We start from the raw sequence: 57671 nt of genomic DNA on the forward strand, positions 1-57671 counted from the left end.
CGTCGCGCCGCCCGCAACGCGCCGCTACGGCAGCTCCCGCGCCTCGAGCTGATGCACCAGCAGCAGCGTCGGTTCGGCGAGGCTGTCGCCGGAGCCGTCGAGGCCGAAGGCGGCGGCGATGCCGTCGCGGCTGCGCAGCAGCGTGCTGCGCGGGCAGTGGCCGGCGCCGCACAGCGTCTTCTTCAAGGTCTCGCCCTGCGCCACGAGGCTCGCGGGATCGTTCGCGGCCCAGGCCAGCACGATCGGCGCATCGACGTTGAGGATGCCGGGGAAGACCGACCGCTTGTCATATTGGGTGGGGTCAGTGCCGAGATAGGCCTTCTCGCTGTCGCTCGCGTCCTTGCCCGCGCGGTAGATCCCGGACACCAGCACGACGGCGGCGACATCGGCGCGGTCGGTCTGGAACTCGGGATGCGCCAGCAAGGTGGCGACATGGAAGGCGCCGGCGCCGTAGCCGACCGCGACGATCTCGCGGGCATCGCCATTGAACAGGTCGATATTGCCGTGGACCCAGGATAGCGCCGCCGCGACGTCGGTTGCACCCATCGGCCAGGTCGCCGCAGGCGCAAAGCGATAGTTGACGCGCACGCCGATCATGCCGTTGCGCGCGGCAAAGCACATCGCCTGGTCCTGGACCTCGCGGGACAGGTCCGGCGCGCCGCGATCGCCGGTAAAGGTGTCGCCCCCCACGAACAGCAGCACGGGCCGGGGCGTATCCGCCTTGGTCTCGCTGCTGGTGGCGACGTCGAGCACATTGGCCTCGCTGTCGCCGTAGCGCAGCCCGCGCGAGAAGGAGATCTGCTCGCACAGCCGCGCGGTGCCACCGGCGGTCGTGTCGTTGTCGGTGAGGCCCACCCGGACGAGATTGGACGGCCCCGTGAGCCGCGCCGGCAATGGGCCGTGTGCCGAGGCTGCCGTCATGCCCAGGATGAGAAAGAAAGCGAGATAATTCTTCATGTTGGTATGTTGGTGCCGGCCCTGCGTGCCCGATATGGGTTCGCGCGTTTGGCCCGTCTTTTCAATTCGCCTTATTAGTTAGTTGGTCTTGAGGCGATTTCACGGCACCCGGTTTCTTGCCCATGTTCTTGCCCATGCGCGGTTCAATTCCCCGGCTGGAAGGTGCAGTCGGCTCCGCTCCCGTCCTTGCGGCGGATGGCATTGGGGTCGATCGTGCAGCTCAGCTTGCTCAGGCTCTCGAAGTTCGATCCCGCCGCACCATCGGGCGGAATGCCGGCGAGCGCTTCTGTCGCGAAAATTTCATTGGCCGTCGAGCCGTTCACGGTCCTGCTCTTCTTGCCGAAGGTCAGCTCGCAATTGCGTAACGTGATGTCGACATTGCCGGTGCGGCAGACGATTCTGTCCACAGTCACCACGATCGGCTTCTTGTAGGGAATCTCGGCATTGGCGGCGAACAGCATCGCCACCGCCTTCCTCTCGGCGCCGGTCAGGTCCGGCGACAGCGGCGCGATCACGCCCGCGAGCGCCAGCGCCGTCGAGCCCGAGACTTTCGCAGGCGTTGCCCCCGAGGCTCCGGTGGCGTTGAGCGCGCCGGCAAAAGCGAGCGCGGCGACGATGCGGGCCCAAATCCTGGATCGGGCCCTTGTCGTGAATGTCATTCGCGTCGCTTCCTCTCCGGTCACGGCTTCGCCGCCGCAAGGCGCCCCGAACCTATGACAGAATTGCTAGTCCGGGCAGAGCCATGCGCTTCAGGCTGCTTGTCGATGGCCTTGATGATCGCAGCCGCCGCCGTCTGGCCGGACTGGAGAGCCCCTTCCATGTAACCGAAATACGCAAAGCAGGTGTGCTCACCGGCAAAGAACAGGCGGTCCTCGAAGCCCTTGGCCAGCAACGGCCCGGCGAGGCAGACCTCGCCGGGGGCGGGACAGGAGTAGCCGGCGGCGGTCCATTCGTCGCGCGGCCAAGCCATGAACTCCGGCTGATCGGCCAGATGCGCGACATAGCCCTTGTAGACGCTGCCGATCTGCTGCGCGTAGAACAAGTCGACCTGCGTCTGGTCACCGGGCCGGTAGTGCTTGAGAGCTTCCGCCGCGACGTCGGCGCCGGCAAACAGGCTGAGCTCGACCGGTTGCTCCGGCGGGGCGATCTGGTTGTCCGTCCCTTCCCAGGTGACACCGAACTGGTTCGAGATGGCGGTCGGGGCGAGGCCCTCGCCGATCCAGAAGCGCTTCTTGAGCGGGCTGAGATATTTCACCGCCGTCCCCATCGTGACGTAGTAGTCGTGCGGCAGGTGGGGCGTGATCGTGATCTTGGCGTTGGGTGAGTCCGGCCACAGGCTCGGGGGTATCGCGAGCACGGCATAGTCGGCGGCGAAGGGCGCGCGTGCCGTTCCGTTGCCGGAGGGGCTGAATTCCAGGGTCACGCCTTCACTGTCGATGCGGATGGCGCGCACCGGCGTCGACAGGTGGGTGCTGGCGCCGTTGTCCTTGATGTCCTGCGCGAGACGAATGGCGAGCTCCTGATTGCCTTCCGAGCAGCGCAAAGTCTCGGTCTGGGTGAAGAAGGCGTCGATCTGGTCCTTCATCCGTCCGCCCGCGACGACGGCCAGATTAGCAAGAAGGCTCTGCTTGGTGGTCGGCTGGCCGGCGTCGTTGGAGAACTGCTCCTCCATGGCGTGCTTGGTGAGCTTCGAGCAGTCGAGGCTGGCGATCCACTCCGCAATCGTCCTGGCGTCGAGTTTCCTTGCGCCCTTGGCGCGCCAGGGCTTGTCAGGCTTGACCCTGCCGGCCCACCGACTGAGCTTGCCGAAAGCATCGTCCATCTCGTGATAGACCAGCTTCATCTGGCCGTCGGAGAGCTTGTGGCCGTCGAGAAACACCGGCATGTCGAGCTCGAGCGCGTCGAAATTGGTGTCCGAGGTGATGACGGACAGGCCGAGCTCGAACCGCTTGGCATATTTCAGCCAGAGCGGATGGTTGTAGCCGATCAGCTCGCCGCCGGCCTCGACGATCCCGCTCGGCTTCTTCTTGCTGAGAACCCGGCCGCCGAAGCGGTCGCGGGCCTCGAACAGCGTCACCTCGCAATGCGCGACGAGCTCGGAGGCCGCCATCAGGCCGGCGAAGCCGCCGCCGATGATCGCGACTTTCGGGCGTCGCACCGCCAGCGCGCGGAGCGCGGTGGGTGAGCGGATCGTGGGTGGGGTGGGTTGAAGGGCGAGCTTGTCCTTGACCCGCCGCTGGCGCTCCGCCCCCGAAATCCTGGGCCCGTAACGCCGGTGCAGCCGCGCAAACAGCGAACGCATCGCGAGCTTCCCTTGAAAATGTCTTCGGCCGGGACGGCGCCGTGCCGCGCCCTGAAATGCTGCAACATCGGCTAAAAATGGACCGGCCGATAGAATCGAGACTAACTTACAATCTTGCGGAGAGTCGAGTGGCGGCTTCTCTTCCGCCCGAAATCTTGCCCCTGCCCGGCAATTGAAGGGAAAATCCGCGAACCGCGCGGCGATTGCGCGGTGCGGCTGTTTTGGTCCGACGTGTCAAACATTTGGGGCGCGCGACCGCGGCCGCATGCCGGCCGCGCGTTCTACTGTGCATGGGGTTGTTTTCGCAGTTTTAGTTTTGGACCGGCCGTTACACCCGCTTCATCGTCCGGAAGGTGATGGAATAGCGGCGTGCCTCGACCGGCGGGATGCTGTGCTCCCATTGCGACCGCGCCTCGCCGTCCATCATGTAGAGCGAGCGCGGCAGGGCTTCGAGCGCGTGGCGCTTCCATTTGTCGCCGCTGCGGCGGCGGAAGCGGAATTTGCACGGCGAGCCCAGCGACAGGCCGAGGATCTCCTTGAAATGCGGCTTGTCGCGGTGCCAGCCGATGCCGACGCCGGTGTCATATTCGGTGCAGAGCACCTGCCGGACGCTGCCGCCAGCGAGGCCCGCCCAGGCCTCGACCTGCCGCACCACGGGCAGGACCCAGTCCGGGATCGGCTCGGCCTCGGCCAGCCGTTGCAGCGAATAATCATAACGATAGCCGAACGACGCCACCCGGCGGTTGCCCTCGAAGGCGCCGAACTGGAAGCGCTGCAGCGGCAATGCTGCGATGCGGCCGATCAAGTCCTGCTCGACGGCGGCCTCGACGAAGTCATCGGTATAGCGAAGCCCGCCAGGACCGGCTTGCGGTTCGGCGAACAGACCAAGTTGCATCATTCCTCGCATTTCCGTGATGGAACCTATTGGCGGCTGAAGCGACTTACATAGGACACGGAAAAAAACGTGCGAGGCTGTCATGGCAGAGAAGCATACCGCCGATCCGGCAGAGATCATGCGGGCGACCGGTCATCCCGAGCTGGAATATGCCGCCGGCTGGACCATCGCCGGTCTGGTCACCATCGGCACCATCGTCGCCGCCTGGGTGTTCGCGATCTAGGCTATCGGAAACTGGAGCTCGAAGGCCGCGCCCTCGTCGGTCGGCTTCAGCTTGATCGAGCCGCCATGGCTCGCCATCACCGCGCGCGCGATCGCCAGCCCCATCCCGGTGCCGCCCTGGTCGCGGCGGGTGGTGAAGAACGCATCAAAGATCCTGTCGCGGTTCGGCGCCGAAATCGGCTCGCCGTCATTGCAGACCGTCACAAGCAGGGTCGTCCGCTCGTCCACCGCCTCCAGCCTGATGGTCCTCGCCCGGTGCCGCATCGCGTTGTCGGCGAGATGCGACAGCACGATCAGCGCCTTCTCGCCGGACATACCGATCGTCCGATCGAGGCGGCCGCTGGCCTCGATTGAGCTTGCCGGAAACCGGCTCCTGAGGTCGGCGATCACGGGCGCAAGCTCGGTGCGTTCGTTCTGCGGCAGGCTTTCGGCGCGGGCGAGCTCGCGCAGCCGCTGCGCCATCGCCTCCAGCCGCTGCGTGTCCGACAGGATGTTGGCGATGAACGTCTTCTGCTCGGCCGGCGTCAGGCCTTCCGGCTTTCCTTGAAACGAATCCTGCAACAGCTCGGCCGCGCCCTTGATCGAGGTCAGCGGCGATTTCAGCTCGTGGGTGAGGTGGGCCGAGAACGTCGCGATATAGTCCGAGCGCCGCGCCAGCTGCTCGGCCATGCCGAGAAAACTGTGCGACAGCTGGGCGAATTCGCGGGTGCCGTAATGCCGGAGCGGCCGAAACGCCTCGCGATCGCCGCGGCCGATGCGCGCGGCGCGGTCGATCAGCTCGCGCATCGGCAGCGTGATGGTGCGCGAGAATACGAGGCCGATCGCGATCGTGCCGAGGATGACGGCGAGCCCCGCCAGCACGAACTTGGCCCGCTCCTGGTAGAGATGGTCAAAGATGTTGCTCGGCGTCCGCGTGGTGTAGATCACCCCGGCGACGCGGTTGTTGACGATGACGGGCATTGCCGAGAACACGTGCACGCCGAGGCCGCGGCTGAACGAATAGATTGGCGGCGGCGGCCGATCCGGGACGCGGTTGCGCAGCGTGGCGCGGTACTGCCCGTGCAGCGCGTCCGCGACCTCCTCGATATGGGCGAGCGATTGCCCGACCTCGTAGCGCCCGGCGATCACCACGCCCTGCGGATCGAGGATGCGAAAGCCCGCCAGCGTCACCTTCTGGGTCTCGCGGATGATCGGCGTCAGTCTTGCGCCGATCTCGACATAGGCTGGCTGCGCCGGCTGGGGCGCTGCTTGCGCATCCGGCCGCCGCCGCAAGAGATCGTTAGCGGTGAGGTCGAGCGCGGGACGGATCGGGGTGACCTGGTCGCCGGGGTCGGGCAGCACGTTGGGCGGCACCTCGGCGCCGAGTGTCAGGCCGCTGTCGAGCCGCGCTGTGACCTCCTGCGCATAGATCGTCGCGAGCACGCGGCTCTGCGCAATCAGCTCGGCCTGGGTCTGGCGGATGAGCTGGTTGTCGTAGAGGCGGAAGAAGAACAGGCCGACCAGCGGCAGCACGCCGACGGTCGCCAGCACCGTGAAGATCACGAGGGTGAGCGACGGCCGCCATTTGTCGGGCGCTGCGCTCATGCCTCTTTCTCGCAGCGGCCGAGCTTGAAGCCGACGCCGTGGATGGTCTCGATCACGTTGTCGCAGGCCAGCGCCGCGAGCTTGGCGCGGATGTTGCGGATGTGGCTGTCGATGGTGCGGTCGGAGACCTGGATGTTGAGCTGATAGGCCGCCCGCATCAGCTGCTCGCGGTTGAACACCGAGGTCGGCCGGGTCAGGAACGCGCGTAAAATGCCGAACTCGATCGCGGTCAGCTTTAGCGGCGTGCCGGCGAAGGTCGCGACATGCTGTTCGGGATCGATCAGCAGGCCGCCTTGCGACAGCGCGCCCGGCCCGGCCTTGGCCTCGCCATTGCGCGGGCTGAGGCGGCGCAGGATGACGTTGACCCGCGCCACCAACTCGCGCGGGCTGAACGGCTTCGTCACGTAATCGTCGCCGCCAATCTCGAGGCCGAGGATGCGGTCGATCTCCTCGTCGCGTGCCGACAGGAACAGGATCGGCACGTCGGAGGTCTTGCGGATCTCGCGGCAGACGTCGAGACCGTCGAACTCAGGCATGCCGATGTCGAGCACGATCAGATCGGGCCTGCCGGCGGCAAAGCGGGCGAGTGCCTCCTTGCCGTCGCGCGCCTCGATCACGTCCATGCCGGCCTTCTTCAAGGCGACGCGGATGACCTCGCGGATGTGGCCCTCGTCGTCGACGATGAGAATGCGATGCGCCAAGAACCTCTCCGCTTCCTCAGCCTGCCTGCTGATCCTTCGCCCGCGCGTCCAGCCTGCGCTGGAGCCGCCAGCTCCGAAAGCCCCAGCTCCGCCAGGCCAGATCCTGGCGCTGCTGTTCTACAAGGCGGTCGCGGCGCGACACAAGGCAGCTCTCGGGGGCGCCGGGCCGGAGCAAGATGGCCTTGTCGATGGCAGGCAGCGCCTGCGGCCCGAGCGTCAGGAGATAGTTGATGTCGATCTGCACGCCTTTGCCCGATGCTTCCCGGCTGTGGGTGACATTGTAGTCGGCAATGAACGCATCGAAGTTCACAAGCGAGCAGCCATAGAGCACGATCGCCAGCGCGATCAGATTGGCACCGACCAGCCATTGGTTGGACCGGTTGAGCGCGATGCGCGCCAAGATCAGGACCAGCCCGAGCGCCACCAGCCCCATCCAGATGAAGGCCGCGATCCGCCAATAGGTCAGCATGTAGATGTCGACATAGAGATCGAGGCGGAGGATGGAGGAGGCGACGAGCAGCACGTTCTGCCCGACCCAGAGATAGACCAGCGGCCGGATCACCTTCGATTTCTCGGCCGCCCCGCCCGGGCGCATCGCGACCAGCACGAAGGCAGCGGCGAGCAACGCCGTCGCTATCAGCGGATAGGCGCCGCGATGGGCGTAGGCCGCATAGGTCAAATTGTCGGGCAGCGCCACATGGCCCCAGAGATAGATGCCGTCGAGGATGGACTGCGCCGCGAACAGCAGGTTGAACAGGATCAACGAGCGCAGAATGGTGGAGGGGTTCAGAAATTCGGCCGAGACCAAGGGCGGGAGCGGGGGCGGCACGGGGCCGTCGGCAACGGCGGTGGTGACAATCGTCCTGCGCCGCCAGCGCACATGGATGAACGGCCAAACCAGCGCCAGCATCATGGCCCAGAACAGCAGGCGCGGGATGCTGATATATTCGAGGATGAGCTTTGGATTGAGCAGGGACACCCACTGCTCGATCACCGGATTGGCCGCAGCGAACAGCGCGACGAAGACGGTGCTGAGCGTTGCCGGGAGCAGCCAGAGTGCAAGGCCGCGGGTGAACGCCGACATGTTGAAGACCTGGAGCGCCTCGAGGAAGAACCTGAAGGGACCGAACAGGACAAAGTTGCGCAGCGCGCGGGCACGCTCCGTGAGCTCGGTCGTTTCCGGATTGGTCGCGATCAAATGCGCAATGGCCAGCGCCATGGTGAGGATCAGGAAGGACAGCATGTTGAGCTCCTCGATGGCCGGAACGAGGCCGGCGACGAGAATGGCCGTGCCGATCATGGCGCGCCGCAGATCCAGGGCCGCATGATTGAAGAGCACCGACACGCAGGCCATCGCGATCGCAAAGAGCGTCAGCGACAGCCCGATCCGCTGGCCGTAGAACAGCCAGTCGGCGAGCGTGGCCAGCACCAGCGCGAGGCCGACCTTGGCCGGGATCGAGGAATGCCTGATCGGCTGGATTTCCGCTGCTATCGTCGAAGCCAGGCTCGTCATGTCCAAATGACCTTTCGTGATGGGTGGCATCACGAAGTCTGAACGGCGCTTGTGCAGAAGGCGGGACCATCGTCTGCACGGTTTCAGGAGTCTTTTGCAGTTTTCGTGCAGGCGCGCGTTTGCCTCTCGCACAGCGTGATTCGCTTTGATAGGTGCGAAGCATTCGCCACTCATAGCGTGTGACGCATCATGCAATTCCTCGGTCGTATCGGTCTCGTCCTGCTCTGGCTGGCCGCGCCTCTCGTCGCATTCGCGGCCGCCAACAAGAACGATCCCTATCTGGTCCCGCTGCGCGGCGCGGGAAACCTCGCGCTTGTCGTCGCAAGCCTCGCGATCGTCATCCTGCTGCTACGCAAAGGGCGTTGGCGTACCATCGCGGGCAAGCTGCTCGTCGTGCTCTGGTGCCTGCCGCCGGTCCTGATGTCGGCGGCGCATCTGAAGTTCGAGCTGCGCAAGCACGACGTGCTCGCCGCGAGCGCCACCGAGGCGCGTCAGCTCGGACCTCACTTCATGGTGGGCTATTCCTCCTTTCCCGAGGTTGCGCGCCTTGCCGAGCAGGGCTTGATCGGCGGCGTCTACGTGACCCGGCGCAACATCCACGGCCGGACCGTCGAGACGTTGCGCGCCGAGATCGCGGCGCTCCAGGACAAGCGGCGCGCCGCCGGCCTGCCGCCGCTGGTCGTTGCGGCAGACCAAGAGGGCGGCATCGTCGGACATCTCGCGCCGCCGCTGACGAAGGTGCCGGCGCTGGCGACGCTCAGCGGGCTCGCCCCCGACGAACAGCAGGCCAGGGCCCAAGAGTTCGGCCGTATCCACGGCCGCGAGCTCGCCGGGCTCGGCGTCAACCTCAACCTCGCGCCGGTGCTCGACCTCAAGCCGCCGGTTCGGCGCAATCGTCTCGATTTTCACACGCTGATCGGTCAGCGCGCGATCGCGACCGACCCTGCCGTCGTCAGCACGATCGCGAGCGCCTATGTGCGCGGGCTGGAAGAGTCAGGCGTCGGTGCTACGCTGAAGCATTTTCCCGGCATCGGCCGCGTCCGCACGGACACGCATCATTTCAGCGCCAAGCTCGATACGCCGGTAAAAGAGCTCGAAGCCACCGACTGGCTGCCGTTCCGCGAGGTGTTGTCGCATTCGCGCAGCGCGCTCATGGTTGGGCACGTGACGCTCACGACCGTCGATCCCGATCGCGCCGCCTCGCATTCGAAACGCGTTATTGATGGCATCATCCGCGACAAGTGGGGTTACCAGGGCATGGTGATGACCGACGACCTCGTGATGGGTGCGATCTACCAGCACGACGTCTGCAAAGCCGTGGTCGAGGCGATCAACGCCGGCGTCGATTTGCTGCTGGTTGCCTATGACGGCGCGCAATTCTACCGGGTCTTCGCCTGTGCGCTGGATGGGGCGCGGCAGGGCAAGCTCGACGCCGCGATGCTGCGCACCAGCGCGGCACGGTTGGCGCTGGGCTTTCCGACCGAGCAGGCGCGGGCCGCCTCGGACGTCGTCCGCGTTGTCGAGCGGCATCAGCCCTTCGCGAACTGGCGGTAGTCGGGTTCGCGGTGAAACCAGAACTCGTAGCCGGTGATGGCCTTCTGCATGGCGACGTCGTGGATCGGCTGGTTGAGCGGAACGACGGGAACGTCGCGCATGCAGAGCGCGATGAAATCCTTCACGCACCGGTCGTATTCCGCCGCATCCGCCGTGAAGCGCGCCTTGTCGATCAGCGCGTCCATCGCCTTGTTCTGGTATGACGAGATGTTGAAGATCGAATTGTTGCCGTGGAAATTCCAGTAGAAATAGTACTCGGGATAATCGAGCCAACCGCTGAAGCGGTTGAGCGCGAGCGGCAGCTCCTTCTTGTTCAGCGTCGTGCGCCAGTTCGCGCCGGGGATTTTTTCGATGGACGCCTTGATGCCGATCTTGGCGAGGTTCTCCTGGATCAGAATGGCGGTCGGCTCGCCGACGGTCGCAGTGCCCGTGTCGAGCGACAAGGTCGTCTCCAGGCCAGACTCAAAGCCTGCTTCCTTCATCAACGCCTTGGCCTTGTCGAGATCGGTGACATAGGGAAACGGCTGCGGCCAGACCGGCTTTGAGACTTCGGCGGCTCCGCCATACATAGGAACGGCGCGGCCGAAGAACGCGCTGCTCTGGATCTGCTCATAAGGCATCGCCCAGGCGATGGCCTGCCGTAGCTTCACATTGTCGAACGGCGGCTTCGCCGTGTTGAGTGCGATGTACCAGAGCGCATTCGGGATCGGCACCCCCGATACCTTGACCTTGCCCTCCCGAATGATCTGCTCGAAATCGCGCGGCGCAAAGCCGCTGGAAATATCCGCATCGCCCCGCTCCAGCATCGCGCGGCGCGTGCCGGCCGAGGGGACGTCGCGCGCGATCACGCGCCTGATCTTCGGCAGCGGTCCGCTCTTCCAGTCGTCGAAGCGCGCCAGCACGGTCTCGCTTCCTGGCTTCCAGCTTTCGATCCTGTAGGCGCCGCCACCGGCCTCGTTGGTCCTCAGCCAAGCCAGCGCCCAGGGATCTTCCGCCGTCGCGTTCTTCTTGGCGAGTTCGGAATTGATGATAAAGGGCACGACGACGGCGACGTTGAACAGCAGCATCTTGTCCTTGCGGATATAATCGATACGGAAGGTGTGATCGTCGACCACCACGAACTGCTCGGGCTTCTCCAGCGAACCCGCCGACATCTGGAAGGTCGGAAAGCCGCCGACCTTCACGGCGCGGTCGAACGACCATTTGACGTCCTTGGCGGTAACAGGCGTGCCGTCGTGGAATTTCGCGTCCTTGCGAAGCTTGAAGGTGCAGGACATGTCGTCGGCTGCGACCTCCCAGCTCTCGGCGAGTTCAGGCGCGAGCTTCTCGCGATCATAGGACGCGGTCCCGTCGGGCAACGTCTTGGAGGCGTAGGTCAGCAGGCGGTCGTAGCAGTTCCAGGACAGGCCGTTCACGGTCTGGTTGGAGCCGACGCCCTGCATGTCGAGCGAGTTCGGCCCGAGCTCCTGCACCACCAGCAGTGTCTCGCTACGCCCTTGGGCAGTGGCGAAGCGAGGTGCGATGGCGGTCAATCCAGCTGCGCCAAGGCCTCCCAGCAACACATTGCGGCGGCTGATGTCGAAAGACGATGCATTCATCGATGCCTCCTTGAGCCAATTGCGACCAAAGGAGGCAAGCGCCATGCCAGTAAATGCGACGCATGGTGTCGCAGCCCGCTGTGCCCGCGGAACGGTCCGGCGCGTCGCTCATGGCGTCTGCTTCATGTCGGTCGCGAGATAGTCCACCAGAGCGCGCACCTTGGTCGAGGGGCGGCGGCCACCCGGGAAGACGGCGTAGACGTCGATGGGCGAAAGCTTGTAGCTCTTCAACAGGGGGACCAGCGTGCCGGCGGCGATCTCGGGTCCGGCCATGATTGGCGATGTGATCGCGATGCCGAGCCCCGCCTGCACACAGGCGAATACGCCGGGGCCGGAATCGGTGGTGATGCGGCCGCGGACATCGACCGATGTCTCCGTTCCGTTCCGCGTGAACGACCAACTGGTGCGGCCGGACTGGCCTGGTCCGAAAATGCAATCGTGGGACGCGAGGTCCGCCGGCGTTTTCGGTGTGCCACAGATGGCAAGATAAGACGGCGATGCCACCACGAGGCGCGGCAATATCCCGAGACTTCGCGCGCCAAAGCCGGAGTCGTTGAGCAGGCCGAGCCGAATGGCGACATCGGTCCCCTCGGCGACGAGGTCCTGGCGTTCGTCGACCACGGATAGCTCGACGCGCAGCAGCGGATGCGCAGCCAGGAATTTCGGCAGGCGCGGGATGATGTTCCGGGCGCCGTACATGACGGGCATCGTGATGCGGATCGTGCCACGCAGCGAGTCGATGCCGCGCGCGGCGTCCTCGGCGTCCTCGATATCGGCCAGCACTTCGCGTGCGCGGGTGAGGAACAGCGCGCCGGCGTCGGTGACGGTGATGCGGCGCGTGGTTCGCAGCAGCAGCTTGACGCCCAGCCGGGCCTCCAGCTCGCCGATGATGCGGGACACCGAGGGCTGCGACAGGCCGAGCTCGCGTGCGGCCTTCGAAAAGCTGCCGCTCTCCGCCGCGCGGACGAACACGGCCAATTCTTGCAGTCGATCACTCATTTGAAATCCAGATAAATGTTGTCCGTATCGACCGTATACCCTTCATTTTCAAATGATCCAGATAGGACGGGCCAACAGCAAAAGATGGAGCTACCCATGGCCCTGCAAGACAAACTCGATGCCTTCAAAGCCGACTTCGAAGCCGGCCGCTTCCCGCTCAAGCCCAGCAAGGAGGCGCTCGACACCATGCACCGCGCCACCGCCGAACTGATCGCGAGCGGCCAGGCGCAGCGCGCCAAGAAGGCCGGCGACGCCGCGCCGGAATTCATCCTCAGGGATCCCGACGGCAAGCAGGTCGCGTCGCGCGACCTGCTCGCGAAGGGACCGCTGGTCGTGTCGTTCTATCGCGGCGTCTGGTGCCCGTATTGCAACCTCGAGCTCCAGGCGCTGCAGGAGACGCTGCCGGAGATCGCCGCGCGTGGTGCGAGCCTCGTTGCGATCTCGCCGCAGACAGCGCCGAACAGCCGCAAGTCGGAGCGCGAGAACAAGCTGTCGTTCCCGATCCTGAGCGACGTCGCGAGCGGCCTCGCCGACGCCTTCGGCATCCGCTTCGCGCTGCCGGCCGATCTCGTCTCGCTCTACAAGTCCTTCAAGAACGACCTGCCGACGTTCAACGACAATCCGGCCTGGGTGCTGCCGATGCCCGCGCGCTACGTCATCGGCCGCGACGGCATCATCGCCTATGCGGAGGTGAACCCGGACTATACGCAACGCCCCGATCCGTCCGAACTGTTGCCGGTGCTCGACCGGTTGCGGGCCGGCAAGGCGGCCTGATCGTTACGGCGTCACCGCTCCGCGTGTGACCGCACGCGGGGCGGTCAGTTGCTTCCACGTCGAGTTGGCGACATGCACCGGCGAGAACGCCGGACGCTCGACATAGTGCCCGTCGCCGGCCTCGGCGCGCAGATCGCCAGCCTTCCAGACGATGCGGCCACGCGACAGCGTCGCGGCCGGTCCGCCGGTGCAGGCAAAGCCTTCGAACACGTTGTAGTCGATCCGGCTCATCTGCCGCTTCGCGCTGATGGTCTTGCTCGCCCTGGGGTCCCACACCACGACATCGGCGTCCGAACCGACGGCGACGGCGCCCTTGCGCGGGTAGATATTGAGGATGCGCGCGATGTTCGCCGAGGTCACCGCGACGAATTCTTCCTTCGTGAGCCGCCCCGTCGCGACGCCCGCGGTCCACAACAATGCGAGCCGATCTTCGAGGCCGCCGGTGCCGTTCGGGATCTTCCTGAAATCGCCGAGCCCGAACCGCTTCTGCTCGGTGGTGAAGGCGCAATGGTCGGTGGCGACCACCTGGAGCGAGCCTGATTGCAGGCCGGCCCAAAGACTGTCCTGATGCGATCTGTCGCGGAACGGCGGCGACATCACGCGCTGCGCGGAATGATCCCAGTCCCTGTTCTGGTACTCGCCGGCATCCAGCAGCAGATGCTGGATCAACGGCTCGCCGTAGACGCGTTTCCCAGCAGCCCGTGCGCGGGCAATCGCCTCATGCGCTTCGCGGCAGCTCGTGTGCACGATATAGACCGGCGTGCCCGTCATGTCGGCGATCATGATGGCGCGGTTGGTGGCCTCGCCCTCGACCTCCGGCGGCCGCGAGTAGGCGTGGCCCTCGGGGCCGGTGACGCCGCGCGCGATCAGCGCTTCCTGCATCAAGGCGACGACGTCGCCGTTTTCCGCATGCACCACCGGTATGGCGCCGAGATGGGCGCAGCGCGCGAACGAGTTGTAGAGCTCGTCATCGTTCACCATTAGCGCGCCCTTGTAGGCCATGAAATGCTTGAAGGTGTTGATGCCGTAGGTTTTGACCACGGTCTCCATCTCGTCATAGATCTGCTTCGACCACGACGTCACCGCCATGTGGAAGCCGTAGTCGATCGCCGCCTTCTCGGATTTGTGCCGCCACTCCTGATAGGCCGCGAGCATCGACTGGCCGGGATCGGGCAGGCAGAAATCCACCACCATGGTGGTGCCGCCGGTCAGCGCCGCCTTCGTCCCGGATTCGAAATCGTCGGCGGTCACCGTGCCCATGAACGGCATTTCGAGATGGGTGTGCGGATCGATCCCGCCCGGGATGACATAGGCGCCGCCGGCATCGACGATCTCCGCGCCCGTCGGTGCATCGAGCGATGTTCCCATCGCGACGATGGTCTCGCCGTCGATCAGCACGTCCGCACGGCGCGAATGATCATGATTGACGACGGTGCCGCCGCGGATGAGGAGGGGCATGGGAGACTCCGGAGAGAGGACGAGATGCGGCGAAAGCTAAGCGTGCTGCCAGCGATGCGACAGGCGAAATTTTAGTCAGGCGTCGCCGCCGGTTTCGCTGCGCTCTCTCGGCTTCTACGCCGCCCGCGCGATCAAGCCGTCGATCATCGCCCGCACCAGGCCCGCGATTTCCTTCCGCAGCGCCGGCAGCGGCACGGCGACCAGCCTCTGCTCGAGCCCCAGCGCCACCATGCCATGCACGGCCGAGAACAGGCTGCGTGCGGTGATGCCGAGCTCTTCGGTCCCTCTGTCCGGAAACAACGCTGCCAGCGGCGCGTAGATGTGGCGGAACAGCTGCAACTGGTCGTCGACGGACCAGTCGGGGACTTCCTTGCCGGGCGCCATGCGATGCTCGAACATTGCGCGCCAGAGCTCGAGATTTTCTGCGGCGAAATCGCAATAGGCGATCGCGATGCGGACCAGCGTCTCCTGCGGCGACGGATTGCCCGCGCTCACCGCCGCGCTGAGCACCTTGTCGAGCCGGAGTAACGTGCGCGAGCCGACGCGCAGGACCAACTCGTCCACGTCGGCGACGAGATTGTAGACCGCGCCATTGGCGCAGCCGATCTCGCGGGCGAGATCGCGGGTTTTGAGACCCGCCAACCCGCGCTCAGCGATCATCCGCTCGGCCGCCTGGATCAGGTCGGCCCGCAATTTCTCTCGACGTTCCAAGGCTTTAGTCATTTATTAATCAAATTCTTGAGCGACGCTCAAATATTTATTGAACGATGTTCAAGGTTTCTGCTACAAACCATCTGTGAGCAACGCTCATAACAGGGAGCAGCAAATGTTCAAGACCGTAGTGACACTTTTCCGCGGCAGCGTGGCCGCCGCAGGCGAGGAACTGGAAGACCGTACGACCCTTCTGATCCTCGACCAGCAGATGCGCGACGCGGCCGCCGCCGTCGAGCGCAGCAAGCGGACCCTGGCGCTGGCAATCGCCCAGGACCAGCAGGAAGGCCGCAAGCTCGAGGCGACCGTGGCCCGCATCGCCGACCTCGAGACCCGCGCGGTTGCGGCGCTCGACGGTGGCCGCGAGGACCTCGCCAAGGATGCTGCCGAAGCCATCGCAGGCTTGGAGGCCGATCGCGATGCGGCGATGACCGCACGCGCATTGTTCGCGACCGAGATCATCAGGCTGAAGCGCCACGTCGCAAGCGCGCAGGCCCGCATCACCGAGCTCGATCGCGGCCGTCGTGTCGCCCGTGCCTCGGAAGCGGTGCGCTCGCTTCGTCGCAGCGGCATTGAGGCGGCACGCCCTTACGAATCCACGCTGCCGGAGGCGGAGAGCACCTTGAGGCGCCTGCGCGACCGGCAGATGGAAGCCCAGGCCGCTGACGACGCGCTGGTCGAGCTCGATGCGGCCAGCGGTCCGCTCGCCACCGCCGAACGGCTCGCCGAGCAGGGCTTTGGCCCCCGGCTCAAGACGACCGCGGACGACGTGCTGGCGCGGTTGAAGTCCAAGCGCATGCCGACCGCCTGATCCCAAACCCAATCATCATTCGAACCAACAGGAGACCATCATGAACCAGAACGGCCAGCCCCACAGCAGCGCCTGGGTGACCTTCACTTACGCGTCCTTCGCAGCCTCCGCGTTCCTCGTCGCCATCGGCATCTTCTTCCTGCCGATCGATCTCTGGATGAAGGGATATCTCACCATGGGCATCGTGATGCTGATCCAGACCTGCATCACCTTGACCAAGACGGTGCGCGACAATCACGAGAGCAGCCGGCTGGTGAACCGGATCGAGGATGCCAAGGCCGAGCGACTGCTGATGGAAGTGTCCAAGGCGGCTTGAGGCGAGAGCGCATAAAAGCGCGAAATAGCTGCAGTATGGAGCGGCGGATGCCGTAGCATCCACCGCTCGCGCCGTGAGACCATCCACCATCGAGCGGTCGCCGCGTGCGACGAATCGCGGATCTTCATATCGCGCCTGCGAAATGCAACCGAGCCATGACGGATCGCGCGGGCGGGCGACCTTGCGCGCCGGCACGGGCAGGGGCACTCTGCGCAAGCGGCGCACAAGAACGCCGCCAATAAGATTGCACGAGGAAGCTCCATGGCGGTGACGCGGATCGACTGCGACATCCACCCGGCGGTTGGTGGCACGCGCACGACGCTGCTTCCTTATCTCAGCGATCACTGGAAAGAGCAGGTCGTGAGCCGCGCCATCGACGGGCTTGATCTCACCTCCTATCCGCCGAGCATGCCGCTGACCGGCCGTGCCGACTGGCGGCCGGCCAATGGCGTCAAGCCCGGCTCCGACCTCGCCATGGTGCAGAAGGGCGCCTTTGATCAATTGGGCGCCAGCCACGCGATCCTCAACGTGCTCTATGGCGCGCAGGCCGTGTTCGACGCCTACATGGCGGCAGACTTCTGCAAGGCTATCAACGACTGGATCGCCGCCGAATGGCTGTCGCGCGATCCGCGCCTTCGGGCCTCCATCGTGGTGCCGATGCAGGATCCGGATCTCGCGATCGAGGAGATCGAGCGCCGCGCCGGCGACAATCGTTTCGTCTCCATCCTGGTATTGGCGCAGGGCGAGACGCTGTTGGGTCGGCCGCATTTCTGGCCGGTGTACCGGCTCGCCGAGAAGTACCAGCTACCGCTGGCGATCCATGCCGGTACGCAATATCGTCAGGCGCCGAGCTCGGCCGGCTGGCCGTCGCACCGCTACGAATATTACTTCGTCGAGGCGCAGGCGTTTCAGGCGCAGATCCTGAGCCTCATTTATGAAGGCGTTTTCGGCAAGTTTCCCAACCTGAAGGTCGTGCTGATGGAATCCGGCGTGAGCTGGCTGCCGGCCTTCATGTGGCGCGCCAACAAGACCTGGCGCGGCGTCCGCGTCGAGGTTCCCTGGGTCGAACGCGAGCCGGCTGCAATCATCCGCGACAATTTCCGCGTCACCATGCAGCCCTTCGATGCGCCGGGCGACGCCAAAAGCGTCGAGGAGATCATCGACCAGATCGGCTCGGAAAAGATGTTCCTGTTCGCGTCCGACTATCCACACTGGCAGTTCGACGGCGACGATCCGATTCCGCCGAACCTGCCGAAGAGCATCATCGCGAAGATGTGCGTCGACAATCCGCTGGAGACGTTTCCGCGGTTGTCGCTGAATTGACGCATGATCCGGAAAAGTGGGTACCGGTTTTCCGATAAGATCATGCGCAAACAAAAAGTTTGGAGGATCGCATGAGTGACGTCATCGACCGCCCGCTGCTCGACGAAGAAAAGCCCGCCGCCTCGCGGTTGCGCATCGTCGATTGCGACGTGCATCCGAGCTTGCGCTCGACCGATGATCTCAACGAGTTCCTGCCGAAACGCTGGCAGCAGCATCTGAAGGAGTATGGCAGCCATCTGCGCACGCCTTATCTCTTCACCACGCCCTATCCGCGGTCATCGCCCTTGATCGCACGGCGTGATGCGTGGCCGCCGACCGGCGGGCCGCCCGGCTCTGATCTCGCCTTCATGCAGAAGCAGCATCTCGATCCGCTCGATGTCGAGTTCGGCATTTTGCAGGTGCTCGATCTCTTCATCTTCTCGCAGCAGAACCTGGAATTCGGCGCCGCGATCCAGCGCGCCATCAACGATTGGCAACTGGCGTTCTGGTCGCATCGCGATCCGCGCCTGAAGGCGTCGATCCTGGTCGGGCAGGACGGCGTGGATCTCGCCATCGCCGAGATCGAGCGCTGCGCCAAAATCGGCGAATACATCCAGATCAACGTCTCGCCGCGCGCCAACGAGCCGCTCGGCCGCCGTCGCTACTGGCCGATCTACGAGCGCGCCGAGGCGCTGGACCTGCCACTCGGCATCCATGTCGGCGGCTATGGCGGGCATGCGCCGACCGGCGGCGGCTGGCCGTCCTATTATGTCGAGGAGCACCAGTCCAACGCACACACCATCGCGGCGCAGCTTGCGAGCCTCGTCATCGAAGGCGTGCCGGAGCGGTTTCCGAAGCTGAAGATCGTCTTCATCGAGGGCGGCTTCGGCTGGATCCCCTCGGCGGTGTGGCGGATGGACCAGCATTTCGAGCGCTTCCGCAGTGAGGTGCCGCATCTCAGGCGCAAGCCGTCGGAATATGTGCGCGAGCATTTCTGGTTCACGACGCAGCCGATCGACGAGCCCGACGAGGCGCGGCATCTGCGTTCGCTGATCGAATGGGTCGGCATCGACAGGCTGTTGTTCTCGTCGGACTATCCGCACTGGGATTTCGACGATCCGCGCTTCGCCTTCAAGACGCCGCTCTCTGAAGCCGAGCGGAAGAAGATCTTCAGCACCAATGCCCGCGCGGTCTACAAGTTCTGAGCAAAGAGGTTCTGAACGGATATGGCCCGTCACATCGTCGCGCGCACCTCGGAGATCCCGCCCGGCGGCAACAAGGTCGTCGATATCGCGGGCCGCGACATCGTCGTGTTCCACGTCAATGGCGAGTTCTTCGCACTGTTGAACCGCTGCCCGCACGAGGGCGCGCCGCTGGAGAAGGCCGCTTGCGTGGCGCGGCTGACCTCGCCCGAGCCCGGAATCTATGAGCGCTCGCGCGTCGGCGAGATGCTGCGCTGTCCCTGGCACGGCTGGGAATTCGACATGCGCAACGGCCAGTCCTGGTTCGATCCGAAACGGGTCAAGATCCGGTCCTATCCGGTCGCGGTGGAACGTGGCGAAGAGTTGCAGAAGGGCCCATATGTCGCCGAGACGTTTCCGGTGCATGTCGAAGACAGCTATGTGATTGTCGAGGTCTGAGCCGGCATTGCCGATTGAGATTCCAACGCAGGTGCGTTATGGCTCTCGCGCTTTCCAGAGGCGGAGATGAGCTTTGTCGAAACAATCCCTGCGTGAGGAGGCCGAGCGCCTGATCCGCGAATCGATGGAAAAGAAGACCATCGTCGTCAAGCAGGGCTCGACCCGCATCGAGGCCGTCTGCGGCAAGTGCGGCGCCCCGAACCGGGTGCAGGCGGAAAAGGGCCAGAGCCGGGTCAAATTCGCGTGCAAGAATTGCGGGCATCAGCAGGAAACGCTGTAGGGCGCTTGCGCGGTATTGCTGCGCCGCGAGGCTCTAGCTCCTCATCCTGAGGAGCCCGCTGAAAGCGGGCGTCTCGAAGGATAGAGGCCGAGCTGTCGCAGCGGGGCCTTCATGGTTCGAGACGCGCGTTCCGCGCTCCTCACCATGAGGGTCTGATAGTCAGTCCCCCTTCACGAACTTCGCGAACGCGTCGGCATAGTCCGGGTGCCAGCGCGACAGCGGCGGGCGGTTCTCGACGATGTCTCCCGCCGCCCACAGCATCCGCTTCTCGTCGAGCTCGCGCGGCACGTCGTTGTCCGGGCAGAGGATGTAGAAGTCGCCGGCTTCCAGCCGTGCCAGCATGAAATCCACGGTCTGCTCAGCCGTCCAGGCCCCGGCCGGCTTCTCGGTGCGGCCCTTCGCGGTCAGGCCGGTGAAGACGAAGCCGGGGATCAGCAGATGCGCGGTGATGCGGCAGTCCTTCGTGTTGCGCAGCTCGTGTTGGAGCGCTTCCGTAAAAGCCTTCACGCCGGCCTTGGAGACGTTGTAGGCGGGATCGCCGGGCGGCGTGGTGATGCCCTGCTTCGAGCCGGTGTTGATGATCAGCCCAGCCTTGCCGCGCGCGATCATGCCGGGTGCGAAGATGCGCGAGCCGTTGATGATGCCCCACATGTTGACGCCGATGATCCGCTGCCAGTTGTCGGGCTCGCCGAACAGCGTGCTGCCCGGCTGGATGCCGGCATTGTTCATGAGGATGTCGGTGCCGCCGAAGCGCTCGCGCACGCCGCGTTCCAGTTCCGTCACGCTCTCGGCCTTGCTGACATCGACCGCGAACGTCATCACATGTGTGGCAGGCGTGACGGATGACAGTTTTGTTGCAGCTTCCGCCAGCCGCGCCTGATCCACATCTGCGATGCACACCTTCATGCCGGCGCGCGCGAAGGCCAGCGCGGCAGCCAATCCGATACCGGATGCGCCGCCCGTGATCACGGCGACATTGTCTTTGACGATGGCGGAATGTGGCATGGTTGGTCTCCGGGGAAGGGCTCGGTCGAGCTATAACATGGCACTCGCGCGACCCTGCACAAGTCGGCATGGGAGGTCTTCGTTCCACGCCGCCTTTACGCCTTTCCGGCGGCGCTGTATTCTATTTGACCTAACGATCCCGCCCAGATCGAACCAATCAATCATTTGACAGGGAGTGCAGCCATGGCTGTGTCGCAGGCTATTCCGATCACGCGCCATCCGTTCGCCAACGGGTCCTACAAGCAGATGCTGATCGACGGGAAGTGGGTCGATGCTGCCTCAGGCAAGCGCTTCGAGACCCACAACCCCGCCACCGGCGAATTGCTGGCGACGGTCGCCGAGGGCGACAAGGAAGACATCGACCGTGCGGTCGCCGCCGCTCGCCGTGCCTTCGAAGGCCCCTGGAGCAAAGTCAAACCGTTCGAGCGGCAGAACCTGCTGCTCAAGCTCGCCGACCTCGTCGAGAAGAATTTCGACGAATTGTCGCAGCTCGACACGCTCGACATGGGCGCGCCCCTCAGCCGCACCCGCGCCTATCGTCTGCGCGCCGTCGGCATGCTGCGCTATTACGCCGGCCAGACCACCGCGATCCATGGCGAGACCATCGAGAACTCGCTGCCCGGCGAAATCTTCTCCTACACGCTGAAGGAGCCGATCGGCGTCGTCGGCGCCATCATTCCCTGGAACGGCCCGCTTACCGCGACGATCTGGAAGATCGGCCCGGCCATCGCGACCGGCTGCACCGTGGTGCTGAAGCCTGCCGAAGAGGCGCCGCTCACCTCGCTGCGCATCGCCGAACTGGCGATGGAAGCCGGCATTCCGCCCGGCGTCATCAACGTCGTGCCCGGCTATGGCGAGACCGCGGGCGCCGCGCTTGCTTCGCATCACGACGTCGACAAGGTCGCCTTCACCGGCTCGCATGTCACGGGACAATCGATCATCCGCGCCTCGGCCGGCAACCTCAAGCGCGTCTCGCTCGAGCTCGGCGGAAAGTCGCCGGACATCGTGTTTGCCGATGCTGATCTCGATGCCGCCGTCCCCGGCGCCGCGATGGCGGTGTTCGCCAATTCCGGCCAGATCTGCAGCGCCGGCACGCGCCTGTTCGTCGAGCAGTCGGTCTACGAAGAGTTCGTCGGCCGCGTCGCCGAGTTCGGCAAGAAGCTGCAGGTCGGCAACGGCCTCGATCCCAATGTGCAGATCGGCCCGCTCGTGTCCGAGGAGCAACTCAAGCGCGTCACCGGCTATCTCGACATCGGCCAGAAGGAAGGCGCGCGTGCGCTCGCCGGCGGCGGCCGCGTCACCGAAGGCGCGCTGTCGAAGGGCTTCTTCGTCTCGCCGACGGTGTTCGCGGGCGTGCAGGACAACATGCGCATCGCGCAGGAGGAGATTTTTGGTCCCGTCATCTCCGCGATCGCGTTCAAGGACATGGACGAGCTGGTCAAGCGCGCCAACAACACCACCTTCGGCCTCGGCTCGGGCCTGTGGACGCGCGACGTCAGCAAGGCCCATGCGGTGGCGAAGAGCTTGCGCGCCGGCTCGGTGTGGGTGAACTGCTACCAGGCGATGGACCCGGCCGTACCCTTCGGCGGCTACAAGATGAGCGGCTACGGCCGCGAATCCGGCAAGCAGCATGTCGAGGAATATCTCAACGTGAAGGCCGTCTGGATCAAGACGGCGTAGGGCGTTTCTGCTGCCGCGTCCGGGTTTCAGCGGCTGATCTTGCTTGCGGCGACGAGAGGCTGCTTGCGACGACCAGAAGTTGTTTCCCGGGCGCTACAAGCGTTTTGAAACGGCTGTTGTCCGCGATCTCGCAAGGATTGTTATCCCATTTCGAACGTCGGCCCGTTACTGCTGGTCAACGTCAATGTTCGGGTTGGGATATCGAGAATGCTTCGCTTCACTTCGATCATGCTTGTGGCTTTGGGCGTCGCCTCGACGCAGCCCGCGGTCGCAGCCGATATCGCCGCGCGTGCGCCGCTCTACAAGGCGCCGCAATTGCCCGTCGCCTACAACTGGTCGGGCTTCTACGCCGGCGTGAATGTCGGATATGGCTGGAGCGATGATGCGATCAAGCTCGTGCCGCACGACCCGGTTTTCACCGCGGGTGTGCTCGACGTGGCCCTCGCGGGTGGCCTTGTCCCGCCGTCATTGGCAACAAACCCGCGTGGTGTGCTGGGCGGCGTGCAGGCCGGCTACAATGTGCAGACGGGCTCCCTGGTATGGGGCGTCGAAGCCGATATCGCGGCCGCCGGCATCAAGGGCAGTTCGACGGTCTCCCGAACCCTGCCGGTCTTTCCGGACATCATGACCAGGCAAGAGCAGAAGGTCGACTGGTTGGGGACCGTGCGCGGCCGGATCGGTGCCACCGTTACACCCGACCTGATGCTCTACGCGACCGGCGGTCTTGCCTATGGACATGTCAAGGCGTCGACGTCGATCGTGGATCCCACGCTTGCGGCCGGCACGCCCTGCCTCAACGTGATCTGTGGGGCGGGGACGTCGGAAAGCTGGCGCGCGGGCTGGGCCGTCGGCGGTGGCGGCGAGTACCGCTTTGCGTCGAACTGGAGCGTCAAGCTCGAATATCTCTATTATGATCTCGGCAGCGAGAAATACACTTTCTTCAATCCGCTGTTCCCGTTCACTCCGGGCCCCGCGCGTGGCTTTGACGCAACCGCGGATTTCACCGGCCACATCGCGCGGGTCGGCCTGAACTACAAGTTCGGCTCGGGCCCGGTCGTCGCGAAATACTGATCCGCCGTTCTGGACGGACAGCAAGCCCCGGGCCCGGCCCGGGGCTTTTTGCTTCTGCCGCTTCTTTCGGCTGGCCAGCCATCCACCCAAGCGACTTCCGGGCTGCCACTCTTTCTCATATGATCCCCGTCCTCTCATCGATCATTCCGGGGATCACATGAAATTCGAGGCGTTGTTCAAACCGTTGCAGGTCGGTCCGTACAAGCTGGCGCATCGCGTCGCGTTGGCGCCGCTGACGCGCATGCGCGCCGAGCGCGCGAGTTTTTCGCCGCGGCCGCTCAACGCCGAATATTACGGTCAGCGCGCCACGCAAGGCGGCTTGATCATCGCTGAAGCGTCCCCCGTGCTCTCGCATGGCCGCGGCAACCCCGCGACGCCCGGCATCTATTCGGAGGCGCAGATCGCCGGCTGGCGCAAGGTGACGGATGCCGTGCACGCCAAGGGCGGCATCATCTTCCTTCAGCTCTGGCATGTCGGCCGCGTTTCGCATTCGTCCTTCCACGGCGGTGAGCCGCCGGTCTCGGCTTCGGCGATTGCGATCAAGGCCGAAGGCATGAAGGCGATGACCGCCGACGGCAAGATTTCTGATTACGAGACCCCGCGCGCGCTGGAGACCGACGAGGTCAAGGGCGTCGTTGAGGCGTTCCGGCAGGGCGCGAAGAACGCGCTTGCCGCCGGCTTCGACGGCGTCGAGATCCACGGCGCCAACGGCTATCTGCTCGAGCAATTCCTGCAATCACGCAGCAACCAGCGCACCGATCAATATGGCGGTTCGATCGAGAACCGCGCGCGGCTGCTCCTGGAAGTCACGCAGGCGGCCATCGACGTCTGGGGCGCGAACCGCGTCGGCGTGCGGCTGTCGCCCCACGGCATCGCCAACGATTCCGGCGAGCCCGATCCGATGCCCCTCTACACCCACGTCGTGAAGACGCTCGACAAGCTCGGCCTTGCCTATCTTCACTTCATCGAGCCGCGCTCCAGCGGCGCTGGCCGTGCCGACGTCCACTGGGAGAACGTGCCGTCGGCGATGGTGCTGTTTCGTCCGCTCTACAGCGGCGTGCTGATGACCGCCGGCGGCTTCACCGGCGAGACCGCGAATGCGGCGATCGCCGACGGCCATGCCGACATCATCGCCTTCGGCCGCATCTTCATCTCCAACCCAGATCTGCCGCGCCGCCTTCGGCACGACTATCCGATCACGCCGTATAACCGCGCGACGTTCTACGGCGGCGAGGAGAAGGGGTATACGGATTACCCGGTGTATGACGAGCTCGCGACGGCGTAGAGACCTTCGTAGCCCGGATGGAGCGCAGCGAAATCCGGGTTTCTCACCTCGCCGATAGACTTCCCCGGATTGCGCTTCGCTCCATCCGGGCTACAGGTCTATATTCGTAGCTCCGACGAGCCCACAAACTCCGTCATTGCGAGCGTAGCGAAGCCATCCAGAGTCTTTCCGCAGAGGCAGTCTGGATTGCTTCGCTGCGCTCGCAATGACGACGGAAGGACCTACCATGGCCAAAGCCGCAGTCGCCGCAGGAACCGCCACTGGCCAATGCCTCTGCGGCAAGGTCACCTTCGAGATCGACGTCCCCGCGCGTTGGGCCTGGCATGATCATTCGGCCAGTAGCCGCCGTGCCCACGGCGCGGCCTATGCGACCTATGTCGGAAGCTGGAAGAAGCGCTTTCGCATCACCTCGGGGAAAACCGCGCTCGCCCGCTACGAGGACAAGGCCACCAGGACCGCGCGCAGCTTCTGCGCCCATTGCGGCACGCCGATCGCGTACGAGCGGCCGCGCGGACCGCACATGGTCAACATCCCCCGCGCACTATTCAACGAGCGCACCGGCCGCCAGCCGCTCTATCACATCGCGATCGAAGAGCTTCAGGAATGGGCCTATACCGGCGAGCCGCTGGTGCCGCTGAAGGGCTTTCCGGGCGTGGTCTGGCAGCGCTCGAAAAAGAAGAAGCGCGCTAGCGGCGAAGACCCTTTCGAGCTCGGCCGCGAGGAGGTGCTTTAGCCTTGGCGGCGACCTTGGTCTTCGCCGCAACAGCCTTCCGCGGCGCCGCTTTGCGTCCCGCCGCATTCGCCGCCACGAAGTCGAGCCCGCGCTTGACCCATTTTTTCAGATCGGCATCGCTCTGATAGCCGTCCGGCGCGACGCGCACAAAGCCGGTCATGATGCGCCCGCGCATTTCCATCGGGCTGGCGTGCGGCTCCTGCAGCATGCGTGCATGCGCGTCCGGGCCGACACGGATCAGCATGCCGCCGCGCCCGCTTACGGTGCAGCACATGGTGTTGTTCACCATGAAGCAGAGGCCGCCCATCATCTTCTTTTCCGCGACGTCTCGCTGACCCGCCAGCAATTTGCGCACCCGCGCCGCGGTGTTCTCGTCATAGGCCATCGCGTCTCCCCGTGCAGGTTTACGCTCGAGCATGTTCCCAGCTTGCCCGCGCCGACGCAAGTCTGCCATGACGGCGCTTCCTTGCGTGCCTCGGCCAAGTTCGGCCATCATGCCTCACCTTGCGGCAGCGCCCGCGGGGCCTGGAGGAAACATGAAGAACAAGATTACCGGCCGCTCCGCTTTTCTCGCGCTGCTCAAGGACGAGGGCATCACCCATCTGTTCGGCAATCCCGGCACCACTGAGCTGCCGATCATGCACGCGCTGAAGGACCATCCTGATCTCACCTATGTGATGGCAATGCAGGAGAGCCTGGTGGTGGCGATCGCGGATGGCTACAGCCGCGCCTCCGGCAAGCTCGTCGCCTGCAACGTCCATGTCGCGCCGGGGCTCGGCAACGCGATGGGCTCGCTCTACAACGCCCAGTTCACGGGCACGCCGATGATCCTGACCGCCGGCCAGCAGGAGCAGGGCCACGGCCTGATGGAGCCGGTGCTTTATGGCCCGCTGGTGCGTATGGCCGAGCCGCTGGTGAAATGGGCGGTCGAGGTGACGCGGCTGGAAGATCTGCCGCGCATCGTCCGCCGCGCCGCCAAGGTCGCGATGACGCCGCCGACCGGGCCGGTGTTCATCTCGCTGCCGGGCGACATCCTCAACAGCGAGGCCGGCATCGATCTCGGTCGCTCCACCCGGATCGATGCTCGCGTAAAGCCGTCGGACGAGGCGCTGAAGGCGTTTGCCGCGCGGCTGCTCAAGGCTGAACGTCCCGTCATCGTCACCATGGACGAGGTGGTCAAGAGCGATGCACTGAAGGAGGCCGCCGAACTCGCCGAGCTGCTTGGTGCGGCCGCCTATCAATCCTCGACGCCCTACGGCTCGCATTTCCTCTCGGAAAGCCCGAGCTTCCTCGGTACGCTGGCCCGCGTGCAGAAGGTCGCGCGCGACACACTCGCACCTTACGATCTTCTGATCGCGCTTGGCGGCGATCCCTTGCGCATGTCCGTCTACAGCGAAGTCGATGCGCTGCCGGATGGCCTGGGCATCGTGCAGATCGGCCTCGTCGATTGGGAGATCGCCAAGAACTACGGGGCTGAAATCGCGCTGAAGGCGGATCTGAAGGAAACGCTGCGGGCGCTGATCCCGATGCTGAAGGAGATGGGCGGCGCCGCGCTGGCAAGCCGTGCAAAGCAGCGCCTCGTCGAACTCGCGCCGAAGAACTGGACCGCGCGGCGTGCCGCGCTGGTCGAGCAGATCGGCAAGAGCGCCGGCCGCAGCCCCATCGATCCCGACTTCCTGGTGCTGCAAATGGTCGAGGCCATGCCCGATCATGCGATCCTCGTCGACGAAGGGCTCACCTCGAGCCGCCAGATCACGGCGCTGCGTCCGCACCGCGACCGCTTCGGCTATCATGGGCTTGCCTCCGGCGGCATCGGCTGGGGCCTGCCGGCCTCCGTCGGCGCCAGCATCGCCAATCCGGATCGCCCGGTGGTTTGCTTCTCCGGCGACGGCAGCGCGATGTATTCGATCCAGTCGCTGTGGACGGCGGCGCATCACAAGCTGCCGCTCAACGTCGTCATCGCCAACAATGGCGGCTACCGCATCATCAAGCAGCGCCTGCTCGCCTTCCATGGTGACGACAATTACGTCGGCATGGATTTCGTCGATCCGCCGGTGGATTTCGCAGGGATTGCGAAGGCGCTCGGCTGCGAGGCGATCAAGGTGAGTGATCCCCGCGAGTTGAAGGCGACGCTGGCGTCGGCGTTCGGTCGGCCGGGGACGAAGCTGATCGAGGTAATGGTGGACGGGAAGGTGTAGGGCAGCGCGCCATCGCGTCGGTGCTCGCCACGTTCTCAGCTGTCATCGCCCGACTTGATCGGGCGATCCAGTATTCCAGAGACGGCTGTGATTCCTCGATAGGCCGCGGCGTACTGGATGCCCCGGTCCCGGCTCCGCCAAGGCTACGCCGGGACCACAAGGGTACTCGGCCGCCGAAGCCTTTTGGCGAAGGCGGCAAGCCGGGGCATGACAGCGTACCTAGCGGCTTCTACCCCTTCTTCCCCACCCGATACCCCGCCGCCGGATGCGGTGCGTCGAGCCGCGCACGGCCGTCGCCGAACAGCTTCTCCCGCAGCGTGCCCTTTGCATATTCCGGCTTGTAGCGGCCGCGCTTGGTCAGCTCCGGCACCAGCATGTCGGCGATATCCTCGAAATCGCCGGGCGAGATCGCAAAGGCGACGTTGAGGCCGTCGACGTCAGTCTTCTCGAACCAATCCTCGATCTTGTCGGCGACGCTCTCGGGCGTGCCGACCACGACCGGGCCGGCGCCACCGATGCCGACATGCTCGATGACGTCGCGGACGGTCCAGACGCGGTCGGGGTCGCCGCGGGTGACGTTATCGAGTGCGCTGCGGCCGGCGTCGTTCTGGACGTGACGCACCTGCTGGTCGAGCTCGTAGCCGGAGAAGTCGATGCCGGTCCATCCCGACATCAGGGCCAGCGCGCCTTCCGGACTGATATGCGACCGGTAGTCGGCATACTTGGCCGCCGCTTCGGCTTCCGTGTTGCCGAGGATGATCGTCATCATGTTGAACATCAGGATCTCCGCCGGATTGCGGCCGAGCGCGGCGGCTTCCTGGCGGATCGCGGAGACGCGCGGCGCAATGATCTTGGCCGACGGTCCTGACATGAACACGCATTCGGCATGCTTCGCCGCGAATTGCCGGCCGCGCGGCGAGGTGCCGGCCTGGTACAGCACGGGCGTCCGCTGCGGCGATGGCTCGCTGAGATGGATGGTGTTGTTGATGCGGTAATTCGCGCTCTCATGATTGATGCGATGAACCTTGCTCGGATCGGTGAAGATGCCGCGCTTGCGGTCGCGCAGCACCGCGTCGTCCTCCCAGCTCCCTTCCCAGAGCTTGTAGACCACCTCCATATATTCGTCGGCGATGTCGTAGCGATCGTCGTGTCCGGTCTGCTTGTCCTTGCCGGCGCCGCGCGCGGCGCTGTCGAGATAGCCGGTGACGACATTCCAGCCGATCCGTCCCTCGGTGAGATGGTCGAGCGTCGACATCCGCCGCGCGAACGGGTAGGGCGGCTCGAAGGACAGGTTGCTGGTGACGCCGAAGCCGAGATTTTTCGTCACCGCCGCCATCGCCGAGAGCAGCAGCAGCGGCTCGTTCGACGGCGTCTGCGCTGCATTGCGCAAGGCCGCGTCAGGGCTGTTGCCATAGACGTCATAGACCCCGAGCACGTCGGCCAGGAACAAACCGTCGAAACGGCCGCGTTCCAGTGTCCTGGCGAGATCGATCCAGTAGGGCAGGCGGTTATATTCGGCGGTGCGATCGCGCGGGTGGGTCCACAGCCCGGGTGATTGATGCGCGACGCAATTCATCGCAAAGGCGTTGAGCCTGATCTGCTTGGCCATGATGATCCCCCGGCGCCCTATACCGAGCGCTCTTCGAATGATAAACGTGCGCCTCAACTTGGCGAAGTTCTTGCATATTCTTGGCCCTTGGCAAGGGCCAAGAATAGAAAGGCTTGCGCTTGGCAAGGCCAAAATCAGCGGCGCTCCCGCTCTTGGCAAGCCAATCTCAAGAGAGCAAGAACGAAATCGCAAGAGAACTACAAGAACTGTCCAAGTCCCCGCCACTTTCGAAGGCCACCCTGTCTCGGGTAGGGTCCTTCGCCTCGAAGTCCGAAAAGCAAATCATGACCAGAGCCGACGCCATCTCCCGCGCCCGTGAGGATTTCAAATCCGGCGCGTTCCTCGCTGAACTCGACCGCCGCGTCGCCTTCAAGACCGAGAGCCAGAATCCGTCGCGCGGCGCCGAACTGCGTTCCTATCTGGAACAGGAGATGATGCCCTCCTTTGCTGCGCTCGACTTTACCAGCCGCATCGTCGAATCCCCGAGCGGCAAGGCGCCGTTCCTGTTCGCCGAGCATCACGAGAGCGCGTCAGCGCCAACCGTGCTGATCTACGGCCATGGTGACGTCGTCGACGGCATGGAGGGGGAGTGGCGCGACGGCCGCGATCCCTGGCGCACGACGGTTGCGGGCACGCGGCTCTATGGCCGTGGCACCGCCGACAACAAGGGCCAGCACAGCATCAACATGGCAGCACTCCGCGCAGTGCGCGAGGCCCGCGGCGGCAAGCTCGGCTTCAACGCAAAATTCATCGTCGAAATGGGCGAGGAAATCGGCTCGCCCGACCTCGGCAAGGTCTGCGACCTCAATCGCGATGCGCTCAAGGCCGATTTGTTCATGGCCTCCGACGGACCGCGCCTGTCGGCCGACCGGCCGACCTTGTTCCTGGGCTGCCGCGGCGGCATCCGCATTCATCTCGACGTCAATCTGCGCGATGGCGGCCATCATTCCGGCAATTGGGGCGGCGTGCTCGCCAACCCCGCGACCATTCTCGTCAACGCGATCTCGACGCTGGTCGACGGCCATGGCCGGCTTCAACTCGACGCGCTGAAGCCGCCGCGGCTCACCAACCAGATCCGCAGCTATCTCGCCGACGTGCAGGTGGTGCCGACCGAGGACGAGCCGGCGCTCGCGGAGAACTGGGGCGAGGAAGGGCTGTCGGCCGCCGAGCGGCTCTATGCCTGGAACACGCTCGAAGTGCTGGCGATGTCGTCCGGAAATATCGAGAAGCCCGCGAATGCCATCCCCGGCCACGCCAATGCCGTGCTGCAACTGCGTTTCGTGGTCGGCACCAAGGTCGACGGCCTGATCGATGCGGTCCGCGCGCATCTGGTGCAAAAGGGCTTTCCGATGGTCGAGGTGCGGGCCGCCCAGAGCTTTGCGGCGTCGCGCACCGATTTCGACAGCCCCTGGATCACGTGGGCGGCGGATTCGGTGAAGGAGACCACCGGCAAGGCGCCGGCCGTTTTGCCGAATTTCGGCGGCTCGCTGCCCAACGACGTGTTTTCCGAGATCCTGGGCCTGCCGACGATCTGGGTCCCGCACTCCTATCCCGGCTGCTCCCAGCATGCGCCCAATGAGCACATCCTGCTGCCATTGACCGAAGAGGCCTTGACGGTGATGGCCGGGCTGTTCTGGGATCTCGGGGAATTGCCCAAGCCACTCGGCTGAGCCATTAACCTGAGCCGCAATCCAGCCGAAAGTCACATTCTAATCCGGCCCAATCTGTGCTTGCATCCGGGCCGCATCATCCTGAAAGGGGAATAAAAAAGTGAGACATTTCCGTAGCATCGGCCTCGCGCTCGCCGCGACCTTCGCCGTCAGCCAGGCCGGGGCCCAGGAGCTGACCGGCACGCTGAAGAACATCAAGGACACCGGCGCCATCACGCTCGGCTTCCGCGATTCCTCGATCCCGTTCTCCTATCTCGACGACAACCAGAAGCCCGTCGGGTTCGCGATGGACATCTGCTACAAGATCGTCGACGCCGTGAAGAAGGAGCTCAAGCTCGACAAGCTCGAGGTCAAGCTCAATCCGGTGACCTCGGCGACCCGTATTCCGCTGATGGCCAACGGCACGATCGACCTCGAATGCGGCTCGACCACCAACAATGCCGACCGCCAGAAGCAGGTGGCCTTCACCAACACGCACTATCTGACTGCCAGCCGCTACGTCTTCAAGAAGTCGAGCGGCCTGAAGTCGATCGACGATCTCAAGGGCAAGACGGTGGTCTCCACCGCCGGCACCACCAACATCAAGCAGCTCACCGAGGCCAATGTCGCGAAGAGCCTGGGTGCCAATATCATCCCGGCCAAAGACCATGCCGAGGCCTTCCTGATGGTCGAGACCGACCGCGCGGTCGCCTTCGTGATGGACGACGTTCTGCTCGCGAGCCTCGTTGCCGGCTCGAAGACGCCGGACGACTATGTCATCTCCAAGGACGCGTTCTCCAAGCCTGAGCCCTACGGCATCATGCTGCGCAAGGACGACGCGCCGTTCAAGAAGGTGGTCGATGCAGCAACCGCTGCGCTCTACACCTCCGGCGAGGGCCTGAAAATCTACGATAAGTGGTTCACGGCCAAGATCCCGCCGAAGGGCCTCAACCTCAACACCCCGATCTCGGCCGAGCTGAAGAACGAGTTCGCGAAACCTTCGGACTCGCCGAACCCGGACGACTATAAGTAAGATATAACCTCGGTCTCCGGATCGGGATCATGTCCGGCCACTCTTGACACCAGAGTGGCCGGACATTTGCATAGGCGCCGGGACATCCATAGCTGGCGCGTTCGCGCGGGGGACACGTGAACTACCACTGGAACTGGGGAATCTTCTTCGAGCCGAACCCGATGGGGACCGGCACCTATCTCGATATGCTGCTGTCGGGACTGGTGTTGACCCTCAAGACGGCGGCGCTCGCCTGGATCATCGCGCTGATCTTCGGCTCGCTCGTCGGCGTCATGCGCACGCTGCCGTCCAAGGGCGCCTACTGGTTCGGCTTCTGCTGGGTCGAGTTCTTCCGCAACATGCCGCTGCTGGTGCAGCTGTTCCTGTGGTTCTTCGTGCTGCCGGAATTGCTGCCGAAGGCCGCCGGCCTCTGGCTGAAGCAGCTGCCGAACGCGCCGTTCTGGACGGCCGCGATCGGCATCGGCTTCTTCATGTCGGCCCGCGTCGCGATACAATTGCAGGCCGGTATCGGCTCGCTGCCGCGCGGCCAAAAAATGGCGGCGACCGCGCTCGGGCTGACCACCATGCAAGGCTATCGCTACGTGCTGCTGCCGATGGCGTTCCGCATCATCCTGCCGCCGCTGACCTCCGAGTTCCTCAACACCATCAAGAACACGGCTGTCGCCATCACGATCGGCCTGATCGAATTGACTGGTCAGGCGCGCTCGATGCAGGAATTCTCGTTCCAGGTGTTCGAGGCTTTCACGGCAGCGACCCTGCTCTATCTCCTTGTCAACGCCATTGTCGTGACGGCGATGCGCTTCCTCGAGCGCTGGGTCGCGATCCCCGGCTACATCACGGGGAAATAGCACCATGTTCAGCAATCTCGATTTCGAGGTCATCCGCCGCTCGCTGCCCTATCTGTTCTACGAGGGCATGACCTTCACGGTGACGCTGACGGCGCTCGCCGCCTTCGGCGGCCTGATCTTCGGCACGGCGATCGCCCTGATGCGGCTGTCCGGCTACAAGACACTCGGGCGCATCGCGGGTGTCTATGTCGACTTCATGCGCTCGCTGCCGCTGGTGCTGGTGATCTTCTGGTTCTATTTCCTGGTGCCCTATATCGGGCAGTGGGTGACCGGCGCCTCGCGTCCGATCAGCGTCGGCGCGTTCGCATCCTCGCTCATCACCTTCATCATGTTCGAGGCGGCGTACTTCTCCGAGATCATGCGCGCCGGGATCCAGTCGATCTCGCGCGGCCAGCCGGCCGCCGCCAACGCGCTCGGCCTGACTTACGCGCAGACCATGCGCTACGTCGTGCTGCCGCAGGCGTTCCGCAACATGCTGCCGGTGTTGCTGACGCAGACCATCGTGCTGTTCCAGGACACCTCGCTGGTCTATGTGCTGTCGATCCCGGACTTCCTCGGCGCGGCCAGCAAGGTCGCGCAGCGCGATGGCCGTCTGGTCGAGATGTATCTGTTTGCCGCCGTCGTCTACTTCACCATTTCCTGCATCGCGTCTTTCGGCGTTCGCCGCCTCCAGTCGCGCATCGCCATCATTCGATAGAGCGCATCGGTCATGATCGAAATCAGCCACGTCAACAAATGGTACACCCCGACCTTCCAGGTGCTGACCGACTGCACCACCAGCGTGACCAAGGGCGAGGTCGTCGTGGTCTGCGGCCCCTCGGGCTCGGGCAAGTCGACGCTGATCAAATGCGTCAATGCGCTGGAGCCGTTCCAGGAGGGCGACATCAGCGTCGACGGCACCAAGGTCAATGACCCCAAGACCAATCTGCCGAAACTGCGTTCGCGCGTCGGCATGGTGTTCCAGCATTTCGAGCTGTTCCCGCATCTGAAGATCATCGACAACCTCTGCCTCGCGCAGCAGAAGGTGCTAGGACGGTCGTCCGACACGGCTGTGGCAAAGGGTATGCAGCTCCTGGACCGCGTCGGCTTGAAGGAGCAGGCGCAGAAATTTCCGGCGCAGCTCTCCGGCGGCCAGCAGCAGCGCGTCGCGATCGCCCGTGCGCTCGCCATGGACCCGATCGTCATGCTGTTCGATGAGCCGACCTCGGCGCTCGACCCCGAGATGGTGAGCGAGGTGCTCGACGTCATGGTCGATCTCGCCCGCGAAGGCATGACCATGATGGTCGTCACCCACGAGATGGGCTTTGCCCGCAAGGTCGCCAACCGCGTCATCTTCATGGACCGCGGCGAGATCGTCGAGGACGCGGCGAAGGAGGACTTCTTCGGCAAGCCGCGCAGCGACCGCGCGCAGAAGTTCCTGTCGAAGATTTTGTCGCATTAACCTCTGCTGTCGTTCCGGGACGCGCCTCTTGGCGCGGGCCCGGAATCCATAACCACCGGCCGGGGTTATGGATTCCGGGCTCGTCGCTTCGCGCCGCCCCGTAATGACGGGTTGAGGGTTTCGTGGCCCCAACAAATCCCGTATACGGGCAGGCAAATCCCCCTTTCCCTCCCCAGGAGACCTGCCTTGGACTCGATCGCCTACGTCAACGGCTCATTCGTCCCGCTCTCGGACGCCAAAATCTCGGTCCTCGATCGCGGCTTCCTGTTCGCCGACGGCATCTACGAGGTCTCGGCGGTGCTCGACGGCAAGCTGGTCGACAACGCTTCGCACCTGACGCGCCTGGAGCGCTCGGTGGGCGAGATCAAGCTGAAGTTGCCGGAGACGGTCGAGCGCATCACCGAGCTCCAGAAGGAGCTGATCGCGCGCAACAAGGTCGAGAACGGCCTCGTCTATCTGCAGGTCACGCGCGGCGCCGACAAGGGCCGCGACTTCGCCTTCCCCAAGGGCGACGTCAAGTCGAGCCTGGTGATGTTCACCTCCGAGAAGGACATCATCAACGCCGCCTCGGCCAAGACCGGCATCAACGTGATCACCGTGCCCGACATCCGGTGGGAGCGGCGCGACATCAAGAGCGTGGCACTGCTCGCGCAGGTTCTGGCGAAGCAGGCTGCGGCCGAAGCCGGTGCCGGCGAGGCCTGGATGCTGGAAGACGGCTACGTCACCGAGGGCGGTTCGTCCTCGGCGTTCATCCTGACCAAGGACGACGTCATCGTGACCCGCAAGAACTCCAACGCGATCCTGCCGGGCTGCACCCGCAAGGCCGTTGTGGCGCTCGCCGAAGAGCGTCAGCTTCGCGTCGAGGAACGTTCCTTCACGGTCGCCGAGGCGCTCGCCGCCAAGGAAGCCTTCGCCACCTCGGCGTCGCTGTTCGTCCAGCCGGTGGTTGCGATCGACGGCAAGAAGGTCGCCGATGGCAAGCCCGGCCCGATGGCCACGCGGCTGCGGGAGATTTATATCGAGTTCGCCAAGGCGACGGCGGTCTGAGCCGCACGCTCAGCTGTCATCGCCCGGCTTGACCGGGCGATCCAGTACGCTGCGGCCTCGCGGTTGAATCAGTACGGCCTCTGGAATACTGGATGCCCCGCCTTCGCGGGGCATGACAGTTGTGCGTGGGGAAACACCACCCCTCACGCCACGGACGCCTTCACCTTCACCGGATGCACCGCGCGGAACGCGATCGCGATTCGGTTCCAGGCATTGATCGCCCCGATCAGCATCGTCAGGTTCACCGTCTCCGCATCGGAGAATTGCGCGCGGACCTGCTCGTAGACGTCGTCCGGCGCGTGGGTCTCGGAGATCAGCGTCACTGATTCCGTCCAGGCGAGCGCGGCCCGCTCGCGATCGGTATAGAGCGGGGATTCGCGCCAGGCGTTGAGCAGATAGATGCGCTGTTCGGTCTCGCCGCGCTTGCGGGCGTCCTCGGTGTGCATGTTGATGCAGAAGGCGCAGCCGTTGATCTGCGACGCCCGGATCTTAACGAGCTCGATCAGCGATTTCTCGAGTCCCGTGGATTGGATCTGCTCCTCCAGCGCCATCAGCGCCTTCATCGTGTCGGGGGCGGCCTGGTAGAAGTTCATGCGGGGCTTCATGGTCGTTCTCCTTTGCTTGAGTTAGTCTCTTGGGTTGATCTCAGTGAGCTCCACCGGTCGAGGTCTGGCCGGGTTTCTTCAGGAAGAATACGGCGATCAGGGCCACGATCAGTGCCATGCCGAGCAGGTAGAAGGTGTCGCTGAAGGCGAAGATGTAAGCCTGCTTCTGCACGGTGTGGCCGATCGCGACATAGGCGCGATGCGCGGCGTCGGCGCGGTCGAGCACGCCGTGATTGATGAAATATTGGGTAAGCTGCTCCAGCCGCGTCCGCGTCGCCTGCTCGAACACCGAGACCGACTGCATCAGCACGTTGGAGTGATATTGCTCGCGCTTGGTCAGCACGGTCTGGAGCAGGGCGATGCCGACGGCGCCGCCGAGATTACGCATCATGTTGAACAGGCCCGAGGCCGAGCCAGCATTCTCCGCTTCGATGCCGGCGGTCGCCACAGCCGACAACGGCGCCATCACGAGCGCTTGGCCGATCGCACGGACGACATTGGGCCACAACAGCTGGTCGGCAGCGTAATCGTTGGTCATATAAATGTTCAGGAAGTTCGAGGCCGCGAACAGGACGAAGCCGACGCCGATGATGATCCGCGCGTCGAACTTCTGCATCAGGCGCGGCACCAGCGGGATCAGCACGAGTTGCGGCAGTCCGGTCCAGGCCAGCACCATGCCGATCTGCTCGGCATTGTAGCCCTGAATGCGCGCCAGATATTGCGGCAGGATGAACACCGAACCGTAGAGCGCGACACCGAGCAGGAAGTTCGCGAGCATGCCGAAGCCGAAATTGCGACGCACCAGCAGGCGCAAGTTGAGCAGCGGCTTCTTCGCCGTGAGCTCGATGATCAGGAAGGCGGTCAGCGCGGTGGCCGCGATGACCGACAGCTTGACGATGAAAGGCGAGCCGAACCAGTCGTCCTTGTTGCCCTCTTCCAGCACGGTCTGAAGCGCCGACAGGCCGATCGCCATGGTGATGATGCCGGCCCAATCGCCCTCGCGCAGCAGCGCAAGCTTCATGGGCTTGGCGTCGAGCGCGTACCAGAGCATGCCGACCATGATCGCGCCGGGCACGAGGTTGACGTAGAAGATGTACTGCCAGCCGAAATTCTCGGTGAGATAGCCGCCGATGGTCGGGCCGATCGCCGGTGCGAACGTCGCCGACAGCGCGAACAGCGCAAGGCCGACGGGCTGCTTGGTGCGCGGCAGCAGCGTGATGATGAGCGTGAAGGCCATCGGGATCAGCACGCCGCCGGTGAAACCTTGCACCGCGCGCAGCACGATCATTTGCGGCAGGTCCTGCGCCAGCGCGCAGGCCGCGGACAGAACCAGGAACAGGACCGCATTGGTGAGCAAATAGATGCGGATCGAGAACACCTGCGCGAGCCAGCCGGAGAGCGGGATCACGACGATCTCGGCGATCAGGTAGGAGGTCGAGATCCAGCCACCGTCGTCGATGCCGGCGCCGATCGCGCCCTGGATGTCGGCGAGCGAAGCGTTGACGATCTGGATATTCAGCACTGCCATGAAGGCGCCGAGAGTCGCGCCGATCACCGCGATCCAGGTTTTTGCGGAAACGGCCGGCGTGGCGGGCGCAGCAGGGGCGGGAATGCTGGCAGTGGAGGCGGCGTCGACGGTCGGTTGGAGCGTGCTCATGGAAGCCTCGTCTCGGTCACGGAGACAGGATGCATTAGGCGGTTGGTTTCGATAATCGAGGAAGTGTGGGAAGGATCGTCCGGCAGGACTTGATAATCTGCCGGTCTTCCCCGCCTCAGCCGCCGTTCGGGCGGGGTGTGTTGTCGGCGAGTCGCTTGGCCGTCTCGCGCTCGGCCAGCACCGTCGCCTTGGTGTCGATGGTCGGCACCGCCGACATGCCGGGCCTGAGCAGGCCGGTCAGGCTGTGGTCATCGAGCACGATCTTCACCGGCACGCGTTGCACGATCTTGGTGAAATTTCCGGTGGCGTTATCGGGCGGCAGCAGCGCGAATTCAAGTCCGCTGGCCGGCGAAAGGCTGTCGACGTGACCGCGAAGCGTGCGATTGCGAAAACTGTCGACCTGCAGCTCGACCGGCTGGCCCGCACGCACATGCGTGAGCTGCGTCTCCTTGAAGTTCGCGACGACATAGACCGCATCGAGCGGCACCACCGCCATCAATTGCGTGCCGGCCTGCACATACTGGCCGACGCGTAATGAGCGTGCGCCGACCGTGCCGTCCACCGGTGCGGTGATCTCGGTGTAGGACAGGTTCAGCTCTGCCTGCAGTGCGACCGCGCGGGCGCGGTCGAGCTGCGCCGTGGCCTGGGCGCGCTGGGTGGTGAGCACATCGACCTTGCGCTGTGCGGCCACCAGGCCCGACTTGGCGTGCTGCAATTGCGCGTTGCTGGCGCGCAGTGCCGCATCGGTCTGCTGCGCACGCTGGATCGTGCCGGAGCCCGACTTCATCAGGTCGTCGTAGCGGGCGCGTTCTTCCTGGGCGAATTTCAGATTGGCGTCGGCCGCGGCCACGTCGGCCGTGCTCTGCTCGATGATCGGCTGCTGCAGCTCGAGCTGGGCGTCGATGTTGCGCACCGAGGCTTCGCCGGCGGCGACGTCGGCGCGGGCCTGGTCGAGCGCGGCTTTGAAGTCGCGGTCGTCGATCTTGGCGAGGAGCTGGCCGGCCCGGACCTTCTCGTTGTCGCCAACCAGCACCTTCGCGATGTAGCCGGAAACCTTGGGTGCGATGATGGTGGAATCCGCCTTCACATAGGCGTCGTCGGTGGATTCGAGGTAGCGGCCGGTGCTCAGGTAGTTGTAGCCGAAGTCGCCGGCCGCGGCGATTCCGAGGGCCAGTGCCAAGCCGATGGCCGCCCGCTTGACCGCCTGCCGGGACGGGCGAAAGCTGAGTTTCTGATTGGTTTCAGTGACATAAGAAGCGCTCGACATGGCATCCTCGGAATTCCCAACCGCCCCGATCCGAACGGTGCGCCGTTGATGCCGGCAAGATGCGCTGTCTTCCCGCTTGTGATAATCCCGGAAGAAATGGAAGCATTATCCACCCATAGCGGATAATCCGGAGCCAGACCGATGGACCGCTTCACCAGTCTCACCGCCTTCGTCCGGGTGGTCGAAAATGGCGGATTTTCCGCCGCCGCCCGCCGGCTCAACATGTCCACGACCATGGTGAGCAACCACGTCCAGGCGCTGGAGGACCGGCTCGGGGTTCGTCTGCTGAACCGCACCACGCGAAAAGTGAGCCTCACCGAAATCGGCAAGGCCTATTACGACCGCTCGACCCAGATCCTCGCCGATCTCGAACAAGCCGATGACATCGCCGGCGCGCTGCAATCGACGCCGCGCGGCACGCTGCGCATTCACACCGCCACCCACATGGTGCCGTTCGTCGCGCCCGTGATGGCCGAATTCCTCGCGACCTATCCGGAGGTCAAGGTCGATCTGCGCATGGGCGAGACCAATGTCGACCTGATCGAGGAGGGCTTTGATCTCGCGCTGCGCATGGTCGCGCCGCCGGACTCCAGCCTGATCGTGCGGAGCCTGGCGACCTGGCGGCACGTGCTGTGCTGCTCGCACGGCTATATCGAGGCGCATGGGCGCGTGCAGACGCTCGAAGAACTCGCCGGGCACAATTGCGTACGCCACATCAACTATCCCTTCGACGAGTGGCGCTTCTTCGATCGCAAGGGCACGCCGGCCTCGGTGCGCGTCTCAGGCAATCTGATCACCAATAGCGGCGAAGCGCTGCGCGAGGCCGCGTTGCAGGGCGCCGGCATCAGTCTTGCGGCCGGCTTTCTGGTGGGTGATGACCTCGATGCGGGCCGGCTGGTGCGCCTCCTGCCGGAGTACCGGCCGGTCGAGATGTCGATGAACGCGGTCTATCCGCATCGGCATCATCTGTCGGCGAAGGTCAGGACCTTCATCGACATGCTCGTCCAGCACAGCGCCGAGCAGCAGAAGCTGATCAATCCGTATGCGTGAGACGTCATCGTTCCTCATCCTGAGGAGCGCGGAACGCGCGTCTCGAAGGATGAGGGCCCCGCTGGTGGCCTCGCCCTTCGAGACGCTTGCTTCGCAAGCTCCTCAGGGTGAGGAGGTGGATATGTGCTTGCCTCAAGTGCGGCGGCGGCAGAACTGTAGGGTGGGCAAAGGCGCGAAGCGCTGTGCCCACCATCTTTTCTAATCGGCACCAATGGTGGGCACGCTTCGCTTTGCCCACCCTACAATAGCGTTAGTGTGGCGCGGGCAGCCGCCCAAACACGCTGTCGAGCGCCATGCCGATCCCAAGCAGGCGGCGATCGCTGCCCGCCGGGCCATCCAGCTCAAGTCCGATCGGCAATTTGCTTGTCGCGCCAAGCGCGATCGGGATCTGGACGCCGGGAATGCCGGCATTGCTGCCGGGATCGGTGTTCTGGATGATCAGGCCGAAATTCTCGAGACTGCTGGCGTCCGGGTTGGAGGCAATTGCAACGCGCGGCGTGGTCGGGAAGGCGACGGCGTCGAGCTTGTTGCTGGCAAACGTATTGCCGTAGAGCGCCTGGAGCGCGGGGCGTGCGGTCTTGATCGCGGCGTCATAGATCGGCCTCGCGTCGAACAGCGCGTTGTCGGGTCCGGGCAGTTTTCGCGGGATCACCATGCCATCATAGATGCCTTTCACGTCGGCGCTGGAGATATTCTCTGCCAGCGCCTCGACGCTGAGGCCGGTCCCGGTGTGCTTGAGATAGGCGACCATGTCGTCATAGGCCTCATACAACGCGACGGGAAAGCTGACCTGGCCGTTGAGCTCGGCGAGCTCAGGCATCTCGATCTCGACGACCGTGACGCCCTGCGCCTTCACTTTTGCGATCGCCGCGTGGAACGCGGCTTCCGTATCGGCGTCGAGATTGGTCAGCATCGATCTTGCGATGCCGATCCGCACCTGCTTCAGATCAGCCGGCGTAACCTCGTCGCCGCCGGCGATCACGCGATCGAGCAGCGCGACATCTGCCATCGTCGCGGCCATAGGCCCCGCGGTGTCGCGGGTGTGCGAGATCGGCGCGATGCCAGCTTGCGGATAGCGCCCGACCGTCGGGCGCAACGCGGCGCATCCGTTCAGCGCGGCGGGGACCCGGACCGATCCGCCGGTGTCGGTGCCGAGCCCGCCCGCGACGATCCGCGCGCCGAGCGCGGCGCCCGTGCCGGACGAGGAGCCGCCGGCGATCAGCGTGCGGTCATAAGCGTTGCGCACGCCGAACTCCGCGCCGGTCTTGAACGCGGTGTTGTAGCCGGAGATGCCGAAGGCGAGCTCGTGCATGCTGGTCTTGCCGATGATGACGGCGCCTGCAGCCCGCAGCTTCGCGACTACGGGCGCATCGGCCTTCGGAACGTAGTCCTTCAGTGCCCGTGTGCCGGCGCTGCAGGGCAGTCCCGCGACCTCGATATTGTCCTTGATCACGATGGGCACGCCGCCGAGCGGTTTTGTCTTGTCGCCCGATGCGTCGAACGCAGCCGCGGCCTTCAGGGCGCCCGCCTCGTCCAGCGTGACGAAGGCATTGAGCTCGGCATGGGCTTTGGCGCGGCTCAGTGCTTCCGTCGTGAGTGCGGTGCTCGTGACTTTCCCGGCGCGCAGGTCGACGACGGCCTGACTCAGGGTCAACTGGTCGAAATCCATGATGCGTCATCCGATTGCAGGGGCGCCAACAGGGTGCCGCCTAAAGTCCGGAGGCTGAGGCCTCACTGGTGCCGCGTCAACCGTGGGCGTGCATCTTTTGCGTTACCGACGTCGTCAAATTCGTGAGCAGCCGCGCGACCTCGGGCTTCACCTTGGCGATCGCGGTGTCCTTCACTGGTCCGTAGCCGCGGATCTCCATCGGCGCCTTTGCGACGGCAACGAGGTCGGGTAGATGCGCTGCGTCGAGCTGCCCGAGCATGCGTTCGATCAGGCCTTCATACCAGGCGATCAATTCCCGTTCAGTGCGCCGCTCATCCGTGTAGCCGAACGGATCGAACGGTGTCCCGCGCAATCCCTTCAACCGCGCCAGCATCGCGAGCGGCATCTGGATCCACTGGCCGAAAGCGCGCTTGCGCGGACGGCCGCGTGCGTCAGGTTTTGACGGCAGGAACGGTGGCGCGAGGTGATATTGGACGCGAAAACCGTCCTCGAACTCGCGCTTCAGCTCGCCGAGGAAACCGCTCTGCATGTGCAGACGCGCCACCTCGTATTCGTCCTTGTAGGCCATCAGCTTGAACAGGGCGCGCGCGACCGCCTCGGTCAGCACCTCACTGCTCAGAGCGGCTTCGGCCCGGCGGACCCTCGCGACGGTCGCCCGATAGCGCATCGCATAGGCGGCGTCTTGATAGGCGGCGAGGAAATCGGCGCGGCGATCGATGATCTGATCGAGCGTCTCGGCTTCGGGCGCCTCGTCGCCCCCCGGCAAAAATTCCGGATCGGCTACGGCGATCCGGCCCCAGGCAAGGGCCTGCTTGTTGCGCTCGACCGCGACGCCGTTGAGCTCGATCGCGCGCAGCAGCGCCGGCAGCGCGACCGGAATCAGCCCGCGCTGCCAGGCGAAACCGAGCATGATGATGTTGGCATAGACGGCATCGCCGAGCAGCCGCTCGGCGAGCGCGTTGGCGTTGATGGTGTCGAGATTGTCGTTGCCAATGACTTGCCGGATCGCGCGCAGGCGGGCAGGCGAGGCGAGATCGGCGTCGCGGAAGCGGACGACGTCGCCGGTCGGCATCTCCGCGGTGTTGACCGCGGCGCGCATGCCGCGGCGATAGGTGCCGGACGCCTTAGGTGAGGAACTGACGACGAGGTCGCAGCCGATCAGCGCGTCGGCCGCGCCCTGGTCGATGCGGACCTGGTGCAGCGCGTCCGGACTTGACGCAAGGCGGATGAAGCTCAGCACGGGACCAAATTTCTGTGCAAAGCCGGTGAAATCCAGCACGGAGACGCCACGCCGCTCCAGATGCGCGGCCATGCCGATCAGCGCGCCGACCGTGATCACGCCGGTGCCGCCGACGCCGGTCACGAGCAAATCGTAGGGACGATCGAGCGTGGCGGGAGCGGGCAGGGGAAGCGTAGCCGCGCGACCGACTACGTCGATCTCGCTCGCACTCTTCTTCCGGCGCGTCGCGCCTTCGACGGTGACGAAGCTCGGGCAGAAGCCGTTGAGGCAGGAAAAATCCTTGTTGCAGGACGAGAGATTGATCTGGCGCTTGCGACCGAACGGCGTCTCCCTCGGCTCGACACTGAGGCAGTTGGATTCGACCGAGCAGTCGCCGCAGCCTTCGCAGACGAGATCGTTGATATAGGCAAAGCGCCTTGGGTCGGCCATCTGTCCGCGTTTGCGCCGGCGACGCTTCTCGGTGGCGCAGGTCTGTTGATAGATCAGGACAGAGACGCCGGAAATGTCTCGCAGCTCGCGCTGCACGGCGTCCATTTCCTCGCGAGGATGGATGGTCACGCCGATCGGCAGGTCTGCCGGCAAGAACTGCGCGGGATCGTCCGACACCAGCGCGATGCGCCCCACGCCTTCGGCGCGAACGCTGTGGGCGATAGCATGCACGCTGATGGGACCGTCGACCGGCTGGCCGCCGGTCATCGCCACGGCATCGTTGAACAGGATCTTGTAGGTGATGTTGGCCCTGGCGGCGATCGCCTGCCGGATCGCCATCGAGCCGGAGTGGTAGTAGGTGCCTTCGCCGAGATTCTGGAACACGTGCTTGTGGCCGGTGAAGCGAGACGACGCCGCCCAGTTGACGCCTTCGCCGCCCATCTGGATCAGCGAGGAGGTCTCGCGGTCCATCCAGCTCGCCATGAAATGGCAGCCGATGCCGGCCAGTGCCTTTGAGCCTTCCGGCACCTTCGTCGACGTGTTGTGCGGACATCCGGAGCAGAAATACGGCGTGCGCGTCGCACCGCTGACGTTGATCGCGCGCGCGGCCTCGGGCATCAAGCCGGCCGCGCGTGCGGCGAGATTGAGGCCTGGGAACATCGGATCGAGCCGGCGTGCGAGCACGCCAGCAAGCGCACGCGGCGACAATTCGCCGATCCAGGAGATCAGCCGCGCCCCTCGCTCGTCGTGCTTGCCGACCATGCGCTCGGGCTTTGAGCCTGGATAGTCGTAAAAATATTCCTTGAACTGGCTCTCGATGATGCCGCGCTTTTCCTCGACCACGAGGATCTCGCGCTTGCCCTTCACGAAGTCCATCGCGTCATGCAGCGCCAGCGGCCAGACCATGCCGACCTTGTAGACGTCGATCCCGATGTTGCGGCAGGCCGCTTCATCGAGGCCCATCAGCCGCAGGGCCTCCATCAGGTCGAGATGCGCCTTGCCCGTCGTGACGATGCCGTATGTGGCGTTGGGAATATCGTAGATGTGGCGATCGATCGGATTGGCTTTTGCAAAGGCGTAAACCGCGTGCTTCTTCGCCTCCAGCCGCTCCTCGATCTGGGGGCCCGGCAGGTCGGGCCAGCGATAGTGCAGGCCACCCGGCGGCGGAGTGAAATCGGGCGTGTTGAAGACGCGTGGCGGGCGCAGCGCGACGGATGCGCCTGACTCCACGATTTCCGAAATCGCCTTGAAGCCGACCCACATGCCGGAGAAGCGGCTCAGCGCGTAACCATATTCGCCGAATTCGAGATATTCGCTGACGCTTGCGGGGTGCAGCGTCGGCATGAACCAGCTCATGAAGGCGACATCGGACTGGTGCGGCATCGAGGAGGAGACGCAGCCATGGTCGTCGCCGGCGACGACCAGCACGCCGCCACGCGGCGAGGAGCCATAGGCGTTGCCGTGCTTGAGGGCGTCGCCGGAGCGATCGACGCCGGGGCCCTTGCCGTACCAGAGCCCGAACACGCCATCGACTTCGCGATCTGCCTGCGTCTCGACCTGCTGCGAGCCGAGCACTGCCGTTGCCGCGAGGTCCTCGTTCACCGCAGGGAGAAATTCGATGCGATCCCGCTTGAGCCGCTCCTGGATGCGCCAGAGCTCGAGATCGACGCCGCCGAGCGGCGAGCCGCGATAGCCGGAGATGAAGCCGGCGGTGTTCAGCCCGGCGGCGCGGTCGCGCCGCGCCTGGTCGAGCGTGATGCGGACGATGGCCTGCGTGCCCGTGAGGAAGACGCGGCCCTCCTCGCGGTCGTAGCGGTCTGAGAGCTCGTAGCTGTCGAGTGATGGAACGGCGTCCATGGCGGACCTCGTGCGGCATCCTGCCTGATGACGGTAGGGTATGCCGGGGAGGCTGGGAGGTCTTGCCTATTCACCCTGTCTTGATCGATAATTCGGTAAAATTTTGCGGAAAATGGCATGATTCGGTAGAAGTTACCGAATCGGGGGCTTCCATGATTGAAGAGCAGGACGCGCGGATTCTCGCCCATCTCCAGACGGACGGCCGCGCCACTAACCAGCAGCTCGCCGACGAGGTCGGCATGTCCACCTCGGCGTGCTGGCGCCGGGTGCGTGCGCTGGAGGAGGCCGGCGTCATCCAGGGCTATGCCGCGCTGATCGCGCGCGAGCAGGCGGGCTTTGCGATGTCAGCCATCCTGCATGTCTCGCTGGAGCGGCACGATGCCAAATTCGTCGACGAGTTCGTCGCGCGGGTGACCACGCGGCGCGAAGTGCTGGAGTGTTTCGCGACCACGGGCGACGCCGACTATCATTTGCGCGTCGTCGTGCAGGACATGGCGGCCTACAACAGGTTCCTCGACGAGTTCATGTTCCGCATTCCCGGCATCCGCTACGTGCGCAGCAACGTGGTGCTGAAGGAGATCAAGACGAGTGTGGCGCTGCCGTTTTGATTGCGCGGGAAGTGCCGTAGGGTAGGCAAAGGCGCATAGCGCCGTGCCCACCATCTCGCCTCGATTTGCGAAGGTGGTGGGCACGCTTCGCTTTGCCCACCCTACGGCACCGTTGATCTCGCGGCGTATACAACTCTATCTCCTCACCCTGAGGAGGCCGCGCAGCGGCCGTCTCGAAGGGCGAGGCCGAGAGCCGGGCCTTCATCCTTCGAGACGCTTGCTTCGCAAGCTCCTCAGGATGAGGACTACCGTTGCTCCCGCACAAACCTGTTCCGCAACGTCCCCACGCCCGTGATGTCGATCTCCACCACGTCGCCGTGCCCGATGTCAGGCGAGGCGCCGTCCGTGCCCATCCAGATCACGTCGCCGGGCCACAGCGTGAAGTACTTGGTCAGCTCGACCAGGAACGGCACGACGCCGAAGATCATGTCGTTGGTGTAGAAGCGGTTGGTCTCCTTGCCGTTGACCCGGACGACGGTTTCCATTTTCGCCAGATTGGCCTCGGTTTCGATCCACGGGCCCATCGGCTTGAACGTGTCGGCATTCTTCGAGCGCCACAGGCTGCGGTCGGCCTTCTGCCAGCTGCGTTCGCTGACGTCGTTGCCGATGGTGTAGCCGAACACGCAATCCATCGCATTCTGCTTGGTGAGATGCTTCACCTTCTTGCCGATCACGACGACGAGCTCGCCTTCATAGTGGATCTTGTCCGTCGCAAAGGACGGGATCACGACGTCCTCGTCATGCGCGATCAGCGCGTTCTGGGCGCGGTAGCCGATCTCGGGTCTATCAGGGACGGCCGGCACCTCGCCGCGCTTGTCGGCGGCTTCCTTCAGGTGCTTCAGATAGTTCAAGCCCACGCAATAGAAGGTGCGCGGGATCAGCGGCAGCTCGATCCGAACCTGCGCCAGCGGATGCGTGCGCGAGGTGCGCTGCCATTCGCCAAAGGGATCGCCGTCGACCGCGATCACCTGGTCGCCCTCGGCAATTCCCCAGGAGGTCTTGTCCGAGGCAGTGAATTTCAGCCAGCGCATGTCGGATCCTCCAGTTATTCCGCGGCATCGCGCGGCTGTACCTTCCAGGCGCCGGCCACGGGCCGCTTCAGCCCGAGATTTTCCCGCAGCGTTTTGCCGCGATAGTCCTTCTGGAACAGGCCGCGGCGCTGCAATTCCGGTACGATATGTTGCACGAAATCGGCGTAGGAACCGGGCACATAGGTCGCGGCGATGACGAACCCATCACAGCCACGCTCGACGAACATCTCTTCCAGCCTGTCTGCGATCTCCTTGGGACCGCCGACCATGGCGTCGTGGACCTGGCCGCGGCCGGAGAAGGTGACGAAGTCGCGCGCGCTCGGATTGCTCTTGCCGGAATTCTTCAGCACACCGTCGCGGAGGCCCAGAATGCCCTGCATGCTCTTCAGATCGTCCGTCGTCAAAGGCTCGTCGAGGTCCTTGGAGGCGAAATCGTAGTTGAGCGCTTCGGCCAGCAGCGACAGCGCGTCGATCTCGAGCGGCAGTTTGTTGATCAGCGCCATCTTGTCCTCAGCCTCGGCCCTGGTCGCGGCGCAGACCGGCGTCGTCAAATTGCAAAGGCGCATCTGATCGGGATCGCGGCCAGCCTTGGCTGCCTCGTTTCGAACGGCGGCATAACCTTCCTTGGCACCAGCGAGATTGCGCGCAGCCGTGAAGATCACCTCACCCCAATGGCCGGCAAAGCGTTGGCCGCGGCCGGATGCGCCGGCCTGGATGATGACGGGATGGCCCTGGTCCGAGCGCGGCACGGTGAAGGGTCCGCGGGACTTGAAGGCCGCCCCCTTGTGATCGAGCCGCTTCACCTTGGCCGGATCGGCAAAACGGCCGCTCTTTTTGTCCATGATGAGCGCGCCGTCTTCCCAAGTGTCCCAATGCCCGAGCACGACTTCCATGAATTCGTCGGCGCGGTCGTAGCGCGAATCATGTTCGGGATGGGAATCGCGACCCATGTTGAGGGCCTCGCCGTCATTGAGCGAGGTGACGACGTTCCAGCCCGCGCGCCCGCCGGACATCAAATCGAGGGTCGCGAAGCGGCGGGCGACGTCGAAGGGCTCGTAATAGGTGGTCGAGCAAGTGGCGCCGAGGCCGAGCTTGTCGGTGACCATGCCCATCGTGGTCAGCACGATCAGCGGATCCATCTTCACGCAGCGGATGCCGTATTCGACGGTGTGGGCATGATCGTTGCCGTAGCGGTCCGGCATCGCCAGCCGATCGTCGAAGAACGCCATGTGGAACTTGCCGGCTTCGAGGATTTTCGCGATCTCTTGATAATAGTCCGCCGACATCGAATCGTCGCGCGAGTCCGGATGCCGCCACGAGCTCGGCAAATTCGTGCAGTTCTGCGCCTGGAGGAAGCCGACCAGTACCATCTGCCGCGTCATGCTGTTCTCCCAAATTCCGTCAGGCCAGATCAAGGACGGTGTCGAGCCGGTACTCGCCCGCCAGCGCGCGCAGCTTTTCCCAGGTCGCATCCTCGATCTCGATGCCGTCGCGCAGGCGTTGCTGCTCGCGCAACCCCTCGATCTCGCCGGGATAGTACACGCCCTTGCTCCCTTCGGAGGGTGGCGTCGATTTCAGATAGCGCGCGAATTCGGCGACCTCGCGCTTGAAATCCTTCAGCGGACGGAACGCGGCGACGTTGAACACGGCCATGAAGCAGCCGTCATTGTGACGTCCGGTCGGTTCGACGCCGAAGCCGAGGCCGGTGAGCAGGCCGCACAGCACCTCGACCATCGCGGCGAGACCGCTGCCCTTGTAGCCCTCGGTGCCGCCGAGCGGCAGCAGCGCGCCGCCCTTGCGATATTGCGTGGGGTCGGTGGTGTGCCGTCCCTCGGCATCGATGATCCAGCCCGTCGGAATCTCCTCGCCGCGGGCGACCGCGAGCTGGATCTTGCCGGCCGCAACCGCCGAGGTTGCCATGTCGAGATAGAACGGCGCGTCGAGATCGGACGGCACCGCGATCGAGATCGGGTTGGTGCCGAGCCGCGCCTCCTTGCCGCCGAACGGCGCCACGTGCTTCGGCGAGCGGCCGGAATCCGCCGTCGCAATCCCGATCATGCCTTCGCGCATCGCCATCAACGGATAGGCGGCGAGGCGGCCGACATGGCTTTGCCGGAACACGGTGCAGGCGGCGACGTTCGCCGTCTTCGCCTTCTCGATCGTCAGCGCCATCGCCTTGGCGTTGACGTGGAAGCCGAACCCCCACTGGCCGTCGATCACGGTCGTGGTCGGCGATTCCTGGACGATGGTCCATTTGGCGCCGGGCACGATGTGGCCGGCCTTGATGCGATCGATGTAGGTCGGAACCGCGATCACGCCGTGAGAGTCGTGACCGGCGAGGTTGGCGTTGACGCAGCCTGTGGCCACCGCATCGGCCTCTTCGTCGGAAGCTCCGGCGGCGCGGAGCAGCGCGGCGCTGATGAGCGTGAGGCGGTCGGTCTTGACGACGGGCATGGCGTTCCCTCGGCATTGTGCCCTTAACGGGCTGCTTGTTGGGAGCCATCGTCTCAAAGCGTGGGAGCGATATCAATCTCCCGTAAACCAATACAGGGCTGCAAAATCGTAAAGAGAGCGCGCCTTTCGTCGAAGAATCCTCCCGTGCGGCGGCATTCCCGACAGTTTGGCGCCGGCCGTTCGCAGCTCGTTCACTTTGATCGAGGGTTTGCAGCGCGCAATAACGACCACTTAGGCCGTCGCCGTTCATAAAGCACCCGGGAGAATTAGGCAGAAATGCCCGGGAGCTGAGACCGTGCAGACGACCCTCGCGCGCACCTTTGCAGCGTTGAGCGCCATCAACGAAGCGATCCTTTACGCGAAATCGCCGGACGAGCTGTACCAGAAGGTCTGCGACGCCGGGTTTTCGAGCGGAAACTTTTTGGCCGTTGCGGTTTTCCTGGTGGGGCCGGATGGCCGGCGGCTGTGCTTTGCGGCCGGTTGCGGCGATGACGTTGCGCGGCTGCGTTCGCTCGAGATCACGACCGACTCCGTCACGCCCGAGGGAGCGGGTGTCGGCGGCGAAGCCTTTCGCAATCAGAAGCTGAGCATCAGCAACGATTACCTGAATGATCCTCGCTCGCTGGCGTGGCGCGAGGGCGCAGCCAAGGCCCACATCGGCGCGGCGGCTGCGCTGCCGCTGCTCTGCAGCGGTAAGAGCGTCGGCGTGCTGTATGTGACCCGCAGGGAAGCCGGCTCGCTGAACGAGCAGATGGTGTCGCTGTTCGAGCGGATGTCGGCCAACATCTCCTATGCGCTCGACAATTTCGCGCGCGAGACCGCGCGGCAGACCAGCGAGCTCGCGACGCGGCGGCTCAACCGCATGTTTGGCGCGCTCAGCGCTACCAACGAAGCCATCCTGCGTGCGAAGACCGAGCGGGAATTGTATCAGCTCGTGTGCGACGCCTCGGTGCACGGCGGCAAGTCGCTGGCGACCTTCGTTCTGCTGAAGGAGCAGGACTCGCATTGGCTGAAGCCTGTCGCCGGCACCGGCGAGAATCTGGAGATCGTGGCCCGGACCCACTACTCCGTCGACCCCGAGAATCCCTATGGTCGCGGCATTTCCGGCGAGGTGTTTCGAACCCAGAAGCCCCATGTCGAACGCGATCTCGCGCGTCGCACCAGGGGAACGCCGTGGGAGCAGGCCAATCTCAACACGGGTGTTGCCGCCTGCATCGCGGCCCCCCTGATCCGGAACGGCGAGAGCATCGGCGTCATCCTGTCCTTCCTCAGCAAGTCCTGGGCGAAGGACGAGGGGGTCGTCGCACTCATGCTGCGCATCGCCGAGAACGTCTGCTTCGCGATCGACAATTTCGACCGTGAGGCCGAGAAGGCGCGGATCGCCGAGGAGGAAGACCGCCTGGCGCGCATGTACGCGGCGCTGAGCGCGACCAATGAGGCGATCCTGCGCGCACGCTCGCGGGCCGAGCTGTTCGACCTCGTTTGCGAAGCGACGGCGAAAGGCGCCAAGTTCACCTCGGCCAACATCGCGCTCGTCGATCACGATGCCGAGCTGCTTCGCGTCGTTGCTTGCTACGGGCCGAACGCGGATATGGTCCGAAATTTCAAATTCTCCACGTCCGACCAGGTGCCTGAAGGCCGAGGGCTGACGGGAACCGCTTTCCGCACGCGCCAGCCTTGCATCAGCAATGATGTGCAGTCCGACGACCGGATCGCGCCCTGGGCGGCCAACGCTCGTCGGAACGGCATCGGCTCCTCCGCGGCGCTGCCGCTGTTCAATGGCGACAGCGTCGAAGGCGTCTTCCTCTTCAACTCGCCGGAACGCGGCACGTTCACGCCCGAATTCGTCGAGCTGCTGCAACGGCTCCAGGCCAATGTCGCCTTCGCGCTCGAGAACTTCGATCGCGCCGACGAGAAGGCGAAGGCCGAAATGCAGCGCAACCGTCTTCGGGGCATGTTGGAGGCGCTGAGCGCGACCAACGAAGCGATCATGCGCGTGAAGTCCCGCGCCGAGTTGTTCGAAGCCGTGTGCGAGGCCGCCGTGCTCGGCGGCACGTTCACGTCTGCCACCATCGCCATGGTCGATCCGACGGGGCGCTATCTCGACATCGTCGTCACCAAGGGCGAGTGTCGCAGTCACGTCGAGAACTGGCGTTTCGGAACGTCTGCCGACGAGCCCGAAGGACGCGGGCTCGCCGGCACCGCATTTCGCACCAAGGCCCCTTGCGTCGCGAACGAGCTCCTCACGGACGTTCGTGCGACGCACTGGCGTCGCATCGCGCGGGATCAAGGGACGAAATCCGGCGGCTGCTTCCCGCTGCTGAAGAACGGCACCGATGCCGTCGGCGTCCTTCTGTTCCTTTCGCCGGACGAAGGCACATTCACGCCCGACCTCATCCAGTTGCTGGGGCGCCTCGCGGAGAACGTCTCTTTTGCGCTCGACAATTTCGCCCGGGCCGAGGAGCGGTCACGGGCCGAGGCGCAGAAGGAGCGCCTGACGCGCATGTTCGCCGCGCTGAGCGCCACCAATGAGGCGATCGTGCGGGCCAAGTCGCGCACCGAGCTGTTTGAGCTGGTGTGTCAGGCCGCGTCCACCGGCGGCAAGTTCACCTCGACGACCATTGCGCTCGCCAAGGCCGACAGCGACCAGCTCGCGATCGTCGCGGCCGCAGGGCCGTCCGCCGAGACCACGAGGAACGTTCGTCTCTCCATCGACGCCGACCGGCCCGAGGGGCGCGGCATGAGCGGCACCGCGTTCCGCACCCGGCAGCCCTGTGTCAGCAACGACTATGTCAACGACAGCCGTGTGAGCGCCTTCCACGCCGTCCTGCAAGGCGACGGCGCGCGCTCCGGCGCGGCGTTCCCGTTGATCACGCACGATCAGCCCGTCGGCGTCATGATCTACATGTCGACCGAGCAGGAGACTTTCACGGCCGAGTTCGTCGAGCTGTTGCAGCGCCTCGCCGACAACGTCTCCTTCGCGATGGAGAATTTCGATCGCGCCGACGAGAAGAACGAGGCCGACGAGCGGATCGAATACCTCGCCTCGCATGACAGCCTGACCGACCTGCCGAACCGCGAGACCTTCAACGGGCTGTTGCGGGAGGCGATCGACGAAGCTCAGCGCCACGATCACCGCTTCGCGGTGTTGTTCATCGATCTCGACCGCTTCAAGGTCATCAACGATTCGCTCGGCCATGAGGCCGGCGATCTGCTCCTGCTCGAAGTGGGGAGCCGGCTGCGCGGCGCGCTGCGGGAAACCGACGTTGTCGCACGCCTCGGCGGCGACGAGTTCGTGGTGATCCTCGACCAGTGCGGTGAGATCGACGACGTCCAGCGCATCGCGACCGGACTGCTCGTGGCGCTCGCCGAGCCCATGGAGCTGGCCGGCCACGAGTGCCACACCACGGCCTCGATCGGCATCGCGATGTATCCGGCCAACGGCTCCGACGTTCAGACGCTGACCAAGAACGCCGACATGGCGATGTATCTCGCCAAGGAAGACGGCAAGAACGGCTATCGCTTCTTCTCCAAGGAGGTGAAGACGCAGTCGATCGAGCGGCTGTCGCTCGAGAGCGCGTTGCGCCGGGCGCTGGAGCGCGAGCAGTTCTCGCTGAACTACCAGCCCAAGGTGGACATGGAGACCGGCCAGATCACCGGCGTGGAAGCGCTGCTGCGCTGGACGCACCCGGATCTCGGCAGCATCTCGCCGGCGCAATTCATTCCGCTTGCGGAAGAGACCGGGTTGATCGTTCCGATCGGCCGCTGGGTCGTGAAAGAGGCTTGCGCGCAGGCCATGGCCTGGCAGCGCCGCGGTCTGTTGCCGGTGTCGATGGCGGTCAACCTGTCGCCGCGACAGTTTGTCGACGAACATCTGTTGCAGGACGTCGACGAGGCGCTGGCGGCCTCCGGCATGTCGCCGGTGCTGCTCCAGCTCGAGGTCACCGAGAGCATGATGATGCGCAATGTCGGTCGCGCGCTGAAGGTGCTCGACGCCATCCAGAGCCGCGGCATCCGCCTCGCCATCGACGATTTCGGCACCGGCTATTCGTCGATGTCGCTGATGAAGCATTTTCCGATCGACACCATCAAGATCGACCGCTCCTTCGTGCGCGACCTGCCGCAGGATTCGGAGGACCAGGCGATCGCGCAGGCGATCATCAGCATGGGCAAGGCGCTCGGCATGACCGTGGTCGCCGAAGGTGTCGAGAACGCCGAGCAGGAGGCGTTCCTGCGCGCCCATGGCTGCGACGAGATGCAGGGCTTCCTCATCTCCAAACCGGTGCCGGCGCGGCAGATGGCCGAGCTGCTGCGGCCGATGGAGCTGCCTGTCGCGCCGCCGCTCCAGCCGGAGCCTGACCTCGCTGCGACCGAAGCCGCGGCGTTACGGCTGAAACGCGCTGTCATCTGACGGCTGCGGGTGCAGCTCGCGGACGTTGTCTTGCTTGATGTCCGCTTTGCGCGGAAAATCATCCGGCCAGGGCTGCGAGGTTTGCTCGGCGAACAGCTCGAGGAGGGCATGCGCACCTTCGGCAAAGCTCGAGCCGTCGCCGAGGCCCAGCTCACAACACCACACCTGTCGCATCGGCTCGTGCGCGTCGACCACCGCCATCGCCGGTCCCCACCACCAGGCCGGTGCGGGCGAGCGTTCGTCCTCCGGCACGGCGTGCCATAGGACGAGCTCGTCCATCACGCGCTCGAATTGCAGGCTTGCGGCCTGATGCATTCGCTCCGTGCTCCCTGGGCCGCGCCTGAAAGCAGGCCGATGCCCGGACTCGATCGTGGCCTTCGCTGTAAAGAACAGGCTCGCGCTATTGGCGGAGCCTCACATGCCGCTTCCATTGGCGGCCATAAGAGCAACATGCGGCGGTCGGGACATGCGCCGCCGCCGGCTGTGATCATCTCTTTAGCCGCTCGGGGGCCCGACCGGCAAGCCGTAATACGGGTGTCTAGCGCGTCCTGAGCGGATGCGCTGTCTGGTGCCAGGCCCAGGCAGTCCGGATCACCGTCTTTAGATCGGAATGGCGCGGCACGAAGTTCAGCACTTTTCGCGCGGCGGAGGCATCGGCGACCAGATAAGTGGGATCGCCGGCGCGACGCGGCTTCATGGTGTGCGGCACCTCGCGGCCGGTCTCCTGCCTGATGGCGTTCAGGATCTCGCGGACCGAAAAGCCGGAACCGGTGCCGAGATTGAAGCTGCCGCCGGCATGTCCCGTTTCCAGGAGCTTCAGTGCTGCGACATGCGCCGCAGCGAGGTCGGTGACGTGGATGTAGTCGCGGATCGCGGTGCCGTCGGGCGTGTCGTAATCGTCGCCGAACACGGCGAAGTCGACATGGCCCTGGAGCGCCATCATGGCGCGCGGAATGAGATGCGTTTCGTTGTCACGCAACTCGCCGATGCCGCCGGCCTGGTCGGCGCCGCTGGCGTTGAAATAGCGCAGGCAGAACGCGCCGAAGCCATAGGCTGCGCGATAATCGGCGAGCATGCGCTCGATCATCCATTTCGACGCGCCGTAGGGATTGATCGGTGCGCAGGGGAAGTCCTCCGGCAGCTCCTTGGAATCGGCGTTGCCGTAGACGGCGCCGGTCGAGGAGAACACGATGCGCTGGCAGCCTGCGTTGCGCATCGCCTGCAGCAGCGACAGCGTGCCCTGGACGTTGTTGATGTAGTATTTCTGCGGGTCGGTCATGGACTCGCCGACGAGGCTTGCCGCCGCGAAATGCATCACCGCCGTGACCTTGTGGTCGGCGAAGGCGCGCGCCAGCGCGGCGCCGTCGAGCAGGTCGCCCGTCACCAGCGGACCCGCGACGAAGCTGCGATGACCTGTCGAGAGATTGTCATAAACGACGGGCTGATAGCCGGCGGCAGACAGTGCGCGGCAGGCATGCGAGCCAATATAGCCCGCGCCCCCGGTGACGAGGACGGTCGGTCGGTCGGTCATGTCGTCTTCTACTCTTCTCTCAGCGATTGGAAGGCCGTTTGCGGCTGAAGAGAAGATAGAGCGCGCGAGGGTTGGTGGTCAAATAGCGCCAGAGCAGGCGGCGTGGCTCGAGCATTGTGCGCCAGGCCCATTCGAGCCCGATCTTCTGCATCCATTGCGGCGCGCGGGACCGGCTGCCCGATAAAAAGTTGAACAAGCCGCCGGATGTCTTGATAACGCCAACATTGGTCAGCAGCGGCGTGTATTGCTCGACGAATGCCTGCTCGTTGGGCACGCCGAGCGCGACCCAGAGGTAATCCGGCGCGAGCGCGTTGATCTCCTCGACTTTCGCGCGCAGGGCGTCGCCGCGCAGATAGCCGTGGCTGTACCCGACGATCTTGAGGTTTGGATACAGCTGCTGGACATTCGCGACCGCCGCGGCGTTCTCTTCCTCGCTGGCACCGAACATGTAGAAAGTGCGGCCGACGGCTTCGGCCTTGCGCGCGACCACGTGGAACAAATCGGTGGTGGCGACGCGCTCCGGCAGCGGAAACCAGGATTGCAGCTTTGACGCCGCGACCAGGGGCTGGCCATCGGCGTTGATGAGGTCGGCGCCGCGGAACAGGCGTTCGGTCTCCGGTTCGGTCGAGCAGCGCGCCAACACCTCGCCATTGGCCGAGGTCAGGTGCAGCGGACGGCCGATGCGATTGTCAGGATCGGTCGCCTCGATCATGAAATCGGCAGTTGCTTCCAGGTCGAGCGCGGCCATGCGAAGGCCGCCGATAGTGATCCGCGGCACGTCGGCGGTTGCGGCCCGGCCGTCCAGATTGACGCGGCGCTCAAGCATATTGTCTGCCTCGCTGGCGCGCTTGAGTTGCGGGGGTGAGCTCGTCGAGCACGACGCCGACGAGCTTGCGCTCGGCGCGGCCGAGCGTGTTCAGGATTTCTTCCAGGCCGTCGTTGATGTCGAGGCTGGTCGGCAGCACCGCCACCAGCGCGTCGGCGTCGTCGAGCAGCTTGCGGCTGGCCGCACCAAGCGGCGTCACGGGGCCGTCGAGGATCACGAGATCGTAGCCGCCGGCGGCGCGCGCCTGCTCGATGGCCTTGCGCATGGCTTCAGTCGCCTTGCCGGCATCGCCGTCGGCGGCCGGCAGCACCGAGATGCCGTTGACCGTCTTGATCTCGCGCGAGGCCTTGCTGCCGATCGAGAGCCAGCCGAGTCGGCTCGGCTCGCTCTTGCCGGGGCGGCTCACCTTGTTGGAGAGCGAGTGTGCCTGATGGTCGGCATCGATCATCAGCACGCGGGCGCCGTCGCGCGCGGCCGCGAGTGCGAAATTCAGCGCGGTCACGCTGCGCCCGGTGGTCTCGCCCGCGCCGACGAGCGCGATGACCGGCATGGCCTTGCCGCCGGCACGCCGGGCCACAGCAGTGCGCATGTCGCGCCAGGCGTTGAGCAGCGTCGTCAGCGGAAAGCCGGGGCGCAGCGTCGGCCAGCCAAGCCGGGTCAGATCGACACCGCCGCCGGTGGCGAGGATGGCGCCGAGCGTGTGAATGACGTCGGCCTCCTGGAGGCGCGCGATCAGCGGCTTTCCGATCAGCGTATTTTCGTCCATCTCCGGCTGCAGCGATGGCGCGGCGAGCTCCGGTAGAGATTGCGCAATTTCCGGAGCTCGCGGAGCCGGCTGCGGCTGGGCTACCTCCGGTGTCCGTGAAACCTCCGGCGCGCGCGGAGGCCGCGGTGCCGGCGTGCGCTCACGACGGGCCGGTGTGGGCGCTGCCGGCGCGGTCGCACCGGCGGACAGCAGCTCGGCCGCGACGAACCAGCTTGCAGCAGCGAGCGCGCCGAAGATGAAGCCGATCATGGCGAACATGCTCATCGCCGGCGGGAACGAGCGCCGCTGCGGCACGGTGGCTTCGCCGATGACGCGGGCCGCCGAGGTGTTCAGGGTCTCCTGCTCCTCGGTCTCGCGCGAGCGCTTGAGGAAGGATTGATAGACGTCGCGGCTGGCATCGGCCTCGCGTTCGAGCTCGCGCAGGCGCACGGCGGCCTGGCTCAGCTGGACGCTCTGCCGCTTCTGCGCTTCCAGCGCCCGGTTGAGCGAGGCTTCAAAGTCGCGGGCGCGCGTCAGATCGTTCTTGGCGGACTGCGCGAAGCGATCGATCTCTTCGTTGATGGTGCGCTTGAGATCCTCGACCTGCTTCTCGGTCTGGCGCAGCGCCGGATGCCGCGGGCCGAGCTCGCCGGCCTGCTCCGCATACTTCTTGCGCGCGTCGGCATATTGCGCGCGCAGGTTCGCGATGGTCGGCGATTGCAGCGCTTCCGAATTCGCGCCGGCATCGGCAGCGGTGCGCCGGCTCGCCTCGATCTGGTCGAGCCGCGCCTGTGCGTCCATCGTCGCCGCGCGGGCCGCGGAAAGCCGCTGGTTGCTGGCGGAGAGCTGCTGGTCGCTGATCAGCGCGTCCTGGGTGCCGACGAAATTGTTCTGGGCCTTGTAGGTGGCGAGCGCGGTCTCGGCACTGCGCAGCCGCTCGCGCAACTCCTTGAGGCGGCCGGAGAGATCGTTGGTGGCGCGCCGCGCGGCCGAAGCCTGCGAGTTGCGGGATTCGGCGAGGTAGGCATTTGTCAGCGTGTTGGCGAGCATCGCCGCTTTCGCCGGATCGGTCGAC

General features: G+C 64.9%; 49 protein-coding genes (1 of these 49 running past the window's edge). 23 read left to right on the top strand and 26 right to left on the bottom strand.

What is annotated here, in order from left to right:
- Positions 1-24: 24 nt before the first annotated feature.
- From CT676_RS13155 to CT676_RS13170, 4 genes are all read right to left on the bottom strand, one after another.
- Positions 25-957 (bottom strand): carboxylesterase family protein, encoded by a 933-nt coding sequence (locus CT676_RS13155; RefSeq protein ID WP_085403430.1) that lies wholly within the window; start codon positions 955-957, stop codon positions 25-27.
- Between the two features lie 143 nt (positions 958-1100).
- Positions 1101-1616, bottom strand: coding sequence for a hypothetical protein (locus CT676_RS13160; RefSeq protein ID WP_094184312.1), 516 nt, complete (start codon positions 1614-1616; stop codon positions 1101-1103).
- A 20-nt stretch (positions 1617-1636) separates the two neighbouring features.
- Positions 1637-3259, bottom strand: coding sequence for an NAD(P)/FAD-dependent oxidoreductase (locus CT676_RS13165; RefSeq protein ID WP_135214797.1), 1623 nt, complete (start codon positions 3257-3259; stop codon positions 1637-1639).
- Between the two features lie 328 nt (positions 3260-3587).
- Positions 3588-4157 (bottom strand): alpha-ketoglutarate-dependent dioxygenase AlkB, encoded by a 570-nt coding sequence (locus CT676_RS13170; protein WP_085403428.1) that lies wholly within the window; start codon positions 4155-4157, stop codon positions 3588-3590.
- Between the two features lie 79 nt (positions 4158-4236).
- On the opposite strand from CT676_RS13170, the gene CT676_RS43985 reads away from it, so the two are divergent.
- Positions 4237-4377, top strand: coding sequence for a hypothetical protein (locus tag CT676_RS43985; RefSeq protein WP_007597071.1), 141 nt, complete (start codon positions 4237-4239; stop codon positions 4375-4377).
- Here the strand turns inward: CT676_RS43985 and CT676_RS13175 are convergent.
- Genes CT676_RS13175 through CT676_RS13185 form a run of 3 tightly spaced genes read right to left on the bottom strand, consistent with a single transcriptional unit; the run spans position 4374 to position 8174 of the window.
- The gene (locus tag CT676_RS13175; RefSeq protein ID WP_085403427.1) at positions 4374-5960 is read right to left on the bottom strand and encodes an ATP-binding protein; all 1587 of its coding nucleotides are present in this window, start codon (positions 5958-5960) and stop codon (positions 4374-4376) included. The genes CT676_RS43985 and CT676_RS13175 overlap by 4 nt on opposite strands.
- Positions 5957-6661, bottom strand: a complete 705-nt coding sequence (locus CT676_RS13180) for a response regulator transcription factor (protein ID WP_085403426.1) — start codon at positions 6659-6661, stop codon at positions 5957-5959. The genes CT676_RS13175 and CT676_RS13180 overlap by 4 nt, the downstream gene beginning before the upstream one ends.
- A gap of 16 nt (positions 6662-6677) precedes the next feature.
- Positions 6678-8174, bottom strand: a complete 1497-nt coding sequence (locus CT676_RS13185) for a DUF4173 domain-containing protein (RefSeq protein WP_085403425.1) — start codon at positions 8172-8174, stop codon at positions 6678-6680.
- Between the two features lie 189 nt (positions 8175-8363).
- On the opposite strand from CT676_RS13185, the gene CT676_RS13190 reads away from it, so the two are divergent.
- Positions 8364-9728, top strand: coding sequence for a glycoside hydrolase family 3 N-terminal domain-containing protein (locus tag CT676_RS13190; RefSeq protein WP_085403424.1), 1365 nt, complete (start codon positions 8364-8366; stop codon positions 9726-9728).
- Here CT676_RS13190 and CT676_RS13195 read toward each other — a convergent pair.
- A complete protein-coding gene (locus tag CT676_RS13195; RefSeq protein WP_085403443.1) occupies positions 9704-11326 on the bottom strand; it encodes an ABC transporter substrate-binding protein in 1623 nt (540 codons plus the stop codon). The two genes, CT676_RS13190 and CT676_RS13195, sit on opposite strands and share 25 nt — an antisense overlap.
- Before the next feature lie 108 nt (positions 11327-11434).
- Positions 11435-12325, bottom strand: a complete 891-nt coding sequence (locus CT676_RS13200) for a LysR family transcriptional regulator (RefSeq protein WP_071909447.1) — start codon at positions 12323-12325, stop codon at positions 11435-11437.
- A 96-nt stretch (positions 12326-12421) separates the two neighbouring features.
- Here CT676_RS13200 and CT676_RS13205 point away from each other — a divergent pair, with 96 nt between their 5' ends.
- A complete protein-coding gene (locus CT676_RS13205; protein WP_085403442.1) occupies positions 12422-13099 on the top strand; it encodes a peroxiredoxin-like family protein in 678 nt (225 codons plus the stop codon).
- A gap of 3 nt (positions 13100-13102) precedes the next feature.
- Here CT676_RS13205 and hydA read toward each other — a convergent pair whose 3' ends face one another.
- On the bottom strand, positions 13103-14557 hold the full coding sequence (hydA, locus tag CT676_RS13210) for a dihydropyrimidinase (protein WP_135214798.1): 1455 nt from the start codon (positions 14555-14557) through the stop codon (positions 13103-13105).
- Positions 14558-14671: 114 nt separating this feature from the next.
- Positions 14672-15280, bottom strand: coding sequence for a TetR/AcrR family transcriptional regulator (locus CT676_RS13215; RefSeq protein WP_085403422.1), 609 nt, complete (start codon positions 15278-15280; stop codon positions 14672-14674).
- A 103-nt stretch (positions 15281-15383) separates the two neighbouring features.
- Here CT676_RS13215 and CT676_RS13220 point away from each other — a divergent pair, with 103 nt between their 5' ends.
- From CT676_RS13220 to CT676_RS13245, 6 genes are all read left to right on the top strand, one after another.
- The gene (locus CT676_RS13220) at positions 15384-16079 is read left to right on the top strand and encodes a PspA/IM30 family protein (RefSeq protein ID WP_085403421.1); all 696 of its coding nucleotides are present in this window, start codon (positions 15384-15386) and stop codon (positions 16077-16079) included.
- A 40-nt stretch (positions 16080-16119) separates the two neighbouring features.
- A complete protein-coding gene (locus CT676_RS13225) occupies positions 16120-16395 on the top strand; it encodes a YiaA/YiaB family inner membrane protein (protein ID WP_014491840.1) in 276 nt (91 codons plus the stop codon).
- A 261-nt stretch (positions 16396-16656) separates the two neighbouring features.
- Entirely contained in the window at positions 16657-17718 is a 1062-nt protein-coding gene (locus CT676_RS13230; protein WP_085403420.1) for an amidohydrolase family protein, read from the top strand.
- 71 nt (positions 17719-17789) lie between these two features.
- Positions 17790-18902 carry an amidohydrolase family protein gene (locus tag CT676_RS13235; RefSeq protein ID WP_167768044.1) on the top strand — a complete coding sequence of 371 codons (1113 nt, stop codon included), beginning with the start codon at positions 17790-17792 and terminating at the stop codon, positions 18900-18902.
- A gap of 21 nt (positions 18903-18923) precedes the next feature.
- Positions 18924-19337: a Rieske (2Fe-2S) protein gene (locus CT676_RS13240; RefSeq protein ID WP_014491843.1), complete on the top strand. Its 414-nt coding sequence runs from the start codon at positions 18924-18926 to the stop codon at positions 19335-19337.
- A 73-nt stretch (positions 19338-19410) separates the two neighbouring features.
- Positions 19411-19617 carry a hypothetical protein gene (locus CT676_RS13245; protein WP_014491844.1) on the top strand — a complete coding sequence of 69 codons (207 nt, stop codon included), beginning with the start codon at positions 19411-19413 and terminating at the stop codon, positions 19615-19617.
- A gap of 159 nt (positions 19618-19776) precedes the next feature.
- On the opposite strand, the gene CT676_RS13250 is transcribed toward CT676_RS13245, so the two are convergent.
- The gene (locus tag CT676_RS13250) at positions 19777-20622 is read right to left on the bottom strand and encodes an SDR family NAD(P)-dependent oxidoreductase (protein WP_085403419.1); all 846 of its coding nucleotides are present in this window, start codon (positions 20620-20622) and stop codon (positions 19777-19779) included.
- A 183-nt stretch (positions 20623-20805) separates the two neighbouring features.
- Here CT676_RS13250 and CT676_RS13255 point away from each other — a divergent pair, with 183 nt between their 5' ends.
- From CT676_RS13255 to CT676_RS13270, 4 genes are all read left to right on the top strand, one after another.
- Entirely contained in the window at positions 20806-22302 is a 1497-nt protein-coding gene (locus CT676_RS13255; RefSeq protein ID WP_135214800.1) for an aldehyde dehydrogenase family protein, read from the top strand.
- 207 nt (positions 22303-22509) lie between these two features.
- Positions 22510-23373 (top strand): outer membrane protein, encoded by an 864-nt coding sequence (locus tag CT676_RS13260; protein ID WP_085403417.1) that lies wholly within the window; start codon positions 22510-22512, stop codon positions 23371-23373.
- A 157-nt stretch (positions 23374-23530) separates the two neighbouring features.
- On the top strand, positions 23531-24658 hold the full coding sequence (locus tag CT676_RS13265; protein ID WP_085403416.1) for an alkene reductase: 1128 nt from the start codon (positions 23531-23533) through the stop codon (positions 24656-24658).
- 226 nt (positions 24659-24884) lie between these two features.
- Positions 24885-25391, top strand: a complete 507-nt coding sequence (locus tag CT676_RS13270) for a GFA family protein (protein ID WP_041954128.1) — start codon at positions 24885-24887, stop codon at positions 25389-25391.
- Here the strand turns inward: CT676_RS13270 and CT676_RS13275 are convergent.
- Entirely contained in the window at positions 25345-25776 is a 432-nt protein-coding gene (locus CT676_RS13275) for a TfoX/Sxy family protein (protein ID WP_085403415.1), read from the bottom strand. The two genes, CT676_RS13270 and CT676_RS13275, sit on opposite strands and share 47 nt — an antisense overlap.
- 151 nt (positions 25777-25927) lie before the next feature.
- On the opposite strand from CT676_RS13275, the gene CT676_RS13280 reads away from it, so the two are divergent.
- A complete protein-coding gene (locus CT676_RS13280; protein WP_085403414.1) occupies positions 25928-27589 on the top strand; it encodes a thiamine pyrophosphate-binding protein in 1662 nt (553 codons plus the stop codon).
- 229 nt (positions 27590-27818) lie between these two features.
- On the opposite strand, the gene CT676_RS13290 is transcribed toward CT676_RS13280, so the two are convergent.
- Entirely contained in the window at positions 27819-29198 is a 1380-nt protein-coding gene (locus CT676_RS13290) for an LLM class flavin-dependent oxidoreductase (protein WP_085403413.1), read from the bottom strand.
- 284 nt (positions 29199-29482) lie between these two features.
- Between CT676_RS13290 and CT676_RS13295 the strand changes: the two genes are divergently transcribed.
- The 6 genes from CT676_RS13295 to CT676_RS13320 all read left to right on the top strand — a co-directional run bounded on the left by CT676_RS13295 (position 29483) and on the right by CT676_RS13320 (position 35216).
- On the top strand, positions 29483-30868 hold the full coding sequence (locus CT676_RS13295; RefSeq protein ID WP_085403412.1) for a M20 family metallopeptidase: 1386 nt from the start codon (positions 29483-29485) through the stop codon (positions 30866-30868).
- Between the two features lie 100 nt (positions 30869-30968).
- Entirely contained in the window at positions 30969-31880 is a 912-nt protein-coding gene (locus CT676_RS13300) for an amino acid ABC transporter substrate-binding protein (protein WP_063985668.1), read from the top strand.
- Between the two features lie 116 nt (positions 31881-31996).
- The gene (locus CT676_RS13305) at positions 31997-32728 is read left to right on the top strand and encodes an amino acid ABC transporter permease (protein ID WP_085403411.1); all 732 of its coding nucleotides are present in this window, start codon (positions 31997-31999) and stop codon (positions 32726-32728) included.
- A 4-nt stretch (positions 32729-32732) separates the two neighbouring features.
- Positions 32733-33425, top strand: a complete 693-nt coding sequence (locus tag CT676_RS13310) for an ABC transporter permease subunit (protein ID WP_063985666.1) — start codon at positions 32733-32735, stop codon at positions 33423-33425.
- A gap of 12 nt (positions 33426-33437) precedes the next feature.
- Positions 33438-34169 (top strand): amino acid ABC transporter ATP-binding protein, encoded by a 732-nt coding sequence (locus tag CT676_RS13315; RefSeq protein WP_014491857.1) that lies wholly within the window; start codon positions 33438-33440, stop codon positions 34167-34169.
- Between the two features lie 186 nt (positions 34170-34355).
- Positions 34356-35216: a D-amino-acid transaminase gene (locus tag CT676_RS13320; RefSeq protein ID WP_063985665.1), complete on the top strand. Its 861-nt coding sequence runs from the start codon at positions 34356-34358 to the stop codon at positions 35214-35216.
- A gap of 143 nt (positions 35217-35359) precedes the next feature.
- On the opposite strand, the gene CT676_RS13325 is transcribed toward CT676_RS13320, so the two are convergent.
- The 3 genes from CT676_RS13325 to CT676_RS13335 all read right to left on the bottom strand — a co-directional run bounded on the left by CT676_RS13325 (position 35360) and on the right by CT676_RS13335 (position 38745).
- Complete coding sequence (locus CT676_RS13325; protein WP_007615070.1) at positions 35360-35821, bottom strand: carboxymuconolactone decarboxylase family protein; 462 nt, start codon at positions 35819-35821, stop codon at positions 35360-35362.
- 40 nt (positions 35822-35861) lie between these two features.
- On the bottom strand, positions 35862-37478 hold the full coding sequence (locus CT676_RS13330) for an MDR family MFS transporter (protein WP_085403410.1): 1617 nt from the start codon (positions 37476-37478) through the stop codon (positions 35862-35864).
- 115 nt (positions 37479-37593) lie between these two features.
- Positions 37594-38745 (bottom strand): HlyD family secretion protein, encoded by a 1152-nt coding sequence (locus CT676_RS13335; RefSeq protein ID WP_085403409.1) that lies wholly within the window; start codon positions 38743-38745, stop codon positions 37594-37596.
- Between the two features lie 141 nt (positions 38746-38886).
- Between CT676_RS13335 and CT676_RS13340 the strand changes: the two genes are divergently transcribed.
- Complete coding sequence (locus CT676_RS13340) at positions 38887-39795, top strand: LysR family transcriptional regulator (protein ID WP_085403408.1); 909 nt, start codon at positions 38887-38889, stop codon at positions 39793-39795.
- A 250-nt stretch (positions 39796-40045) separates the two neighbouring features.
- Here the strand turns inward: CT676_RS13340 and iaaH are convergent, their stop codons facing one another.
- Complete coding sequence (gene iaaH, locus CT676_RS13345) at positions 40046-41464, bottom strand: indoleacetamide hydrolase (protein ID WP_085403407.1); 1419 nt, start codon at positions 41462-41464, stop codon at positions 40046-40048.
- A gap of 76 nt (positions 41465-41540) precedes the next feature.
- Complete coding sequence (locus CT676_RS13350; protein ID WP_085403406.1) at positions 41541-44990, bottom strand: indolepyruvate ferredoxin oxidoreductase family protein; 3450 nt, start codon at positions 44988-44990, stop codon at positions 41541-41543.
- 152 nt (positions 44991-45142) lie between these two features.
- Here CT676_RS13350 and CT676_RS13355 point away from each other — a divergent pair, with 152 nt between their 5' ends.
- On the top strand, positions 45143-45598 hold the full coding sequence (locus CT676_RS13355) for an Lrp/AsnC family transcriptional regulator (protein ID WP_014491864.1): 456 nt from the start codon (positions 45143-45145) through the stop codon (positions 45596-45598).
- A gap of 245 nt (positions 45599-45843) precedes the next feature.
- Here the strand turns inward: CT676_RS13355 and CT676_RS13360 are convergent, their stop codons facing one another.
- From CT676_RS13360 to CT676_RS13370, 3 genes are read right to left on the bottom strand one after another with little or no spacing between them, the layout of a single operon-like run.
- Positions 45844-46629 (bottom strand): fumarylacetoacetate hydrolase family protein, encoded by a 786-nt coding sequence (locus CT676_RS13360; RefSeq protein WP_085403405.1) that lies wholly within the window; start codon positions 46627-46629, stop codon positions 45844-45846.
- Between the two features lie 14 nt (positions 46630-46643).
- Positions 46644-48011 carry an LLM class flavin-dependent oxidoreductase gene (locus CT676_RS13365; protein ID WP_085403404.1) on the bottom strand — a complete coding sequence of 456 codons (1368 nt, stop codon included), beginning with the start codon at positions 48009-48011 and terminating at the stop codon, positions 46644-46646.
- Between the two features lie 19 nt (positions 48012-48030).
- Positions 48031-49083, bottom strand: a complete 1053-nt coding sequence (locus tag CT676_RS13370) for an Ldh family oxidoreductase (protein ID WP_085403403.1) — start codon at positions 49081-49083, stop codon at positions 48031-48033.
- A gap of 295 nt (positions 49084-49378) precedes the next feature.
- Between CT676_RS13370 and CT676_RS13375 the strand changes: the two genes are divergently transcribed.
- Positions 49379-53494, top strand: coding sequence for a GAF domain-containing protein (locus CT676_RS13375; protein WP_085403402.1), 4116 nt, complete (start codon positions 49379-49381; stop codon positions 53492-53494).
- On the opposite strand, the gene CT676_RS13380 is transcribed toward CT676_RS13375, so the two are convergent.
- From CT676_RS13380 to CT676_RS13395, 4 genes are all read right to left on the bottom strand, one after another.
- Entirely contained in the window at positions 53468-53809 is a 342-nt protein-coding gene (locus CT676_RS13380) for a hypothetical protein (RefSeq protein WP_063985656.1), read from the bottom strand. The two genes, CT676_RS13375 and CT676_RS13380, sit on opposite strands and share 27 nt — an antisense overlap.
- 223 nt (positions 53810-54032) lie before the next feature.
- Entirely contained in the window at positions 54033-55025 is a 993-nt protein-coding gene (galE, locus tag CT676_RS13385) for a UDP-glucose 4-epimerase GalE (protein ID WP_085403401.1), read from the bottom strand.
- Between the two features lie 19 nt (positions 55026-55044).
- Positions 55045-55851 carry a WecB/TagA/CpsF family glycosyltransferase gene (locus CT676_RS13390; protein WP_085403400.1) on the bottom strand — a complete coding sequence of 269 codons (807 nt, stop codon included), beginning with the start codon at positions 55849-55851 and terminating at the stop codon, positions 55045-55047.
- A protein-coding gene (locus CT676_RS13395; RefSeq protein WP_085403399.1) for an exopolysaccharide transport family protein crosses the window boundary here: on the bottom strand, positions 55844-57671 show its 3' portion. 551 nt of this gene lie beyond the right edge of the window; 1828 of the gene's 2379 nt are visible here — the last part of the coding sequence; its start codon lies off the right edge, out of view; its stop codon occupies positions 55844-55846. The genes CT676_RS13390 and CT676_RS13395 overlap by 8 nt, the downstream gene beginning before the upstream one ends.

Source organism: Bradyrhizobium sp. MOS001 (assembly GCF_004634465.1).
Taxonomy (GTDB): Bacteria; Pseudomonadota; Alphaproteobacteria; order Rhizobiales; family Xanthobacteraceae; genus Bradyrhizobium; species Bradyrhizobium barranii.

Coding starts and splice junctions, on each gene's coding strand:
- CT676_RS13310 (WP_063985666.1), top strand. CDS start 32,733: ATGTTCAGCAATCTCGATTTCGAGGTCATCCGCCGCTCGCTGCCCTAT.
- CT676_RS13380 (WP_063985656.1), bottom strand. CDS start 53,809: ATGCATCAGGCCGCAAGCCTGCAATTCGAGCGCGTGATGGACGAGCTC.
- CT676_RS13280 (WP_085403414.1), top strand. CDS start 25,928: ATGAAGAACAAGATTACCGGCCGCTCCGCTTTTCTCGCGCTGCTCAAG.
- CT676_RS13265 (WP_085403416.1), top strand. CDS start 23,531: ATGAAATTCGAGGCGTTGTTCAAACCGTTGCAGGTCGGTCCGTACAAG.
- CT676_RS13250 (WP_085403419.1), bottom strand. CDS start 20,622: ATGCCACATTCCGCCATCGTCAAAGACAATGTCGCCGTGATCACGGGC.
- CT676_RS13230 (WP_085403420.1), top strand. CDS start 16,657: ATGGCGGTGACGCGGATCGACTGCGACATCCACCCGGCGGTTGGTGGC.
- CT676_RS13260 (WP_085403417.1), top strand. CDS start 22,510: ATGCTTCGCTTCACTTCGATCATGCTTGTGGCTTTGGGCGTCGCCTCG.
- CT676_RS13330 (WP_085403410.1), bottom strand. CDS start 37,478: ATGAGCACGCTCCAACCGACCGTCGACGCCGCCTCCACTGCCAGCATT.
- iaaH (WP_085403407.1), bottom strand. CDS start 41,464: ATGGATTTCGACCAGTTGACCCTGAGTCAGGCCGTCGTCGACCTGCGC.
- CT676_RS13255 (WP_135214800.1), top strand. CDS start 20,806: ATGGCTGTGTCGCAGGCTATTCCGATCACGCGCCATCCGTTCGCCAAC.
- CT676_RS13155 (WP_085403430.1), bottom strand. CDS start 957: ATGAAGAATTATCTCGCTTTCTTTCTCATCCTGGGCATGACGGCAGCC.
- galE (WP_085403401.1), bottom strand. CDS start 55,025: ATGACCGACCGACCGACCGTCCTCGTCACCGGGGGCGCGGGCTATATT.
- CT676_RS13195 (WP_085403443.1), bottom strand. CDS start 11,326: ATGAATGCATCGTCTTTCGACATCAGCCGCCGCAATGTGTTGCTGGGA.
- CT676_RS13215 (WP_085403422.1), bottom strand. CDS start 15,280: ATGACTAAAGCCTTGGAACGTCGAGAGAAATTGCGGGCCGACCTGATC.
- CT676_RS13350 (WP_085403406.1), bottom strand. CDS start 44,990: ATGGACGCCGTTCCATCACTCGACAGCTACGAGCTCTCAGACCGCTAC.
- CT676_RS13370 (WP_085403403.1), bottom strand. CDS start 49,083: ATGCCCGTCGTCAAGACCGACCGCCTCACGCTCATCAGCGCCGCGCTG.
- CT676_RS13200 (WP_071909447.1), bottom strand. CDS start 12,325: ATGAGTGATCGACTGCAAGAATTGGCCGTGTTCGTCCGCGCGGCGGAG.
- hydA (WP_135214798.1), bottom strand. CDS start 14,557: ATGCCCCTCCTCATCCGCGGCGGCACCGTCGTCAATCATGATCATTCG.
- CT676_RS13170 (WP_085403428.1), bottom strand. CDS start 4,157: ATGATGCAACTTGGTCTGTTCGCCGAACCGCAAGCCGGTCCTGGCGGG.
- CT676_RS13275 (WP_085403415.1), bottom strand. CDS start 25,776: ATGGCCTATGACGAGAACACCGCGGCGCGGGTGCGCAAATTGCTGGCG.
- CT676_RS13270 (WP_041954128.1), top strand. CDS start 24,885: ATGGCCAAAGCCGCAGTCGCCGCAGGAACCGCCACTGGCCAATGCCTC.
- CT676_RS13235 (WP_167768044.1), top strand. CDS start 17,790: ATGAGTGACGTCATCGACCGCCCGCTGCTCGACGAAGAAAAGCCCGCC.
- CT676_RS13360 (WP_085403405.1), bottom strand. CDS start 46,629: ATGCGCTGGCTGAAATTCACTGCCTCGGACAAGACCTCCTGGGGAATT.
- CT676_RS13175 (WP_085403427.1), bottom strand. CDS start 5,960: ATGAGCGCAGCGCCCGACAAATGGCGGCCGTCGCTCACCCTCGTGATC.
- CT676_RS13355 (WP_014491864.1), top strand. CDS start 45,143: ATGATTGAAGAGCAGGACGCGCGGATTCTCGCCCATCTCCAGACGGAC.
- CT676_RS13290 (WP_085403413.1), bottom strand. CDS start 29,198: ATGGCCAAGCAGATCAGGCTCAACGCCTTTGCGATGAATTGCGTCGCG.
- CT676_RS13315 (WP_014491857.1), top strand. CDS start 33,438: ATGATCGAAATCAGCCACGTCAACAAATGGTACACCCCGACCTTCCAG.
- CT676_RS13225 (WP_014491840.1), top strand. CDS start 16,120: ATGAACCAGAACGGCCAGCCCCACAGCAGCGCCTGGGTGACCTTCACT.
- CT676_RS13160 (WP_094184312.1), bottom strand. CDS start 1,616: ATGACATTCACGACAAGGGCCCGATCCAGGATTTGGGCCCGCATCGTC.
- CT676_RS13335 (WP_085403409.1), bottom strand. CDS start 38,745: ATGTCGAGCGCTTCTTATGTCACTGAAACCAATCAGAAACTCAGCTTT.
- CT676_RS13390 (WP_085403400.1), bottom strand. CDS start 55,851: ATGCTTGAGCGCCGCGTCAATCTGGACGGCCGGGCCGCAACCGCCGAC.
- CT676_RS13165 (WP_135214797.1), bottom strand. CDS start 3,259: ATGCGTTCGCTGTTTGCGCGGCTGCACCGGCGTTACGGGCCCAGGATT.
- CT676_RS13205 (WP_085403442.1), top strand. CDS start 12,422: ATGGCCCTGCAAGACAAACTCGATGCCTTCAAAGCCGACTTCGAAGCC.
- CT676_RS13185 (WP_085403425.1), bottom strand. CDS start 8,174: ATGACGAGCCTGGCTTCGACGATAGCAGCGGAAATCCAGCCGATCAGG.
- CT676_RS13190 (WP_085403424.1), top strand. CDS start 8,364: ATGCAATTCCTCGGTCGTATCGGTCTCGTCCTGCTCTGGCTGGCCGCG.
- CT676_RS13340 (WP_085403408.1), top strand. CDS start 38,887: ATGGACCGCTTCACCAGTCTCACCGCCTTCGTCCGGGTGGTCGAAAAT.
- CT676_RS13240 (WP_014491843.1), top strand. CDS start 18,924: ATGGCCCGTCACATCGTCGCGCGCACCTCGGAGATCCCGCCCGGCGGC.
- CT676_RS13365 (WP_085403404.1), bottom strand. CDS start 48,011: ATGACGCGGCAGATGGTACTGGTCGGCTTCCTCCAGGCGCAGAACTGC.
- CT676_RS13220 (WP_085403421.1), top strand. CDS start 15,384: ATGTTCAAGACCGTAGTGACACTTTTCCGCGGCAGCGTGGCCGCCGCA.
- CT676_RS43985 (WP_007597071.1), top strand. CDS start 4,237: ATGGCAGAGAAGCATACCGCCGATCCGGCAGAGATCATGCGGGCGACC.
- CT676_RS13325 (WP_007615070.1), bottom strand. CDS start 35,821: ATGAAGCCCCGCATGAACTTCTACCAGGCCGCCCCCGACACGATGAAG.
- CT676_RS13295 (WP_085403412.1), top strand. CDS start 29,483: ATGACCAGAGCCGACGCCATCTCCCGCGCCCGTGAGGATTTCAAATCC.